Origin of the sequence: Pseudomonas sp. Root569, assembly GCF_001427465.1 — a bacterium.
Lineage (GTDB): Bacteria > Pseudomonadota > Gammaproteobacteria > Pseudomonadales > Pseudomonadaceae > Aquipseudomonas > Aquipseudomonas synxantha.
In genome coordinates this window covers 411,859-468,114 of sequence record NZ_LMGQ01000024.1, presented here as the reverse complement: position 1 = coordinate 468,114, position 56,256 = coordinate 411,859, and the positions used below count along the sequence as shown (strand labels likewise).

Here is a 56,256-nt window from a genome sequence, read left to right as displayed (position 1 = left end):
TTGTAGCGCAATGCTTCAGGGGGAAGGCAGTATAAAAACCAAGTCGTAACCTGTATCAAAATCCCGCCGAAGATCTTAATTCAATGTGAGTTTTCGCAATATTCCCCGTCGGCCCTGGGCCATCCCCTGCCTGTGTATCATCCTGTCTCTTATTTCCTTGCGACCTTTCTCGATTCGCCGAACTTACTGGGCTACGTTTTTAAGCCACGTTCAGCGGTCAATGGAGTGACAGCCTTATGCACGACACCCTCCAGCAGGTCTTTGGTTATCCACAGTTTCGCCTGGGCCAGGAAGAGACGGTCAGCGCCGTCCTGGCCGGGCGTTCGGCAGCAGCAATTTTCCCTACGGGGTCGGGTAAATCTTTGTGCTACCAGCTGTCGGCGGTGTTGCTGCCGCACCTGACGCTGGTGGTGTCGCCTTTACTGGCGTTGATGCAGGATCAATTGGGGTTTCTGCAGCGCCATGGCATTTCGGCAGGCAGTATCGATTCGGCCCAGAGCCGCGATGACGCCAATGATGTCATGGCTCGTGCGCGTTCGGGCGAGCTGAAAATCCTGATGATTTCCGTGGAGCGCTTGAAGAACGAGCGCTTTCGTAACTTCCTGCACAGCGTGCAGATTTCGCTGCTGGTGGTGGATGAAGCGCACTGTATCTCCGAGTGGGGCCACAACTTCCGCCCGGACTATTTGAAGCTGCCGGACTACCAGCGCCAGTTCAATATCCCACAAGCGTTGCTGCTGACGGCCACGGCGACGCCCAAGGTAATCGCCGACATGCAGGCCAAGTTCGCGATTGCCCCCGGGGATGTGGTGACCACCGGCTTCTATCGGCCCAACCTCAACCTGCTGGTGGAGCCGGTCAGCGGTCAGCACAAGCGCCGCAGGTTGGTTGAATGGATGCAGGAGCGGGCCAACCAACCGAGCATCGTCTATGTCACTTTGCAAAAAACCGCCGAGCAGATTGCCGAGCATCTGAACCGCCACGGCATTCAGGCCGAGGCTTACCACGCGGGGCTGCCCCACGATAAACGCGAGGGCATCCAGCAGCGTTTCATGGGTGGGCGTTCCAATTGCATCGTCGCAACCATCGCGTTCGGCATGGGCATCGATAAAAGCGATATCCGCAATGTGGTGCACTTCGACCTGCCAAAGTCCATCGAGAACTACAGCCAGGAAATCGGCCGTGCAGGGCGCGACGGGCAACCATCGGATTGCCTGGTGTTGGCCAATCGCGACAGCCTCAATGTGCTGGAGAACTTTGTGTATGGCGACACGCCGGAGCAAGAGGGCATTGGCCGTGTGCTCAATGACTTGCAGGCCGCACGCGGCGAAGGACAGTGGGAGTTCCTGCTCAGGTCGCTGTCCGACCACAGCAATATCCGCGAGCTGCCACTCAAGACGTTGCTGGTGCAGTTGGAACTCAAGGGCGTGATCGCGCCGCGCTACGCGTTTTATGCCGAATACCGTTTCAAGTACCTGGTCGAGCCCGACGCTTTGCTCGCACGTTTTTCCGGCGAGCGGCAGCAGTTTGTCGCGGCGATCATCCAGGTGTGCAAGCGTGCGAAAACCTGGGCAACGGTGGATTTCGACGCGCTGTATCAACAGCACAATGCCGAGCGCAGTCGGGTGGTGAAGGCGCTGGATTACTTCCAGGAACAGGGCCTGATCGAGCTGGAAAGCAAGCAGATGACCGAGGTCTACAGTTTGCTCGACACCGATTTCGATCCGGTGGTGTTGAGCGCCGAGTTATACACAGGCTTCAAGCAGCATGAAGTGACGGAGGTGGCGCGGATTCACGCCATGCTCGACCTGTTCGCCACCGAATACTGCCTGGGGCAACGCCTGGCGCAGTACTTCGGTGATGAAAACGCTCCCCAGCGTTGTGGGCATTGTTCGGTGTGCCACGGCCATGTCGCGTATCTGCCGCCTCCGCCAAGCCTGCCGCCTCTTGTGGATAAAAGTTTTATGGGGCTGTGCGGTGGTTTTATCCACAGGCATCATGAGCACACTGGCGAGCTACCCGGTGCCGAGCGGCTGACGCGATTTCTCGGTGGTATCAGCGTGCCGTTGTTTACCAAGTTGAAGGCGCGGGGCATTCCCGGTTTTGCCGCGCTGGAGGACTACCCCTACGCCGAAGTGCGCGACTGGGCCCACGCTCAATTAGACCTACTCTGACGAGACTTGCCGATGCCTGACTCAACGCCCCTGCGCGCCGATTACCGCTACTTCCAGCCAATCACCACGCGCTGGCATGACAACGATGCCTATGGGCATGTGAACAACGTCACCTACTACAGCTTTTTCGATACGGCGGTGAATACCTACCTGATCGAACAGGGCGGGTTGGATATTCACGACGGTGAGGTGGTGGGGTTCGTGGTGAGTTCGGCGTGCGATTATTTTGCGTCGATTGCATTTCCCGAGCGCATTGAAATCGGCATGCGAGTGGGCAAGCTGGGTAATAGTTCGGTGCAGTATGAGCTGGCGGTGTTCAAGGCCGGCGAAGAAGAGGCCTGTGCGGCGGGGCGCTTTGTGCATGTGTTTGTGGATCGGGCGTCGAACCAGCCCGTGCCGATACCGGGGATCTTGCGCGAGGCGTTGCAGCGACTGGTGGTTTGACCTTGCGGCACCCGATGTGGGAGGGGGCTTGCTCCTCCCACATTAGTACTGCGGTGCTCTTCAGAGCTTACCGATGACGGTAGTGATGCTTGTTCTTGCGATGCCCGTAGGCATGGCCGCGGCCTGGGTGGCCATCGCGGTAGTAACGACGGTCGTCACGGTCGCGATCGCGATAACGGCGGTCGTCACGATCACTGTCGTTACCCATGTAGTTGCCCAATGCGCCACCTGCGCCACCGCCGGCCGCTGAGCCGATCAGTGCGCCGGTGCTGCCGCCGACACTGCGGCCCACGACGTTGCCACCGGCTGCGCCCAATGCGCCGCCAATGGCGGCTTCGCCTCGGCTACGCTTATCGGCACCGACTGCACTGCCGCCCGCGCCGCCCAGGGCTGCGCCAATGGTCGAGCCGGTGTTGCCGCCCAGCTGCTGGCCGACAACAGAACCTAGAACCCCGCCCAATGCGCCGCCTACACCGGCTTCGGTGGTGCCACCGGCCATGGCTGCGCCACTGACCAGGCCAAGGGACAACAAGAGAATCGAGGAGAACTTCATTCAGGGAAACCTCAAGGGGATGACGGCGCGATCCTGAGGTTGTATCGAGACGCTGACAATCGAAATCCGACCGGCGGCAGAGGTTGTATACAATTTGCTAAGTTACTGTTTTTTATCGGGAACTTAAGTTGTTTTTACAGGTCTTTAGTTACTTCGGGACGGCCGCTTTTATGCAAAAGCGGCCTTTTTTGTGCCCGCAGAATCTGTCGTGACTGCGCTGGCCTCAAGTCCCCCTTCCATATTTGAAATGCATTCCAAGTGTGGGAGGGGGGCTTGCCTGCGACAGCGGTGGTTCAAGCAACGAATAGTTCGGATCAAGTCAGGCCGAGCGTGCCATGATCAGCCCGCTGTCACTTGCGGCTTCTAGACGGATCGCGACGAACTTCGACGTCGGCGTGTGGCTACCCTCGCCAGTGCTTTCCAGCGGCACCAGTGGATTCACCTCCGGATAGTACGCCGCTGCCTGCCCCGCCGGAATATCAAACGCCAGCAAGGTAAAGCCCTTCACACGGCGCTCACGGCCATCCTCCCACAACGAAACGATGTCAGCCTTCTGCCCTGGCTTGAAGCCCAGGCGGATGATGTCGGCTTCATTGACGAACAGCACGTCACGCTGGCCCTTGACCCCGCGGTAACGGTCGTCCAGGCCATAGATGGTGGTGTTGTACTGATCGTGGGAGCGCATCGACTGCATGATCAGGTCCGGCACCCGGCCCGTGGCATGGGTGCGTTCGTGGATCAGGTCCTTGGGCAGGATGTTCGGGCGGAAGTTGGCGCGGCCCGATGGTGTGTTCCAGCGGCGTGCACCGGCCGAGTTGCCAAGGTAGAACCCCCCTGGGTGCTTGATGCGCTCGTTGAAATCCTTGAAGCCCGGGATGGTGTCGGCAATCAGGTCGCGAATGCGCCCGTAATCGGCCACCAGCCAGTTCCAGTCAACCGGTTTGCTGCCCAGGGTGGCGGCGGCAATCCCGGCCAGGATCGCCGGTTCGGACTTCATCTGCGCCGACAGCGGTTGCAGTTGGCCGTTGGAGCCATGGACCATGCTGAACGAGTCCTCCACCGTCACCGCTTGCGGGCCGTCGGCCTGGATGTCGATATCGGTACGTCCCAGGCACGGCAGGATCAGCGCGTCTTTACCGTGCATCAGGTGGCTGCGGTTGAGCTTGGTACTGATCTGTACGGTCAGGTCGCAATTGCGCAATGCTTCGAAGGTGCGCAGGCTGTCTGGCGTGGCTTGGGCAAAGTTGCCGCCCAGGCCGATAAACACTTTGGAGCGGCCTTCGAGCATGGCGTGAATCGCTTCCACCACGTTGTGGCCGCTGTCGCGTGGCACCTGGAACTGGAAGCGACGCTCCAGCGCGTCAAGGAAGGCTACCGGTGGACGTTCGTTGATGCCCATGGTGCGATCGCCCTGCACGTTGCTATGGCCCCGCACAGGGCACAGGCCAGCGCCTGGGCGGCCGATATTGCCGCGCAACAGCATCAGGTTGGCGATTTCCTGGATGGTCGGTACCGAATGGCGGTGCTGGGTGATACCCATCGCCCAGCACATGATCACGTTCTTGCCTTTTGCGTACATGCGCGCCGCTTGCTCGATCTCAACCAGCGTCAGGCCGGATTGCTCGACGATTTCTTCCCATGAGGTGTCGTCAATCTGGCCCAGGTACTCCAGTACATTGGTGGTGTGCTCGTTGAGGAAATCATGGTCGAACACCGCTTCCGTGCCTTCGGCCAGGGCCTGGCGTTCCCACAGCAGCAGAAACTTGGCCATGCCACGCAGGATGGCCATGTCGCCGCCCAACGCGGGGCGGAAGTAGGCGGTATTGGTTGGCTTGTCACCGTTGGTGAGCATTTCCAGCGGATGTTGCGGATGCTGGAAGCGTTCCAGACCGCGCTCTTTCAGTGGGTTGATACACACCACCTGGGCGCCGCGTTTCACCGCTTCGCGTAGCGGTTCAAGCATGCGCGGGTGGTTGGTGCCGGGGTTCTGGCCCCAGACGAAAATAGCGTCGGCATGTTCGAAGTCGTCAAAGGTCACGGTGCCTTTGCCCACGCCCACACTCTGGGCCAGGGCTACACCGCTGGCTTCGTGGCACATGTTCGAGCAGTCCGGGAAATTGTTGGTGCCGTAGGCGCGTACAAACAACTGGTACAGGTAGGCGGCTTCGTTGCTGGCACGGCCCGAAGTATAGAACTCGGCCATGTTCGGGCTGGGCAGTGCGTTGAGGTGCTTGCCGATCAGGTCGAAGGCCGCTTCCCAACTGATGGGCATGTAGCGGTCGGTCGCGGTGTCGTAGCGCATCGGCTCGGTCAGGCGGCCCTGGTATTCCAGCCAGTAATCGCTTTGCTCCAGCAATGCGGTGACGCTGTGCTTGGCGAAGAACGCCGCATCGACGCGGCGCTTGGTGGCTTCCCAGTTGACCGCCTTTGCGCCGTTTTCGCAGAACTTGACCATGCCGCTTTCCGGCGAGTCGCCCCAGGCGCAGCCCGGGCAATCGAAACCGCCGTTCTGGTTGGTCTTGAGCATCATGCGGATGTTTTTCAGCGCATTGTCGCTGGTCAACCAGGCTTGCGCCACGCTGATCAGTGCGCCCCAGCCGCCGGCCGGGCCTTTATAGGGCTTGTAGCGTGGGGTTGGGGTCTGGTCGGCTTGGTGGTGAAGGCTCATGGCTGCTGCTCCATCGCTGGGCTATAGACCCGTGGCGCGCTTTTCTGTGGCAAGTGGATGAGATTGAGGTTGTGCCGACGCGCCCATTGCAAGGCCAGGCCGGTGGGTGACGACAGGCTGACCAGGGTCTGGATGCCCGCGCGCAGGACTTTCTGGATCAATTCGAGGCTGCAGCGACTGGTGACAATCGCCAGACCGCCGTTGGTCGGGATATTTGCGCGGATCAAGGCGCCGATCAATTTATCCAGGGCGTTATGCCGGCCGATGTCCTCGCGACCCAGCAGCAATTCGCCCTGATTGTTCATGAACACCGCCGCATGCACTGCGCCGCTGTACTGGCCCAGTGGCTGGAATGCACTGATGCGCTGGCGCAGGCCATCGAGCCATTCGGTGGGCGGCAAGGGCGCGCCGGGCAGCACTTGCAGGTCTGGCAGTGCCTGTTCAACCGCTTCTACTCCGCACAGGCCGCAACCGCTGGTGCCCGCCAATTGGCGGCGCTGCTGCTTGAGGTTCCAGAATGCACGGCTGGAAATCTGCACCTGAGCATATTGGGCAGAGCCGGAGCCGCTGATTTTCAGATCATAGATGTCGCTGACGTCGGTGATAATGCCGCTGCCGAGGCTGAAGCCGACAATGAAGTCTTCCAGGTCTGTGGGCGTCACCAGCATCACCGCCTGGCTGATATCGTTATAGGCAATCGCCAACGCCACCTCTTCGGCCAGCGCAGTACTGGCGACTTCAGTGTGTCCAAGATTGCAGTATTGATAACTCTGGCTGGCGACGGGCGCGGTCGTTTCGAGTGCGGGCGCCGCGCAGTTTGGGCGCTTGGCGTTCATGGGGCAGTACCACCGGCGGATTGATCAGTGTTTAGACTAGGCGCGACAAAGGGTCGCGTCTAATTGCCAGTATTGATCTGTTGATAGATGGCGTCGATCACGGCTGATTTGCCGCTTCACTGCGGGCTTATTCCAAGGGCGGATGATTTCAGCACTTTTGAGTCTTTGGTCGGTCTGGAACCCAAGTCTGTAGGACTGGTCTAGTCTTGGGCATCTGGAAATTAAATCCCAAGGAGAGCGCACCATGAGTATTTTCAGTTTTATCAAAGAAGCCGGCGAAAAGATTGTCGACCTGTTGACGCCGGGTAATGCGAATGCGAGCGAGCAGTTGAAGGAGCATGTGAGCAAGGTGGGCCTGGGTAATCCAAACGTGCAGACCACGGTGGATGGCGACAAGGTCACGGTAACTGGTGAAGTTGCCACGCAGGAAGAGAAAGAGAAGATTCTGTTGGCGTTGGGCAACATTGCTGGTGTGGCGAGCGTGGATGATCAGATCACTGTATCGGGCCCTGCGGTTGCCGCTGCTCGTTTCGTCGTGGTGAAAAAGGGCGACACCCTCAGCGCGATTTCCCTGGCGGTGTACGGTAACGCCAACCAGTACAACAAGATCTTCGAGGCCAACAAACCACTGTTGTCGCACCCGGACAAGATCTACCCAGGCCAGACACTGCGTATCCCTGAATAATACGCAGGACAAAATGTAGGAGGGGGCTTGCTCCCGATAGCGGTGTGTCAGCCAAGTATCAGGTGACTGAACACTGCTATCGGGAGCAAGCCCCCTCCCACATGGGTTTAGAGTCCGGCAATGAGATCGCGGTAACCTTCTACTGCTGCAAACTCTGCCGTGTCCTTTGGCCCTTTCTTGCTATCGGGCTCTTTCACCGCCAGCAGATGCCCCACGCCGAAATCGCGGGCGCTGCGCAGGATCGGCAAGGTGTCATCGATAAAGAGGCTACGGGCCGGATCGAAACGGATGTCGGCTTGCAAGGCTGCCCAGAATTGCGGGTTTTCCTTGGGGAAACCGTAGTCATGGGAGCTGATCAACCGCTCGAAATACGGCGCCAGTTCAATGCGTTCCAACTTCAATGACAGCGAATCACGATGAGCATTGGTGATCAGGATCACGCGCTTGCCGGCCTGCTTGATCGCCGCCAGGAACGTATCGGCATCCGGGCGCAGGGCGATCAGGTGGGCGGTTTCCAGCTTGAGTTCGCGCACCGGGATCGCCAGCTCAGTGCTCCAGAAATCCAGGCAGTACCATTGCAACTGTCCGGCGTTACGCTCGAACAGCGGCTGCAACTCCATCTCGGCCATGGCGCGGCTCACGCCGTGCAGTTCGGCGTAACGCTGGGGCAGGTGCTCCATCCAAAAGTGGTTGTCGTAATGCAGGTCGAGCAAAGTGCCGTCCATGTCCAGCAGGACGGTGTCGATGGCGTGCCAGGGCAAAGAGGGCATGGTGCGTTCTCATGTAAGTAAAGATATCCGACACAGACAATCGGAAAAGCCACGGTATAGTAACCCGATCACGCCAAGGAGCCGCTTATGCGCCAGAAGCCCACCGTCCTCGCCCGCGAAATAGTCGCCAGTAGCCGTTTGTTCCGCGTGGAGGAAGTGCAATTGCGCTTTTCCAATGGCGTTGAACGGACCTACGAGCGTCTGGTGGGGCGCGGCACGGGCTACGGGGCGGTGATGATCGTGGCGATGATCGACGAGGACCATGCGCTGCTGGTGGAAGAGTACTGCGGTGGCACTGACGAGTATGAGTTGTCCTTGCCCAAAGGTTTGATCGAGCCGGGCGAGGATGTGCTGGCGGCGGCGGATCGCGAACTCAAGGAAGAAGCCGGCTACGGCGCACGGCAGTTGGAACACATCACCGAACTGTCGTTGTCGCCTGGTTATATGAGCCAGAAAATCCAGGTGGTGCTGGCCACCGATCTGTACGAAGAACGCCTTGAAGGCGATGAGCCTGAACCGATGCGCGTGGAGCGGGTCAACCTGCGTGAGTTGTCGGCGCTTGCGCAAAACGAGCAATTCAGCGAAGGCCGCGCCCTGGCCGCGCTTTACTTGGTAAGAGACCTGTTGATCCAGCGTGGAGCGTTCAACGCATGAGCGAACTGTTTTTAGGCCACCCATTTATCGCCCCTGTCATTGAACTGGCGCGTCAGGCCGGTGAAGCCATCCTGCCGTACTGGCGCGCCGATGTCGCCGTGACTTCAAAAGCGGATGATTCGCCGGTAACGGCTGCCGATCTGGCCGCCCATCATCTGATTCTCGCTGGCCTTACTGCTCTGGATCCAAGCATTCCGGTACTGTCCGAAGAGGATGCCAATATCGATCAAAGCGTGCGAGCCGGCTGGCAGCGTTGGTGGTTGGTGGATCCGCTGGATGGCACCAAGGAATTCATTTCTGGCAGCGAAGAGTTCACCGTCAATATTGCCCTGATCGAACAGGGTCGCGTGGTATTCGGCGTGGTATCAATGCCTACCACTGGCCGTTGCTATTTCGGCGGCGCGGGCCTTGGGGCTTGGCGTTCGGATGTAAATGCCGCGCCCAAGCAGATTCAAGTACGCCAGACCCCGGCTGCGGGCGAAGCGTTTACCGTGGTGGCCAGCCGTCGCCATACCAGCGCCGAGCAAGAGCGCCTGCTGGATGGTTTGAGCGAAGGTTTGGGCGAGCTGAAACTGGCGAATATCGGCAGCTCGTTGAAGTTCTGCCTGTTGGCCGAAGGCAGCGCCGATTGCTATCCACGCCTGGCGCCGACGTCACAGTGGGATACTGCGGCGGCCCAGGGGGTGCTGGAAGGGGCAGGGGGCGAGGTGTTGGAGTTGAATGGGCAACCGTTCAGCTACCCGGCACGGGAATCGTTGTTAAACCCATTCTTTTTGGCGCTGCCCGCGAAGGCTGCATGGCGCGAACGCCTATTGACCCTGGCCAGATCTTAAGATCACAACAGGGCAAAGTGTGGGAGGGGGCTTGCTCCCGATGGCGATGATTCAGTCACTAGATACTTGGCTGATACACCGCTATCGGGAGCAAGCCCCCTCCCACACTTTTTAGCGGTGCAGGACGTACTGGCCGGTAAAGGTAACTGCCCTCTCTACGCTACCTGCATTCACAATCCATGTCTCCAGCGCCAACCGCGCCCGCCCATGACGCTTGTACGTCGCCAAAAAACGCTTCCACACCTTCTCTTCCGGCGCTGCGCAAATGGCTGTCGCATCCTGCGTCACCGGCAACGGATAACTGATCTGCCCTTCCTGAATCACGATATGCCCGTCTTCAATCCCTTCTTCGCGCAATTTCAGGTGCAGCCAACCCCAACCCGCGAGCACGGCGCCGCAATAAAGGCTGCCGCCGAACATGGTGCTCTTATGGTTGATGTTGGCTTGCAAAGGTAAATGCAGATGCAGTTGGTCGTCCTGCCAGTCGAGCACCTTCAGACCCATCTCCCGGGTGAGGGGGATATCGTGGTGCAAAATGGATTCCAGATAACGGCTGTCGCGACTCATGTAGGCCTCTTGGCAGGTTGCGGTTGTCACTCGTCGTCAGCGCCGTGGTTGGCGCTGTCGGCGAAGTTCAGGCCGTGCTTGCGCAGTTTGTCGTGCAACGTCTTGCGTGGCACGCCCAGGGCTTCTGCGAGGCTGCGCAGGGAACTGTGGGGGCGGGTCAGTTCGGCGGCGATCAGGCTCTTCTCGAACTGCTCGACCTGCTCGCTCAGGCCGCCAGGGGTGGAGGTCAGCACGCCGGCTGCCGGGTTGTCCTGGGTGTTGTCCAGCGCCAACTCCAGGCCCAGGGCGAAACGCTCCGCAGCGTTTTGCAGTTCGCGCACATTGCCCGGCCAGCTGTGGCGCAGCAATAGCGCGCGCTGGCCCGGTTGCAGCTCATGCAGGGGCAGGCCATGACGGCTGCTGGCCTCGTCGGCGAAGTGCTGGAACAACATCAGCGCATCTTCGCCACGCTCGCGCAAAGGCGGAATGCGCAGCGGCGCGACATTCAGGCGGTAATACAAGTCGGCTCGGAAGCGGCCCTGGTCGGCTGCCTGGCGCAGGTCTTCCTTGGTAGCGGCGATAATGCGGATATCCAGCGGGATCAGCTGATTGCCCCCCAGTCGCTCCACCACGCGCTCCTGCAACAGGCGCAGCAACTTGACCTGTACATCCAGGCTCATGCTTTCGATTTCATCGAGGAACAGCGTGCCGCCATTGGCGAATTCAAACTTGCCGATGCGACGTTTCTGCGCACCGGTAAACGCCCCCGGCTCATGGCCGAACAGTTCGCTTTCCACCACCGACTCGGCCAGCGCCCCGGCGTTGATCGCCACAAACGGGCCGCTGCGGCGGTTCGACAGGTCATGCAGCGCACGGGCGACGACTTCTTTCCCCGCCCCGGTTTCGCCCAGGATCAGCACATCGGCCTTGGTCGCGGCCAGCGCCCCAATTTGCTCGCGCAGGCGCAACATTTGCGGCGAATGCCCCACCAGGCGTGTGCTCAGTTGCTGGCGATCACTGAGGGCCAGGCGCAGGCTGCGGTTGTCCAGCACCAGGCGGCGCAGGGCCAGGGCGCGGCGCACGCTGTCGAGCAGGGCGTCGCTGGCGAAGGGTTTTTCCAGGAAGTCATAAGCGCCGGCCCGCATGGCTTGCACCGCCAGCGGCACGTCGCCATGGCCGGTGATCAGCAGCACCGGCAGGTCCGGGTCCTGACCGTGCAGTTCGGCCAGCAGTTCCAGGCCATCCATGCCGGGCATGCGGATATCGCTGACTACCACCCCCGGCCAGTCCCGCGACAAGCGTGCGGTGAGGCCGCTGGCTTCGCCCAGGGGCAGGACTTTCAGCCCGGCCAGGTCCAGGGTCTGGCACAAGGCCTGACGCAGGTGGGGATCGTCGTCGATCAACACCACCTGAATCTGGTTATCGATACTCATACACTGCGGTCCTCGGACGGTTGCAGACTGACGCCCGGCGAGCCGGCACGCAATTTCAAGGTTAACAGCGCGCCGCCTTCCTTGTGGTTGGCGAACAGCAGTTCGCCGCCAAAGGCACGCATCAGGGTGTCGCAGATCGCCAGGCCCAAGCCCAGGCCCTGGGTGCGCGTCTTGGTGGTGTAGAACGGCTCGCTGGCGCGGCCCAGGGCTTCCATGCAAAAGCCCGGGCCATTGTCGCGAATGTACAGGTTGACGCCCTGCGCAGTGGTTTCGGCACTCAGCCAGAGTTTGCGCGGCGGGCCTTTTTCGGTGAGGGCGTCGAGGGCATTGGCCAACAGGTTGCCCAGCACTTGGCGCAGGCGGGTTTCACCGGCCTGCACCCACAGGGTTGCCTCCGGCAGGTCGCGGATCAGCTCCACTTCCATCGAGCGCCGCCGTTTGGCCAGCAACGCCAGGGCGTCGTCCAGCGCCGGTTGCAGGGCCACGCTCTCCGGTGCATGGCGGTCGCGACGGGCGAAGGCGCGCAGGTGGGCGATGATCGAGGCCATGCGCCCGGTCAATTCGCTGATCAGCTTGAGGTTGCCGCGGGCATCGTTGGTGCGCTCGTGGTCGAGCAGGATTTCGGCGTTTTCGGCATAGCTGCGAATCGCTGCCAGCGGTTGATTCAGTTCATGGCTGATGCTCGCTGACATGGTCCCCAGTGCCGAAAGTTTGCCGGCCTGCACCAGGTCATCCTGGGCGCGCACCAGTTCCTGCTGGGCGTGCTCACGCTCGAGCACTTCCTGTTTCAGGCGCCGGTTCAGGCCCTCCAGGTCGCTGGTACGCTCGGCCACGCGCATTTCCAACTCGCGGCGAGCCTTGGCTTCGAAGGCGATGCGTTCCAGGTAATGCCGGCGGCGCTGCATGATCAAGCCCAGCAACAGCATCAGCACCAACAGTGTGGCACCGCCGACGGCCATCACTGTGCGCACCGGGCGGTTGATCAGCGAGCGTGGTGCGAGGATTTCCACGTTCCAGCCGGTCTCGGCGATGGCCGTGGATTGGCGCAGCCAGGCGCTGCTGCTCAGGCTCAGCGGTTGCGGGTCGCGGGTCGGGTAGGGCTGGATGGCAATGATGGCCTGGCGTTCTTCGGTGGTCAGTGGCCGCGTGGCGCGGAACCGCCATTGCGGGCGTGAGGTGAGGATCACCACGCCGTTGTGGTCGGTGACCAGCAATTGTTCCGGGGTATTACCCCACAGGCTTTCGGTGTGGTCCAGGTCGACCTTCACCACCAGCACACCGATGATCGTGTCGCCATCACGTACCGCTGCGGCAAAAAAGTAGCCGCGTTTGGCCGAGGTGGTGCCCAGGCCGAAAAATCGCCCCAGGCGCCCGGCCATGGCCTCGCTGAAATAGGGGCGAAAGGAAAAATTGCGCCCGACAAAACTGTCTTGTTTGTCCCAGTTGGACGCGGCCAGGGTCTTGCCGGTGGTGTCCATCAAATACATCACTTCCACCCCGGCCTGGGCGGCGACGTCCTTGAGCAGCAGGTTGGCGTTGACCAGGTTGGTGCTGACCTGGGGCGCGTCCAGCGCGGTGCGCAGGGCCGGCAGGTCGCCGAGGATCTGCGGCAGCACTTCGTAGCGGTGCAGGGTGCCCAGCAGGTTGGCGACGTAGAGGTCGAGGGTCTGACGATTCTGCCCGGCCAGTTCGCTGCGGTAATAGCGCTCGGCCAGGTGCTCCAGTGGCCACAACAGCGGTGCCAGGCATAATGCCAGCAGGGCAAGGCTGCGCCAGCGGGGTCGTCGCGCAAGGGGTGGAGTCATGGGGATCGCGCCTGTGGGTACAGGCGCATTATGCCTAGTGCTGCTGTGCAAGACACTCTTGCAATGCGTCCTGCCACTGCGGCTGGCTGACCTGCCATTGCTGCTGCAGCCGCTTGCAGTCCAGGCGCGAGTTCAGCGGGCGCTTGGCGGGCGTCGGGTAGGCGCTGGAAGGGATCGGCTCCAGTTCGGCGCAGGCTTTCCCGTCGGCCCGCAGCTGCGCGCCAATGGCCTCGGCGAAGCCGAACCACGAGGTTTCGCCTTGGGCGGTGAGGTGGTAGATACCCCATTCCCCGGCCTTGCCGGCTTGCCACTGCTCAATCAGCACACGGGTGCTGTTGGCGATGGTTCCGGCCCAGGTCGGCGCGCCGATCTGGTCGGCCACGATGCGCATCTGCGGTTTTTCCTGCAGCAGGCGTTGCATGGTCAGCAGGAAGTTCTTGCCGTGGCTGGAATACACCCAGCTGGTGCGCAGAATCAGGTATTGGCCACCCACGGCAGCAATCGCCTGCTCGCCTGCCAGCTTGCTCTGGCCGTAGACACCCAATGGGTTTGGCGTGTCGTTTTCGGTGTACGGGGCAGGTTTGCTGCCGTCGAACACGTAGTCGGTCGAGTAGTGGATCAGCGGGATGCCCAATGCCTTGGCTTCCTCGGCGAGGATGCCGGGGGCGACAGCGTTGATGGCAAAGGCTGCGTCCGGTTCGCTCTCGGCCAGATCGACGGCGGTGTGGGCGGCCGCGTTGATGATCAGGCCGGGGCGATGGGCGCGTACCTGTTGGCGGATCAGGTCGGCGTTGGCCAGGTCAAGCTGGTCGCGGCCCAGGACGATGAGCTCGCCCAGGCCCTGGAGCCGCTGTTGCAGCTCTTGGGAGACTTGGCCGTGTTGGCCGGTGATGAGGATTTTCAGGGAAGCCGTCACAGGAATAAGTCCGCGTCTTTCAGGTTTGCACCGTTTTGATCCTTGGCGGACAGCGTCGGCGTGCCGTTGAGCTGCCAATCGATGTTGAGATCCGCGTCGTTCCAACGAATGCAACGCTCCGCAGAGGGCGTGTAGTAATCCGTGGTCTTGTAGAGGAATTCGGCGTAATCGCTCAGCACCACGAAACCGTGGGCAAAACCCGGTGGGATCCACAACTGGCGATTATTTTCGGCAGACAGTCGCACGCTGGTCCATTTGCCGAAGTGCGGGGAGCTGCGGCGGATATCCACCGCCACGTCCAGGACTTCGCCAGCCGTCACACGCACCAGTTTTCCCTGGGCGTGTTCTACCTGATAGTGCAGGCCCCTGAGCACGCCCTTTTGCGAGCGTGAGTGGTTGTCCTGCACAAATTGCAGTTGCAGCCCGCTGGCTTTTTCAAACTCACGAGCATTGAAACTCTCATAGAAAAAGCCGCGCTCATCGCCAAAAACCTCGGGTTGGATGATCAATACACCGGGCAACTCAGTGGCGGTTACATTCATTTAGTGTTCCCGGCGAGCATGTACAAGTACTGGCCATAGCCGGTTTTGCCGAAGTATTTGGCGCGCTCCAGCAGATAGTCACGGTCGATCCAGCCGTTCTCGTAGGCGATCTCTTCCAGGCAGGCTACTTTCAAGCCTTGGCGGTGTTCGATGGTCTGTACGTAGGTAGAGGCTTCCAACAGACTGTCGTGGGTGCCGGTATCCAGCCAGGCGAACCCGCGGCCGAATCGCTCTACGTGCAGATCACCGCGCTGGAGGTAGGCATTGTTGATGTCAGTGATTTCCAGCTCGCCGCGTGGCGATGGCTTGACCGCCTTGGCGATCTTGATCACGTCGTTGTCGTAGAAATACAGGCCAGTCACGGCGTAGTGGGACTTTGGCTTCAACGGTTTTTCTTCGATGGACAGGGCACGGCCTTCTTGGTCGAAGTCGATTACACCGAAACGCTCTGGGTCTTTGACCCAGTAACCGAAGACGGTAGCGCCCGAAGGGCGTCCGGCTGCGCCGCGCAATTGATCGCTGAAATGCTGACCATGGAAGATGTTATCCCCCAGGATCAAGCACACAGGATCATTACCAATGAATTCTTCACCGATGATAAACGCCTGGGCCAGGCCATCCGGCGAAGGCTGCTCCGCATAGCTGAAGCGCACACCGAACTGGCTGCCGTCGCCCAGCAGGTTACGGTACTGCGGCAGATCCACCGGGGTAGAGATCACCAGGATGTCCTTGATCCCCGCCAGCATCAGCACTGAGATCGGGTAGTAGATCATTGGCTTGTCATACACCGGCAACAGCTGCTTGGACACGCCCAGGGTAATGGGGTGCAAACGGGTGCCGGAACCGCCGGCCAATACAATGCCCTTCATCATGCGATCAAATCCTTTGCGTCAGTGTTGCCCAATCGTTCACCTTGATAACTGCCATCCTGGACCCTGCGGCACCATTCCAGGTTATCGAGGTACCACTGCACGGTCTTGCGCAGGCCGGTCTCAAAGGTTTCTTCCGGAACCCAGCCCAGTTCACGCTCGATCTTGCTGGCATCGATGGCGTAGCGTTGGTCGTGGCCCGGGCGATCCTTGACGAAGGTGATCAGGTCGGTGAATTTCTCCACGCCGGCTGGGCGTTGTGGCGCCAGCTCTTCCAACAGGGCGCAGATGCCACGTACCACGTCGATGTTCTTCTGTTCGTTATGGCCGCCGATGTTGTAGGTCTCGCCCACAACCCCAGTGGTTACCACTTTAAGCAGCGCGCGGGCATGGTCCTCGACGAACAGCCAGTCACGCACCTGCAAGCCATCGCCATACACCGGCAGCGGCTTGCCCGCGAGGGCGTTGAGGATTACCAGTGGGATCAACTTTTCGGGGAAGTGGAACGGCCCGTAGTTGTTCGAGCAGTTGGTCAGCAGCACCGGCAGGCCATAGGTGCGCTGCCAGGCGCGTACCAGGTGGTCTGAGGCCGCCTTGCTCGCGGAATACGGCGAGCTGGGGGCGTAAGGCGTGGTCTCGGTGAAGAGATCGTCCACGCCGTGCAGGTCGCCGTAGACCTCGTCAGTGGAGATGTGGTGGAAACGAAACGCGCTCTTCGCCGGTTCTGCCAGCTTCTGCCAGTAGGCCCGGGTGGCCTCCAACAGGCTATAGGTGCCAACGATATTGGTCTGGATAAAATCCGACGGGCCGTCAATGGAACGGTCGACGTGGGATTCAGCCGCCAAATGCATGATGGCGTCAGGCTGGAAGCGCGCAAGTATGGCGCTCACGGTGGCCTGGTCGATGATATCGGCCTGGACGAACTCATAGCGGCTGTTGGACGCGATACTGGCCAGCGACTCGAGGTTGCCGGCGTAAGTCAGCTTGTCCAGGTTGAGCACTTCATGCTCAGTGTGTTGAATCAAGTGCCGGATCAGGGCCGAGCCAATAAATCCGGCGCCGCCGGTGATGAGAATGCGCATGTCGAGGGCCTTTTCCTTAGACGGACATTGGGCGAAAGAAGCATAGCTTGAGTTGTGAATCGGGCCGGCGCAAGCGCCGCGAGCATAAGGGGTTGATTAAAGCCCCTGAACAATGGCGATATAGACGTCTGAAAAAACAAACGCCGTCACAATGTTGTTGCCCCTGTTGACCCATCGTGCCTGTTCAAGCGGCACTATGGACAGCACGCATGGCGGCTTTGTTCTGTAAATCTGCCGTGATGACCACGCCACAATCGCTTTTCGATAGTTATCGACTACTTCATGTATTTATGAATGTTAATCCAGATTAACCGCTTTTAAAGCCGATTTTTATCCGTTATAAAGTCGAACTTCACCCCATTCGGAGCCCTGATCGCCATGACCACCCTGCACAGCACCCCTCGCGCCGATGGCTTCCACATGCCTGCCGAATGGGCGCCACAGACCCAAACCTGGATGATCTGGCCTGAGCGCCCTGACAACTGGCGCCTGGGCGGCAAGCCCGCGCAGGCAGCCCATGTGGCCGTGGCCAAGGCCATTGCCCGCTTTGAACCGGTGACCGTTGCAGTTTCCGCCGGCCAGTACGAGAACGCCCGTGCGCGCCTGGATGTGCCCAATATCCGCTTGGTGGAGATGTCCAGTGACGATGCCTGGGTGCGGGATACCGGCCCGACATTCGTGATCAACGACAGTGGCGAAGTACGGGGTGTGAACTGGGATTTCAACGCCTGGGGTGGTTTCGACGGCGGCCTTTATTCGCCGTGGAACCGTGATTCCCAGGTGGGTGGCAAGATCCTCGAGATCGAACGTGCGCCGCGCTACCGTACTGAAGGCTTGGTGCTCGAAGGCGGTTCGATCCATGTGGACGGCGAAGGCACCCTTATCACCACCGAAGAATGCCTGTTGAACCGCAATCGCAACCCGCACCTTGATCGAGCAGCGATCGAAGCGGTGCTCAGCGATCACCTGGCGGTGGATAAGATCATCTGGTTGCCGGACGGCCTGTTCAACGATGAAACCGACGGCCATGTGGATAACTTCTGTTGCTACGTGCGCCCGGGTGAAGTGTTGCTGGCCTGGACCGATGACCCACAAGATCCGAACTACGCACGCTGCCATGCGGCAATGGATGTACTGCAAAACAGCACCGATGCCCAAGGCCGCTCGTTCATCGTGCATAAAATGCCGATCCCGGGGCCGCTATACGCCACTGAGGAGGAGTGCGCCGGTGTCGACCCGGTGGACGGCAGCCAGGAACGTAACCCGACCGTGCGGTTGGCCGGTTCCTACGTCAACTTCCTGATCGTCAACGGCGGCATCATCGCGCCGAGTTTCGACGACCCGCTGGACAGCCAGGCCAAGCAGATCCTGCAGAACCTGTTCCCCCAGCACGAGGTGGTGATGGTGCCGGGGCGCGAACTGTTACTGGGCGGTGGCAATATTCATTGCCTGACTCAACAACAGCCGGCCCCGCAGAGAAATTGAGTGCAGTTGTAACAACGCCTTGATGGCAAGCGGGCACGGTGCGATTGCAGTGTGCCCGGCAAGCCCGCGGCCCAACCAGGTTGCGGGCTTTTTTATACCCGAATGCCAATGAACACTGGGAATTGGCATAGCTCTTGTATCGCTGTTGTAACAGTGGCCCAGGGTGATGACTGCACAGTTCTGTCACAAACCTTGAGTAAGTTAGCCGCTCACGCAGCAGGAGAGAGCGCTGAAATGAATGCCGATATCAACCCTATCTACACGCGCCCGTTCCACCCGACGCGGGTTAACGGCGACGCGATCCATGCGCTGGCGCTCTGGTTGAAGGCAAACGGCTCGAGACAGATCAGGCAAGCGCCTGACTGGCGCAGCGTGATGCGTGAACGCTACCCGGCGGGGTTGTTCACGGAGGATGAAGTGCGCGAGCTGTGTGACCTGATGTGTAACTCTAAGGCGCGCTGAGACCTTATGTGGGAGGGAGCAAGCCCCTCCCACAGGTTTCATTTATTCGGCCTTAGAAACTGTAGGTACCGGTGACGACCAGGCTACGCGGCTCTCCCGGTTGAATCTGCGCCGCGCTGGTCGCCGAGGCATAGTAGTTCTTGTCGGCGATATTGTTCAGTGCCGCCCTGACGTCCCATTCCTTCTGACGAAACCCGGCCAGTGCATCCCAGCGCCCATAACCCGGCAGCACCACAGTGTTGAGGTTGTCGGCGTAACGATCACCCACCAGGGTCAAGCCGGTTTCCGCGTACCAACCCATTTCGGGCTTCCAGGTGATGAACAGGCTGGCATTACGCTTGGCTACATCGCTGATCCGTTTGCCTTCAAAGCCGTTGTTGTCCTTCTCCACCTTGGCGTCCTGCAGCCCCACGCCGCCGCGTACGTACCAATTGTCGACGATCTTGCCGGTGGCGGTCAGCTCCACGCCGCGTGAGCGTTGCAAGCCTGTGAGCAGGGTAATGGTGCGGTCCAGCGGGTCGCTGGTGCGGCGGTTGTAGAGTTCCAGTTCGTACACGGCCAGGGTGGTGCTCAGGCGGTCGTCGAGCCAGTCGCTTTTCACGCCGATTTCTTTTTGCTTGGTCAGCTCGGGGCTCAGGTCATTGGCGCCGCCTGCCGCATTCGGCGTGATACCGATCAGACCGCCGCCTGCGGGTGTGAAGGTCTTGCTCCACGAGGCATAGAACGAATGGTGCTCCAGCGGCGTCCACACCAGGCCGACGCGTGGGCTGGTGCTGTGGCTCTTCACGTTTTGCTGGGTGTTGAGCAACTTGCTGGTGGTGTCCACTTCAAAGCGGTCGTAACGCAGCCCGCCCAGGAGCTGCCACTGGTCATTCAGACGCAGTTGGTCCTGAACGTACAGGGCGCGACTTTCGACTTCGGTGTGGTTGTTGCTCGAAACGCTCATGCGCCCGGTGTGGCTCAGGTGGCGATTGGGCTGGTTGAGGTTCAGGCTCGGCACGGCCTGGCCGCCTCGATTGACGGCGGTAGCGGAGTACAGCTTCGGATCGCGGCGCTGGCTGCCCAGCTCAATACCGGTGAGCAGGCGGTGCTCCAGGCCGAAGGTGTCGAAACCACCTTCCAGCTCAAGGTTGTTGAACACATTGCGGGTGGTCAGGTCCTGCTGCCAGTGCTGTCGGCTGACGGTGTTGGTTTTCGGGTCGTAGCCGGTCTGGTAGGTGTTGTCGAAATCGCTGTCGAGCTTGAACACGCCGAGGGTGTGGCGCAGTTGCCAGTTGGCGTTGAGCTCATAGGCGAGCTTGGAACGCAGGGACTGGGATGTATCGTCGATGTAATCGCCGCTATCAAAATAGGTGGTGCTGCGGCTCACATCGGCCGGACGCCCGTTGACCCCGGGGATGCCGCGGTCCGGCGTGCGGTTGTAGCGGCTGTATTCGTATTGCACCAGCCAGTTCAGCTCAGGGGTGAGCTGCCAGCTCATCGACGGTGCGAACAACTGGCGGTTGCCACTGACGCCATCGCGAAAGCTGTTGTTGTCCTGGTTGCCCATGTTCAAGCGCAGGCTGATGGTGTCAGTCGGATCGGTGCTCAGGTCGGCATACAGGCTGCGCAAATCATTGCTGCCGCCTTGGGCTTCGATGCTGGATTTCTGCCCCTGGGTAGGCAGTTTGCTGACGCGGTTGACGATCCCACCCTGGCCTCCGCGCCCGTACAGCACCGCAGCCGGGCCCTTGAGCACTTCGATGCGCTCGATGTTATGCAGGTCGCGCACGTACTGGCTGTCGTCGCGGATGCCGTCCAGATAGAAATCGTTGCTCGCGTCAAAACCGCGTATGCGCAAACTGTCGAAGCGCGTGTCGGCGCCGCTGCTGACGTTAGGGATGCCGCTTAATGCCTGGCCCAGGTCGTTGGTTCCGTAGGAGCGCAGGCTTTCGGTCTTCACGGAATCGATGGCCTGGGGCACGTAGCGCACGGACGTGGCGGTGCGAGTGGCGGTGCTGGTTTCCTTGACGCGTGGGTCATCTTCGTCAGCCTCGGCGTTAATCGAGGTTTCAGGCAATACCGTGGTCGCATTGGCAAAACCGACAGACAGCAAAAAAGAGAGCCCTAAGGAAATGGGCGTCAGGCGCGGGACAAGCATGGGGGTGAGTATCCAAATGGTCTGGCAGGGAAATAGTGCGCGAATGGTAATGCTTTGCATTTGCGCGTGTTATCTATTCCCTATGGTGCTGCCTGTTAGATTTGTTACTTAATGTGTTTTTGTCCGTGTGCAGCCACATTTGGTGACGTTCATTGCAGCGCTTTAGCTCGCTGCTTAGACGAATATCGCCTAAATACAGACGATTCACGAAATTGACACTTAGTTCAATGCCCGCATAGGATTGCGCCCAACGCCTGTGGCTAACCACCATGACTAAATCCAATAAAAAAGGCCTGCGGCAGTTCAGTCGTCCGCGGGCCTTCTTTTTGCGGAAAAAAGTCGACACCAGAAAAAAGCAACACGGAGCCTGGTGTCACAGCGCGTACTCAACCCGTAATAAGGAATATAAGAACATGTTGAAGCAACGGATGAGTCTGATCGCTCTGGGGATTTTGAGCGCATCGACAGCAATGGCAAACGACCAGGAGCAATCCAAGGGTTTTGTTGAAGACAGCCACCTGAACATCGCCGCACGTAACGCCTACATCAGCCGTGACAAAAAAAATGGCGAGAAGGACAAAGCTGAATGGGGCCAAGGCTTCATCGGCAAGTTCGAGTCCGGCTTCACCCAAGGCACCGTCGGTGTGGGTGTGGATGTGATTGGTCAATACGCTATTCGTCTGGATGGTGGTAAAGGTCGCGCTGGCGCCGGCGGTATCGACTTCTTCAAGCAGGGCAACGGCACTGTTGATGAAAACGGCCAGCGGAACCCTGGCTCGGCACCACACGACCTGGCCAAAGGTGGCGCAGCCGTGAAGTTCCGCGTTTCCAACACCGTACTCAAGTACGGCGACCAGTTCCCGGCTGTACCTGTGCTGCAGTACGACAACTCCCGCCTGTTGTCGGAAACCTACACCGGTACGTCGATCGTCTCCAAAGAGATCGCCGGTCTGCAACTGGACGCGGGTCACTTCACCAAAGAAGCGCGCAAGAGCATGGAAGGCACCGACAGCGGCCGCCTGAAAAGCATCGACTACATTGGTGGTAGCTACAAATTTACCGAAAGCCTGTCGGCTGCCCTGTACGCCTCCGACATGCAGGACGTGCTGAAGAAGCAATACGTCAACGTCAACTACGTGCTGGCCCTGCCAGAGAAGCAGTCGCTGACGTTTGACTTCAACGGCTACAAAACCAAGCTCGACCGCAGCTTCGCCCTGGAAAACCAAGGTGATGCGGACGCTCGCGACAACAAGATCTGGAGCCTGGGCGCCACGTGGGCTGTTGGCCCGCACAGCTTCACCATCGCTCACCAGCGCAGCACCGGCGACACCGGTTACCTGTACGGTGGCTACCGCAATGCTGGCGGCATCGGCGACGGCGGCAATACCATCTTGCTGGCCAACTCCTACTGGTCTGACTTCAACGGCAAGGACGAGCGCTCCTGGCAAGCAGGTTACGGCATCGACTTCGCCACTTTCGGCGTACCGGGCCTGACCTACAACATCGCCTATGTGCGTGGTACCAACATCGACGACGGCAGCGGCCGTGGCGATGGCACCGAGCGTGAAATCTTCAACCAGTTCAAATACGTTGTTCAAAGCGGCCCAGCCAAAGACCTGAGCCTGCGTGCTCGCGCCTCGTGGTTGCGCGTTTCCGATAACGCCAGCAAGTACAACACTGGCGGTAACGAAATCCGTCTGTTCGCCGACTACCCGATCAACGTTTTCTAATTGATCGAGCGTCGCGCCTGATTCCAGGCAATAAAAAACCCCGACTGGTTCGGGGTTTTTTATTGCCTGGCGCCGAGTGGTTTCGCCTGTAGGGTGTGTCCTGAATGTCAGGCCTTGACCGGCGCAAGCTTCTTGCAGTTTTCCTTGCGCGCGGGGTATTGCTCGCATTTGCGCAGCACGGTTTGTACCTGCTGCGTATTCTGCAACTGCTGGTTGGCCAGCAGCTTTTCGGTGATAAACAGTTCTTCCGAGCCCAGATTACGTTCGGCCTTGTCGATCATCGCCAGTGCCGATTGCCCATCACCCCGCTTGAGGTGGTAGCTGATCATCAAGTCATAGGTAGAAGGGCCAGCCAGGGACCAGTCCTTGATCGCCTGCAACTCTTTCAGCGCTTCGCTGTTTTTACCCTGGGCCAGGCGCACGGTATAGGCGGTGCGCCGAATGCTCGGCTGATCCTTGACCGGCGAGGCCAGTGCCTGACGGATAAACCTTTCGGCATCCGGCACTTTGTTTTTCTCCAGGGCATCGATAGCAAAATACGCATCTTTATAACCCTGCAAGGCCTTCGCCACTTGGGGCGTGTTTTTCATCTTCGACCAGCTTTGCGGGTTGACCCGGGCGCGGCGTTCCTGGCGATATTCGCGTTGCAAGTACTGGCGCAGCTCGGTGTCACGGTCCATCGCCGACATGTGCGAGCGGTTGAAGTATTGCGTGGTCGCGGTGATGCCGGTGGTCAAGCCGTCCTTGACCAGCACGTCGAGCTCTTTGGTGAACTGGTTGAGATTGAACTGCTGCAGCGAATCCTGCATGGCATTCTTGCGCGCTGTGAGAAAGCCCGTGAGCAATGGCTTCTGCTTGCCCTGGAAGTCATTGAGGCGCTCCAGGCTATGGGTGGCTGCGCGCGGGGCGTAACCGGCGCGGATCATCAAGTCGGTGCCGAGCAGGTCGGCCTGGTCTTCCTGGCTGCGGCCCCAGGCGGTGCTCCACACCTGGTCGGAAAAGGTATTGGCCAGTGCGGTGTACAGCACGGTGTTACCGATGGTCTTTTGTGTGCCGGCCGGGTCTTTACTGAACAGTTTCATCGTCCCGGAGCTGCGGTCGACGCCCGTATCGGCAGCCATGGTGGCCAAGGCGACCGTGGAGGCCACGGTGGTAAACATGTCTTTCTGCTGCTGGAAGGCGGCCATGCGGTCATGGTGATGCAACAGCACGTGGCTCATTTCATGGCCAAGCATCGCAGCGATTTCATCTTCGCTGGCAACGTTGTCGAGCATGCCCAGCGGCACGAACAGGTTGCCGTAAGGGTCTGCCGACGGCCCGAACCCATAGCTGTCGGTGATCTTCACCTGTAGCGGCGGCAACTCCCCCGGCCAGCCCTTGGACAAGCGCGTGACAATGCCCTGCAAGTAGGCTTGCAGTATCGGGATATCCACCAGGTTCTGCTGACGCGCTTCGGCAGCCGGTACCGCCCGCCCGTCGTAGCTCAGGCGCTGCTGGCTCTGGCGCTGTGGGTCGAGCTTGTAGTACTGGCGCACGTCGGTGTTGTCCACATAGTGGCCCTGGACCCGGGATTGGGTCGAAGGCCCCACCAGGTTCAGAAACGCCTGGTCTGCGCCCTTCAACGTCGCGCAACCACTGAGCACCGAACAGGCCAACAGGCTGGCTGCCACTAGATATCCCTTCACCGCAACGCTCCTTTTATTGATTGCAACCGGCACCAAAGCCGATGGTGGAATTATTGCGGCTGTCCTTGGCCTGGCTTTTGGTCAGGCCCTGGCAAGGCAGGTCGACGACGTTCAGCGGCGGTTCGATGCGCAGGTCCATGGTGTCCAGCCAGACCTTCTGGCCTGCCAGCTCTATCTGCACCAGGTCCAGCGCCTGGTTGTACTGCAACACCGGCACGGGCTGGGTGGGCGCATCCTTTTTCGCCAGCTCACGCTGTTGCTTGCCCTGTTCATCGAGCACCGTCACCGGGTCGGCCAGGAACGCCTGGATATTGTGGGTTTGCGCCCAGGCGCCTGGGGTGAAGAGGGCGGCGAGCAAGACAATCAGACTTCTGTTCATCCTTGGGTTCCTTGAGTCAAAGGGCAAAGCGGCGCACTCAGCGATCGCGGTCGAAGACGGCTTCGATCCGCTCGCTGAACAGCACCAACGACAGCAATACAATGCCCAGCACGTTGACCGGGGTGATGTCATTGAGGCTCAGCAACACACTGACCGCCGCCAACATCGACATCACCAACAGCCACGATGGGCACGGCGAGGTAAAAAACCAGATTTCCTGGCGCCGCCAACGGCTCCAGGTGCGATGGCCCGACAGGCGCCGTGCGTGCAGCGCCTTGAGCACGGCAATCAACGCCAGCAGCCCGAGCTCCAGCAGGTCCAGCCAATTGAAGGGCAGGGCGGGGAAGTTGGCTGGTTCATGGTCGTAGTCCATGCCTGAGTTGATCAGGTTATCCAGGGCCATGGCATGCAGGTAAACGCCGGGGAGCTGGCCGTGTACCGGTGACTCCACCAGATCCCCCGTGGACGCGATATTGGCGCCCACCAGCACCAAGCGGTCGCGCAGCAACTCTGCGATCAGTGCCTGATCGTCGGGGTCGCTGACCTCCAGGTCACTGGCCGACAACGTCAGCGTATAAGGGCACCGCGCCTGGGCCGAGTCATCGAGCTTCCAGAACACGGCCTGGAACAACTGCGCCACCCCGTCCAGCAAGAAATGCCGCGCCGCTGCGCAGTGGCGGATATCAGCAATACGCGCCTGTTCCGGCGCCAGCTTCAGCCCCCATTGCACCGCGATGGGCTGGCGCTGCGCAGCGGTTTGCGCATCCACCGGCGGCGGCTTGCACTCGTGCGTGGCACAGAACACCCGGTACAGCGCCAAGGCGGGGGTTTCCATCAGCCCGGCCTGGGTATGCTTGGCCAGTGGATACTTGTCATCCACCCCTTCCCATACCACAAGGGCTGGGCGGCTGACCTGCATAAAAGGCGCCAACGTATTGGCCTGGCCCGACTCCCCGCGCGCCAAACCGGTATTGGCCAACCACAGCGGGATGCCCTGGCGTTGATAACGCTCAAACACATTCGCCAGCAACTGGCTGCCCCGCGCCGGGTCGCCCAGCGAGTGGTCATGGCTGTACAGCAAATCCACAAACACCGCCCCAGGCTTGTACGCCAGCAAGCGCTTGAACAACTTGCTCTGCTCGCCATAGGGCATGGGCCATGAGCTGTCATTGCGCATCAGGTAGGCATCATCAATCAACACCACCGCCACCCGCTGCTGCCCAAGGCTCGGGTAGTGGCTGGCGAACATGCGATTGAGCCACTGCGCCGACGCCTTGTCGCTGGAACTGGCCAGGCCGAAAGGATCAAGAATCGCCAGCAACACGATGATGACCGCCAGCCAATAGCGGCGGTATTTGAACAGCGGGGGGTTGGACAACATCCATGTCTCGATAAAAACGCAAGCAAGGCGGGGTTTTTAAAGGAGTGGGGAGGGGGTGTCAATCGAATAAGTGGCTAAGTGCCATATTGCCTTTGGCGCGCCTTTCGCAAAAAGCCCCGACCTATTCACGCCAGGGCTTTCCACTGTGGGAGCCGGGCTTGCCCGCGATGACGTCAGCCCGCGCACCACACGACTTCTTTATTGCTCAACATTCCCTGGTGACTCCAACACCTTCACCACATCATCAATCACCGCCTTGCTCATCTCCTGCAAATAATGCGACGCCCAGGCATAACGGTCCGTGTCCTGCGTCATCGCCGCGTCTTCCGCGAGCAGCTTGGCGAGGTGGAGCAAGTCGGAAACGTGATGCAAGGCCTCATGCAGGGAAACACCGCTGTTGACGCGGAACAGAGGTTGGTCGGAGTGAAAGGAAAAGGGGGTGACGCCGAGGGTGGTTAACGCAGACGCATTTGTAACGGTCATCGGTAAAACTCCCGTATCAAGTGAGAGCTACCACATTCGTTATCAGGCGAATTGGGTGGCAGCTGTGCGCAGGCTGATAAACCGGAGATACAGGAACCCGGCAGACCCGAAGGTCTCCCACGCACAGCCGCCATTGCACGAATTTTGAGGCGAAAAAAAACGCCTGCAAATCGGGTTTTGGGGGCGCTTGGTGTGCGCCTGCATCTTGCCGGGTTATCAGGCCCGGTCGCTGAATTGGCAGCGACAGGAGGGAGGGTAGCGTGGTGGGGCGTGGGGAGCAATCGGGAAAATGGATTGGTTAGACGCCTGCTGGGTTAAGAGCAGGAATTGACTGGATAATTATTGGTTTTATGGGAGCGGCATAATTATTGGCTATCCATAATTTTCTATAAAAGCTTGATTGCTAGCGAAAGGCACTGGCTGAGGTGAGAAGGCGCGAGAGCATGCCACGCTGATCGTCGGTGGATTGGATGGCACACGAGGCTCCCGGATTGCAGTGTGTGGACAAAAAGAGGACGTGCGGAAACTACAAAGCCCTCATTTCTGCGAGGGCTTCGTTTTGTATGGTGCGGCACCAGACGAACGGTAGCAATGAGCGGGGCCAGATTTTTCGCGGGCCTGGAATCTGGTAGAAAATTTAACGTACCTCCAACGATAACTTTAAATGAATTAGCTGATTATGGCTTTCGGTGGAATCGAAGTCGGGCTTTTCCCGGGTATCACCCAGCCTTCACCCAGCGAACGATGTAGCGATGCAAATGAGGAGGTATGTCCGTTCAGCCTATTATGGGGCACCGTCGCGACCTCTTCCATGGCAGCGACATCAGCCGTGCCCAGTCGATGCTTGCTAAGGAAAACGTTCCGACTGTTTGCAGTGTGCCGCGCAAACGTTGCGATGGCTGACGCGAACGCCGATACTGCGACCGCATATCGTATGCAGTCTGTTATGCCTACGCACTCTGAAACATTATCCAAAACGTAGTCCACCCTGGGCTGTTCGGCCGCCCTAAATATCGTCAAGGCAACATCATCGAGAGGATATCTGGGGTCTTCGAAGAGTACCCTTACAAAACGACTTGATTTGTTGAGCTTGTGGAAATGCTTCGTAGCGATGGTCTCATTGGCCCGGGGATAAAATGTCTGTAGCACTTGTTGTTTCATACAGTGCCTAATAGAGAGCGTTCGCGTTAATCAAGTCAATTATCAAGTGTTCCATAAGATCACTTAGCCATTTGATTTCTATAACTTCCTTGTTGCTCAGGCCAATGATTCTGTCAAGTCGCTCTCCATGTGCTGATTTATTTCGAACAAAATATGTATACTTTATGCATAAGGCTGCAACAAGCTGTTGATTGTCCAGTTTTGCAGCTTTCAAGTGTTTTTCTATATGAGCTTCTACGACGCCGAGAAGTCCGGATTTGATAAGGTAATCCTGCCGGTACGGTAGAGTTTCTTTGAGAACATGCATTAGCCTTGCGTCAGTGTACCGCAATACGAAGTCCCGGAAAGCCTCTGTTTTTTTGTAACTTTCAAAATCATTTAGAATAAGCTGTCGCCAGCGTAGTTGGCTGCGTAATTTATCAGCTGTCATGTTTTCGATCATCTTGACCGCGGTTGCCGATGCGCTTGCATGACTCAGAATAAAAGTCCTTGTTATCCTATGACATTCATGGTCGCCAGTTTTTTTAGCGATGACCCGATAGAGCGCGTTAAATGCCTTCCAGAGAGAGTCAAAGCGATCGAAAATGTCAGTTTTGGTCTTCGATCGAGTGAGGTGTGAAACAGCCTTTAGCAAGCCCAGTCCTTTTTCGGATTCGTCGAAAATCACCTTAAGTGCGTCTGGTTTGAATTCGGAAAGAAAGTCGGAGGCGAATTTGGCGTGACTTTTGAAATCCGAGGCGCCAATATTTTTTTCTCTGATTATCACGTCACGGTAACTTGTTGATATCTTAATGGATAAAATTTCTGGGATAGATTGCTTTACACCGATATAGAAAAATATAGCTTTTGTTATCTGTCCATATAAAGCGCTTTGATAGTTGTTGAAAACACCATCCAGATCTATCTCGGAAACGCGAGTGCATTGCAGCAAAATTTTGCTATTCGTGATTTCTAGTTTGTCTGTATATGCGCCGCCACCACTGTACTCGCAAGGCCCACTGAAAATGGGGGGCTGAGTCCCGCTGTTATTTATTTTGATTTCAATGGTGTAGCCATACTTGCTGCGCATGGGTCATCCTTAAATTGGATAGCTAAAATAGTTGTTAGGATGAAGGTCGCCAGGACCTTCGTAACTCCGATTATGAATTTTTCCAGGAAGATGGAATAAGAGCATTGCCGCCTCTAAAGACAGGCAGCAGGTGTATATTGGTCATGTCAAAAAACATAGAAGCCGGTACGTGCTCAAAGACGATAATTTGGAACTCTTTATCGTACTCGTTATTGATTCTGGAGATGAAGTTGTTAAGCATCTCAAATGCTGTTCGGATTTTGATGCGATCACTATGGACTAAGTTTTCGGGATCGGTCTCTTCATCTTCACCCCAATATGGTCTGCTCGGCTGATCTATAATCAAAAAGCTAGGAATGAATTTTGAACTCTTGTTGATAGCCACTTCGTGCAGAGCTAAAGAATGGATTAAATGCAGAAACATATGGTTTGAACTGCTACCAACATTCTCGATAAGCGTCGATTTTGGTTTTCTAAGCTGAATTTTTTTTTCTTTATAATTGAAGCTTGCATACCAAGTTGCATAGTTTTCAAGAGCTGTGCCCGTTTCCAGCATAAGTGCTGCAGCGACTTCATCGATCAGGCTAATTGTCGCTGCCCGTTCGGCTTCTACATCCTTGACCTGGATTGAATCCAACTCGCTCGCTAGACCGGAGATGTCAGAAGGTGCTAGCTTTTTAGGCTGGTCATCGTCCATTCGAGCATAGATACTCAATTTGCCTCGGGCCTCACCGAGAAATACCCACATCTCTTGCAATTCTTTGAACGAGCGTGGGACTTCGGGAAGAACTTGCAACTCGTCTTGAAGAGACTGCTTGCGCTCCTGAAGTTTTTTGACCGCGACACTTACTTGACTCTCCACTGGCCTTCGAGATTTAATGGCTTCGTCGATTGAGCGCAAATCAACTTGCAAGCTGCTAATAAGCTCATCGAAAATCGACGACTTAATGATTTCACCAGAGCGATCCATTAAAACTTTAAGCGGCTTAAGGCTATCCTGAGAGTTTCTGATGGTGGATTTGTAGCTTTTATACTCTTCAGTAAACTGAGAATATTTTCTAATTTGTCTGTTTATTGAGAATAGCTCGCTATTTATATCCGAGCGCCGCTTGGTAGAAGCGTCGAAGTTTGGTGTTATGCTCGGACTTGCAAGAGCGTCGCGTAAGCTCGTCGCAGTTACGTTTTTATCGAATTCTGGGGCCAGTCCGAACTCAGCTGCTTTTGACGCAATATCTCGAATTTCGCTTGAAAAATTATTACGGTTTTCCGATATAGATGATTTTTTTCGCTCGAGCTTTGCAATCTCTTTCTGAACGTGCTCTCTGCGCTCGCGAGCAACAATGTTTTCGAGGTCGTCGATTCCGAGAGCTAGATCAAATATTCTTGGCAGCGCTTCACGATATCTATCTATTTCTTGTTTGTCGAAAAAGGCCTTGCTATTTAATATTATATCATCAGACATCGTGTTGAATAGGAAGAAATATCTAAATGAAACCTTTGAACCGGCTTTGATAACCCTTCCGCCGAAAGGCATTTTGATTCTGTCATCGATCGAAAATTCGGCCTCAAGAATTTTTCGTAAATCTTCCTGCTCTATAGACGCTGTTGGAGTGCCTGGGACTTCACCCATTGAAGAAAAGTAGTAGTCGGATGAGACGAAGTTTTCATTCGGGCTGCGGCGAGCCAGAAAGAAGTCTTTATCATTAATATAAAACTTAATCCCATACCAACCGACATTGTCGTTAATCACGTCGTGAGGTATGTCGTGATCACTGGCCAAGAAGCAGTAGTCAAATATCTTTAGCAAAGTTGATTTGCCAGTCTGACTTTCACCAGTAATTATGTTTACCTTGTTTCTTTTAAACTCCAGTGTATGAGTTTCATTTTCTTTTGACCAGAGGACTATTGAGTCAATTCCAAAGTTCACAGTTGCACCCTAAAATTAAGATAAAGTTCTTCTTCAGGCTCGCTTAAAAGTTCGGCGAGCTTTTTCGAGGCCTGCTCAATTTTGTTTGCGCGCTGGCCAAATTCGGCGTTTGTATCGAGCGTCTTTGTAAGCACTAAGCTATCCTCGAGCTTAGCGTATCCAAGGTGGACCAATAGTTGAATGGAATTTAAAGATAAGGGAAGTGTACTTTCGAATCGCCCTTTGAAATTCGCAAAGAGATGAGGGTGTCCTGATACGAGCGCAGCAGATCCGCGCTCTAATGTCACCTTATTTGCCATGTACGCTAACGTCGGTCGATGTACTATCAGGGGAATGACTAGCAGTGCTTTGGGAGTCGACATGCTCCCAAGGTGATTGAGCGCGGATGCGAGGGCAACCACGCCAATCCCCACATTATTATAGCCATCCCAAAATCCTTTGTTAGTTTTAGCCTGATCTTCCATCATAGAATCTTCCAATCCCGGTGCCAACCAATCAGATTTTCGTCGGAAAGATGATACAGTTCACCATTGCTCAGTTCAGTGTTAAGCGTACTGGTACCGATAGAGAATTCAATCCTACGAAGTTCGTGGAGTAATGACTTTGCTTTGGCCACAGTTTCATGATCAAGGCAGTCTTCGCACCAGTGTTCAAAGGAGTTTCGCCATTTCCCTTTTGCATCTTTATGGAACGCTTCAATTTCGTCTGCGACAAGCTCTCCTGACTGATGCCAATCTTCTAAGAAACGAGCTATTTTAAGTCGCTGTGTAGTAAGCTCAAATGCGCGCTCAAGATCTTCTAGCTTAACCGCATTGATCGCGACAAGTTGCTTTACAAAGGTCTGAGCAAAAACGTCTTCGGGGTATGCGGGGACGAACGGCTTGTTAAGTTGCAACGGTTCTCGTGAGGATGAAAATATGCTTCTATAACGGTTGTAGAAGGAATCAAAGCTCAAAACAATTTTTTCGCCATGCTTGATATTTATATAATTGTCGGTCCTGATGTTTGAGTCCAAGCGTTCAAAAACAATATCCACGCTTGTGTGTGGCACCATTTTTTCTTTGATTGATTGCTTGATAAGGGCGTGAAGATCTTCAAGTGCTAACTGTAGATGAACCTTGCCGAGAAATAATGATAATACTTCGTTGTCGAGTCTTAAGACGGTGTTTATATATTTTTGAATTTCTTCATTTTTTGTTTTTGTACCAATGCTTTCAATGTGTTCGCGCAGTTCATAGAAGCTTTTAGTCGAGTTTTTGAACTCGTCAAGAGTTTTTAAAAATTTGTTCTTGCTGCTTTCCGTTTTGTTCGTAATGAGATGGAATTCAGAGCGTTGAATAAACTTTATCTGTTCAGGTTTTCGTTGCCGTTTTGCAATCGCATCCGAAATGATTTTTGCCCAGTTGTGGAGCGTCTTCCAAAGATCATCATCGAGTTCGGTTAGCGCGATTGTATTCCCAGCTGTATTTTTCTTAACAGTATGCTTTAGCTGAAATAGCAATTGGGTGTCGTTATCTAAATCTGTGTGGACGTCATCTTTTACCTCGAGACCTACAGATTGACCAGATTTCAAATTTAGCAAGCGATATATGAAATAATAGTATTGATAATGAAATCCGATTTCCTTGCTATCGTTGCTGGTTTTGTCAGTGAAGTTCTGTTTTGTGGTCACGTTTTAACTCACTCTCTCCATCCGTTTAATTTCTAACGGGCAGAGGGTGTGGGTAATTTTCCGCGATCCTCCCTGACCGACTCGGACGCATGAATCCATGACCAATCCGAGCTTGCAAGCATATTGCCATCAATAGTGTACGGCTTCTAGAAGGATATTCAGATTTCATGACCAGCTTGGCGGGTTTTGGCACCTGCGCCATTGCCCCTTATCGCCAGCCCAAAAAGCGGATTGTTGTGGGGGAGTGACGGGTAGCCTGTGTCTTGTCGGACCTAAAATCCAGGGCAGTAAGGCTGGGGAGGAAATGGTGTTCTAACTACTCCTACAAGGACACGCTCATTCTTACCATGCTAGCCCTTGAAGCTTCCCCACGTCATCCCGCCAAGAATGTTGAGTGTTATCAGGGATCAAGGCCCCTGCGGCCTGTGAGGGTTGTCCACTAACGCGGGACTGGCGGCTCCTTACGGCCGGGAGCTTGGACATCTCATGATCTGGCCTCCTGAACACCTCCGAAGAAGTGGGCGGGTGGAGGCTGCATTGGCTGACGAGACCTGTGCCGCGAGATCCTGAGTCGGGTTAAGGCAGTGAAGCGATGACTGGGGGCATGCCTGACTGTCAGTCAGGTGTAGCCCATTCCCTGGGTTGCGGCACCATCATCTGCATCGCTGTTGCCGGTGACTTTTCGGTGTTTGTCACGCCGATTGTCACGAGGGGGAATGCCGCAAAGCCTTAGACGATTTGGGCAGCAGCAGCGATAGGAGCGAGCGTCTCTTTCCGGGAGAAAGAGACGCGCGCAGGTTGGCGCAAGGAAATGGCCAAGCGGATAGGTTGCTGCAGGGCAGCTATGAAAGGCAATGAGTTGCCGCAGTGGGCACGCAGGTAAAAGTAGGCATCTATCACATCCCTGTGACCATGCTAGCCGCCGGATGCTAATCGCACTTTGGGAGAACCACCTCCGTGGGGAGTAGACTTAAAAGTTCGGGCTACCTGGCTTGCTGTCAACGACAGCGCTTCCCCTGTCTGATCACTCAACCCCGCAGTTTCAGCTCCCTCACCCGTTTGATCACAAACTGTTCAAACAGAGGGTGCTCAGTCACCACATCGTACATCTCATATTTTGTGAATGCCCGGATAACGGCTCCGCAGATTTCCGCCTCGTCGAGCGCTTTGTTTTTGCCGTAAGCAGCAGCAAGAATGCCGTTCATGTTTTGCAAATAGCCCTGCATGCCAGTGTCATTCAGGATTTGGTTGAATACTTCCCGCCACGGCCTTTTGTCTACTTCCCGTATGTCGCGGCCGATGAAGGTCCAGCTCATGTAAAACTGGCCGTCTATTTCAAAGCTCTCGAAACGACAGTCTGTCTGAAAGGTTTCGCTGCTGACTTCGGCGTTTCGTTCTGGAGGGTACGGCGCCGTTTGGGATCTTCGCGTGCTGAGAACTCTGGATGCGCTGTCCACTTGCACGCAAATCACAGGCTGCGGGAGCGGGCGTAATATTTTATTGAATGTTGCTTCTTTGGATGCCCCAGCCTGGGTAAGGACCGAGCGGAAATAGTGCTCCACACTGGATGCGGCTTTGTAGGCTTCAAGCAACCAGTCAGATGGCATCAACAGCTCTGCGGCGAAGCGATTGGCTTCGGTCTCCATTTGGCTGTAGGCAGCATCCACTTCCCGGTTCTCCAGGTGGGAGACGATTGTGCCTGTGTGCCATGGGATAACTACGTGCCCGATTTCATGGGCCAGCGTAAATTTTCGACGGGTAGCAGGTGCGCTTGAGTTGATCAGGATGCGGGGCTTGGTTGCAGCACCAATACCAATGGTGATTCCGTCCACGCCGAACGGCAGTTCAAGGTATTCAAGCTCCCCATAGGCAGAGGCTAGCTGTTCCAGATCGTAAGGCGGTGTCAGCTTGCGGATGGCCAGGACGCGACTGGCCATTTTTTCTTCTGGGGTCACTAGATCTTGCCCACGCTGCGTAGCCAGGCTTCGACTTTGGTCGCTTCAGCGACCGATCGCGCGCGCGCAGCAATCGCAAATTTGTCTTGATCGAGTTGGTCCTTAAGAGAGGTGCCGTACTTGTGGGCAGTCAATACAAAAGGTAAGACAGACGGGGTGGTTGACCACAGTTGGTACTCTTCCCACTTCATGCCCAGGTATTCATGCAGTTGCATGTCGGCACCTTGACGGCCCTCGTGCCAGTCCTCGACGAATCGGTCGATCTCTTCTTCCAGCACATCGCCTTTAAGGCAAAGCTTTACAAAATTCATATGAACCTCTCAGTTCGGTTTGATCCTTCGTCCGCGGACGGCAGGTTTCAACGCAAGCCCGGTTTCAGGGCAGACCGAACCCAGGTGAAAGCCACGTCGGTCGAAGACTTCAAACTCGCCATGAAGCGAATCCCATGAGTAGTATCGTTGCTCTACGGCATCAAAGTAATACTTACGGCCACCCTCTACATACGCGACTCTGAAACCGCTGACAATAGAAGGATCAGGCCTCGGTTTGCCGCCCATCCAAGGTTCCCTTAATCCTGAAAACTGGTCTCGGCGTTTTCGCCAAGGAGGGGCCGGACTATACCGTAGCTGGATTGGCATGGGCGGCAGGCTGGAGCGCGGATTTCGTTTCAAGAAATCGCGAACTGCATGTGAGGGAGATCTGGGATCTCCAGAACGAAAAAACCCGCCAGAAGGCGGGTTTTTCGGGGGTTCCAGAGATGTTGAAAGCTTTCTCTGGAACCTTGTATGGTGCCGGCACCAGGAGTCGAACCCGGGACCTACTGATTACAAGTCAGTTGCTCTACCAACTGAGCTATACCGGCGTGTTAGGGCGACGATTATAGCGATTGGAAAGCTTCTGTAAACCCCTGAATTCTGACTATTTTTGCAGAAGGAGAGGTTTTCTTCGAATGGCGGGTTTTCCTGCTCCCTCGAGCGTCAATTCCCATCCCCGCAATCCACGGTGAATTTCATCTATTCCATCACCCTGCCTCTGCTCTTTGGAACCGAGGTAGGTCATATATGCGTGCATTCACCACGCCGCAGCCTGGCTGTCTCGCGCAGCTTCGCGGCTGCTGAAAGGCCCAAAAAACACCGCATAAATTAAGCTTTATACGCTTACCCCAAATGCTTATGCACAATCGGCAGGTAGATAGCGTGATGAAGCAGCCGTTTTGTGACAGCGTTCTATACGCGCCGCAACTGCCTGTTTTGCGTGCGTTTTATTTTGTGAACAAAAAATGACCAGGGTCGATTTTGGCCTGTAACGCAGATAGATACTGGCTCGGTAAAGATTTCATCAACAGAGTTATCCACAGGGGCGTGTGGGAAATTTCGCCCCTTAATCGCGCTCGGCCAGCACCATCAAGTTGCGCGGCGTCAGCGCTGTTTCACAGAAGCTGCCGACCTCGACGTTGTAACCTCGCTCTTGCAGGAACAATGCTCGATCGAGCACCAGCCACATTTCCAGCGGGCGTCGAAACAGGCCTCTTACCAGCTCCAGGTTTCGCACCTCGGCCAGGCGGTGCCAGCCGTGTGCCTCCAGCGCCGTCCAATCCTGTTCGCCTGTGGATAAACCCTTTAGGTTCGCCAGTTCCTGGCAGTAGTCAGCGTAAGGTTTGTCCAGCCAACTGGCGGGCAGGGACGGCGTTGGCAGGTATTCGTCGCAACCGCGCAGCTGGCGTTGCAGTCGGTCGAAGCCCAGGCGTCGGGCCATGGACGTGTCCCGTTGCTGGCGCACGCGGTTGCCGGCGGTGACGGTTTCGCTCAGGGGCAGGCCTAGATCTTCTATGGATAGTTGCAGTCGGGATGCGCGCCCGGCAGCGGACAATGCCTGATAGCGGTCGGCGTTGATGCGGTTGTAGCAGCAGGGCGCCAGTGCCAGTTGTTTGCAGCCGGCGGCGCTGGCCAGTTGTAGCAGGCGCACGTGCAAATCGCCGCAGGCATGTAGGGCGACTGGTGTGTGTTGGGGGGTGATCGCCATATCCGCCATCACGTCCTGCAGGCGATGGGTGACGGGTAAGCGGTGGTGATCACTCAGGGCTTGGCCGGATGCGACCAGGGCTGGGTCGTATTCCAGGCAGGTCAACTGTTGGCCGGGTTGCAGCAGGCGGCGGCCTAGATGGCCCTTGCCGGCGCACCAGTCCAGCCAATGGGTGGGCGTTTCGGCAAAATTCAGCGCGGCACCGAAGGCTTCGATCTGTTGCCACTTGCGTCCGGGTACGTCGACATTCAGGCGGTGGCGAGCAGGTTCAAGCATGTGCGTGGGTAGTTTATCCACAGCACTGAGGTGTAGCGCTTGAGCGGCCAGCTGTGGAAAAGGTGCTGGCGCAGGCAGGTCGTGGGGGTGGTTGTGACTGGCTTCGGCTTCGGCCAGCGAGCGCTGGCGCAGCCATCGGGACAGCGCCGGATGTTCGGCTTCCCAGGGTAAGTGCAGATGGGTAAAGGGCCGTGGTCGCCACAGCCCTTGGTGCTCGATCAGGAACCCATCCAGCGCCTTGAAGCGTGCCTCAGCGTCCTTGGCACGCATCGACGCGCAGCCATTTTTCCAGCAGTTTGAAGCCACGCACGAGGATGTAGGCCATCAGCAGGTAAAACAGCCCGGCCGCGAAGAAGATCTCTACCGGCAGGTAGGTGCGGGCGATGATGGTCCGCGCCATCCCGGTCAGCTCCAGCAGGGTCACGGTACTGGCCAGGGCGCTGGCCTTGAGCATTAGGATCACTTCGTTGCTGTAGGCCGGCAGGCCGATGCGCGAGGCGCGGGGCAGGATGATGTAGAACAGCGTCTTGGGCTTGGACATGCCCAGGGCGCGCGCCGCTTCGATTTCACCTGGCGGGATGGCCTGGATAGCGCCGCGCAGGATCTCGGCGATGTAGGCGGCGGTGTGCAGGGTCATGGTGACGGTGGCGCACCAGAACGGGTCGCGCAGGTATGGCCACATGAAGCTGTTGCGCACGGCATCGAACTGCGCCAGGCCGTAGTAGACCAGGAACAACTGCACCAGCAACGGCGTGCCACGGAAGAAGAAGATGTAGCCGTAGGGCAGGGCGCTCACGTACCAGCGGCGCGACGAGCGAGCGATGCCGAGCGGGATCGCCAGCAGCAGGCCGGCGATCACCGCGATGGCTACCAGCTCCAGGGTCAGGGTTGCGCCCTGGGCCAGTTTGGGCAGCCACTTGATGATCACCGCCCAGTTCAGGCCCAGGTCGAAGTGCGATAGCCAGCTGTAGTCGCCGCTCATTGGGTGCTCCTTGCAAAGCCGCGGGCGGCGCGTTTTTCCAGGAAGTGCATGCTGATCATCGCCAGCACGGTCAGGCCCAGGTACATGAACGCGGCGACCATGAAGAAGGTGAACGGTTGCTTGGTGACGGTCACGCCGATCTGCGCGTGGCGCATGATTTCTTCAAGGCCGATCACCGACACCAGTGCAGTGTCTTTCATCAGGATCATGAACAGGTTGCCCAGGCCCGGCAGGGCGATGCGCCACATTTGCGGCATGATCAAGCGCGTGAAAATCCGCAGTTTCGACAACCCCAACGCCACACCAGCTTCGCGGTGGCCCTTGGGAATGGCGAGGATCGCGCCGCGGAACACTTCGGTGGCGTAGGCGCCAAAGCACAGGCCCAGGGCGATGACCCCGGCGGCAAAGGCACTCAGCGAAAGGTCGGGGTTACCGAAGAACTCCCCCAGGGCACGCATCAGGTTGACCGTGCCGAAGTAAATCAGCAGCACCCACAACAGCTCGGGAATACCGCGAACAATGGTCGAATAAGCACCGCCCAGCCATTGCAGTGGCTTGTACGGCGAAGTCTTGGCCAAGGCGCCGGCAAGGCCGAGCACCAGCCCCAGGCACAGGGCCGTGAGCGCCAGTTTGACGGTCATCAGCGCGCCAGCGGCAAGCGCCGGGCCGAATCCGTAGAGATCGAAATTCATGGTGTTTTCATATCGCGGCAGGCATTGCTGAAAGCCGGCGCGCTCAACCGAGCGCGCCAGGCAGGCCGTTCAGGTCATTCGATGCTGAACGGGAAGTACTTGTCGTTGATCTTTTTGTAGGTGCCGTCTGCCTTGATCTCTGCCAGGGCTTTGTTCAGACGCTCGCGCAGCGGGTCGCCCTTGCGTACGGCGATACCGATCTTGTCGCTTTCTACTACCGGGTCGCCTTTGAATTCATAGGCCGAACCGTCTTTGCTCTTGAGCCACTCGTACTGCACGTACTTGTCGGCGAGGATGCCGTCCAGGCGCCCGGAGGTCAGGTCGAGGTAAGCGTTTTCCTGGGTGTCGTAGAGCTTGGCTTCGGTGTCCGGCAGCTTGTCTTCCAGGTAGGTACCGGCCAGCGTTGCACGCTGTGCACCGATCACCTTGCCCTTCAGATAGGCGGCGTCTGTCTTGAAGTCCGCTGTGGCTTTTGGTGCGATGAATTGCAGCTTGTTGGAGTAGTACGGGTCGGTGAAGTCGACGGCCTGCTTGCGTTCGTCGGTGATCGACAGCGAGGACACCAGGAAGTCGAACTTCTTGGCGTTCAGGGCCGGGATGATGCCGTCCCAGTCGGACACGTACACTTCGCACTTCTCGACTTTCATCTTGGCGCACAGGGCGTCGCCGATGTCTTTGTCAAAGCCCACGACATTGCCGCTGGCGTCTTTATTGTTGAATGGCGGGTAGGCCGCTTCGATCCCCATTTTCAAGGTTTCTGCCATGGCCGTGGCGCTGAACGCCATCGAGACGGCCGCAGCCAGAAGGAATTTTTTATAGTTCTGCATGCATGTTGCTCCGTTAGCGGTTGCTGGACATGAATTGTTTGCAGCGCGCCGAAAGCGGGTTTTCAAACACCTGCTGTGGCGATCCTTGCTCTTCTACCAGACCCTGGTGCAGGAACACCACTTCGCTGGACACCTGGCGGGCGAAGCCCATTTCATGAGTGACCAGCAGCATGGTGCGGCCTTCTTCGGCCAGTGCGCGGATCACATTAAGTACTTCCTGAACCATTTCCGGGTCAAGGGCCGAGGTGGGCTCATCGAACAAGATGACTTTAGGCTGCATGGCCAGGGTGCGTGCAATCGCCGCCCGCTGCTGCTGGCCGCCGGAGAGTTGGGCTGGGTAGGCGTGGCGCTTGTCGCCGATGCCGACCTTGGCCAGCAGGGCCTCGGCCACTTCTATCGCTTCGGCCTTGCTTTGGCCGAGCACACGACGTGGCGCCTCGATGATGTTGTCGAGGATGCTCATGTGCGGCCACAGGTTAAAGTTTTGAAACACAAAACCGATTTCGCTGCGCAGGCGGTTGATCTGCTTGCCGTCGGCGGCCATCAGCTCGCCGTTTTTCGCGGCCTTGAGCTTGAGCTCTTCACCGGCCACCAGGATCTGGCCCTGATGCGGGTTCTCCAGCAGGTTGATACAACGCAGGAAGGTGGACTTGCCGGAACCGGAAGAACCCAGGATCGAGATCACGTCGCCGTCGCGTGCGGTCAGCGAGATACCCTTGAGTACCTCCAGCTCACCATAGCGTTTATGCAAGTTGCGGATTTCAAGCGCGGGCGTGGCCTCGGCCATGTGCGGTCCTCATTGTGTTCGGTGCGTGCTTCGCTGTTGGGCCGCCTTCCTGGCGAGGCGCCAAGCTAGCATAGCGTTTGGATGACAGCCAACAGCGCTGCGGACGGTTAACCGGTGGTCTGCGGCAGGGTGTCGCATCGGCACAGTAGCGTGTCGCGCCATCAACAACCGAACAGCCGTTTGAACCGGAAAAGCCACAGGCTTCGCGTAAAAAAGGGCGCGATGGTGCCAGCTTTGGCCGGGGGTTGGAAGGGTTAACCGGGCAAACGGTCCATATCAGCCCTTATATGGAGCGTCACGTACTTTTTGTGTGTGTTTTTGGTGCGCCTGTTCGTGTTGGATGTGGGTCGCACGGTAACGCTATAGCGGAATGCCATTGTTCTCAAAGACTTGCGATGTCTGTTGAATTGTCCTACAGGCCGCGTCAATCGCGGTTTCGTAACATTTTGGCGCAAATCTTGCGTAAAAAATAAAGAACGCCCTGTTGGTTTCTTTTCACGAGAAAGGCAGCAGCCGGGCGAACCGTTTTCGCAATTCCTCGCAAAGGTGTGTCAATGAGTAGTACGCAAAGCTCCAATGACCTCGAACAGGGGCTCAAACCGCGGCACGTCACCATGCTGTCAATTGCCGGCGTGATCGGTGCCGGTTTGTTTGTCGGCTCCGGCCATGCGATTGCTGCCGCTGGCCCGGCTGTGCTGTTGGCCTACGCGGCCGCCGGCACGCTGGTGGTGTTAGTGATGCGGATGCTGGCCGAGATGGCCGTTGCGTCACCGGACACGGGTTCATTCTCAACTTATGCCGACCGCGCAATCGGCCACTGGGCCGGTTTTACCATCGGTTGGTTGTACTGGTGGTTCTGGGTACTGGTGATTCCGTTGGAGGCTAACGCGGCGGCGACCATCCTGCATGCCTGGTTCCCCGATGTGGCGATCTGGGCGTTTACCCTGATCATTACGCTGCTGCTGACCGCGACCAATTTGTTCAGCGTGAAGAACTATGGTGAGTTCGAGTTCTGGTTTGCGTTGATCAAAGTCGTGGCGATCGTAGGCTTTGTAATCCTCGGCCTGGCGGCGATTTTCGGCTTCTTGCCCACCAGCCAGGTCAGCGGTGTGTCGCACCTGTTCGACACCCAGGGCTTTATGCCCAACGGCATGGGCGCGGTCTTGGCGGCGATCCTGACCACCATGTTCTCCTTCATGGGCACCGAGATCGTCACCATCGCCGCAGCGGAATCGAAAAACCCCGGCCAGCAGATCACCAAGGCCACCAACTCGGTGATCTGGCGGATTGGTTTGTTCTACCTGTTGTCGATCTTTATCGTGGTGTCCCTGGTGCCATGGAACGATCCGACCCTGGCTGCCGTAGGTTCCTATCAGACCGTGTTGGAACGCATGGGCATCCCGAACGCCAAGCTGATCGTCGATCTGGTGGTGCTGGTGGCCGTAACCAGTTGCCTCAACTCGGCGCTGTATACCGCTTCGCGCATGCTGTTTTCCCTGGGCCGTCGCGGTGATGCGCCAGCGGTTGCCAAGCGCACCAACAAGAGCGGCACGCCTTACTGGGCGGTGCTGCTGTCCACCGGTGCGGCGTTCCTGGCGGTGTTTGCCAACTATGTGGCGCCGGCTGCCGTGTTCGAGTTCCTGCTGGCCAGCTCCGGCGCCATCGCTTTGCTGGTGTACCTGGTGATTGCTGTGTCGCAACTGCGCATGCGTCAGAAACGTGCGGCGGCGGGCGAGAAGATCGTGTTCAAGATGTGGCTGTTCCCTGGCCTGACCTACGCGGTGATGGTGTTTATCGTCGGCACCTTGACCATCATGCTGTTCCAGGAAGCGCACCGGGTCGAGATCATCGCCACTGGGATCCTGAGCTTGCTGGTAGTGCTGGCGGGGTTGTTCGTGGCGAGCCGCCGCAAGGCCCAGAAGCTAGGCGCAGCCGTGCTCAACTGACGGAATGTGATGCAAATGTGGGAGGGGGCTTGCTCCCGATGGCGGTGTGTCAGTCACTTGGATGTCGACTGAGACTCTGCTATCGGGGGCAAGCCGCCTCCCACATTTTGATATGTGTCAGTCTGCTGGAGCTGTCAGCGACTGAGATGCTGAGCTTGCAGGTGGTATTGGGAGTGGCGAGCCGCCGCAAGGCCCAGAAGCTAGGCGCAGCAGTGCTCAACTGACGGAATGTGATGCNGACTGAGATGCTGAGCTTGCAGGTGGTATTGGGAGTGGCGAGCCGCCGCAAGGCCCAGAAGCTAGGCGCAGCAGTGCTCAACTGACGGAATGTGATGCAAATGTGGGAGGGGGCTTGCTCCCGATGAAGTGTGTCAGTCACTGAGATGTCGACTGAGACTCTGCTATCGGGGGCAAGCCCCCTCCCACATTTTGATACGTGTCAGTCTGCTGGAGTTGTCAGTGACTGAGATGCTGAGCTTGCAGGTGGTATTGGGAGTGGCGAGCCGCCGCAAGGCCCAGAAGCTAGGCGCAGCAGTGCTCAACTGACGGAATGTGATGCNGTGGCGAGCCGCCGCAAGGCCCAGAAGCTAGGCGCAGCAGTGCTCAACTGACGGAATGTGATGCAAATGTGGGAGGGGGCTTGCCCCCGATGGTGGTGTGTCAGTCACTTGGATGTTGACTGAGACTCTGCTATCGGGAGCAAGCCCCCTCCCACATTTTGATATGTGTCAGTCTGTTGAGGCTGTCAGTGCCTGGGATGCTGCCACGTAGTCTGCCTGGAACTGCGGCGATTCGATCCAAGCCAGCGCAGCGGCCTCGTCATCGCTGTCCGTCGCCCACTGCCGATATTCAATCAGTGCCGCCAGGATAAAGTCGGTCGCTTCTTCTTCGCCTTCCTGCTCCAGCACCAGCGCCAGCAGCGGGTGTGCCAGGAATATCGCGCACAGTGCTTGCTGGCTGGTCTCCCCTGCGGTGCGCATCTCGACGAACAGTTCGGTCAAGTCCACAGACTCAAGATCGATACGGCTGTCGTCGCCGGCGAACGCATCCGGCTTGGCCGCGACGGCACGCTGGGTGCGGTTTTGCTTGGCCTTGGTCTTTGCCCGCTGGGCGCGTTTTTGCTGCTTGTTTGGCGAGGCCATGGGCTCAACGTCCTTGGGTTCTGGATCTGGGTGGGGTATCGAAGCGCAGGTTGGGGTAAATCCCAAGGAAATCCGGGCGGGTTTGGTCGTTCGTCGCGCTCGACCGTCAGGCCATAGATCAATAGGCTACGCCTTTGTCATCTGCCAGAGCGTCCTCATGACCCGCGATGCCCTTGAGCATAACCAGATCCCTCTCTATTTTGTCGCCATCCTGCTGGCCGCTGCCTGTGGTGTATTCACGCCGCTACTGGGTCACGGTTTGAGCGTATTGATCACGCCCGCCATCGCGATATTGATGTACGCGATGTTCCTGCAAATCCCCTTCCTCGATCTGCGCCAGGGTTCGGGCAATATCCGCTTTGTCTCGGCGTTGTTATTGGCCAACTTTGTTCTGGTGCCATTGCTGGTGTGGGCGCTGACCCGTGGCCTGCTGGAGCATCCCGCGTTGTTGGTGGGGGCATTACTGGTGTTGTTGACGCCCTGTATTGATTACGTGGTGGTGTTCACCCACATCGGCAAGGGTGACTCGCGGTCGATGCTGGCGGCCACGCCGTTGTTGTTGCTGTTGCAGTTGGCACTGCTGCCGGTGTACTTGGGTTTTATGCTGGGCGCACACTCGGGTGTGGTGGTTGAGATCGGCCCGTTTATCGAGGCATTCCTGTTGTTGATCGTGGTGCCGATGCTGCTGGCTGTGCTGACGGCCTACCTGGCGCGACGATCAACGCTTGTCGACAAATGGAGCAGTGCGTGGGCGTGGTTGCCGGTGCCGGCGATGGCCCTGGTGCTGTTTGTGGTGATTGGGTCGCAGATCACATCAGTGATGCGCGACATCGACCTGCTGCTGCCGGTACTTGTGATCTACCTGGGCTTTGTACTGCTGGCGCCTTTGATGGGGATCCTGGCTGCGCGGCTATTAGCGCTGCCTGCGCCAAGCGCACGGGCGGTGACGTTCAGTGCGTCAACGCGCAACTCGCTGGTGGTATTGCCGTTGGCGCTGGCGTTGCCGGAGGACGTGCGCGGGTTGGCTGCCGCGGCGGTGATCCTGCAAACCCTGGTAGAGCTGGTGGCCGAGTTGGTCTACGTTCGTCTGATCCCGGCAGTGGTGTGGCCCGCAAGTCGATAAAAACGTGAATGTTCAGGTTCGTTCAGGCGCTATTCAGGGCTGCGGTCGGCACCATACCCCAGCGCTTCCCACCTGACAGGTCACCCGATGGATCATCGCAACCGTATTCGCCTGGAGTCCTTGGGCCTCTTTCTGATTGCCCTGTTGTTGTTCACGTTGGGAATCTGGGATCAGCAGCCCCAGGGCTTTGATGGGCGCTGGGCGTTGTTTATGCAGGAAATGTTTCGCCACGGCGCAAGCTTTTTTCCCACCACCTACGGTCAGCCTTACGCGGACTACCCAGGCACTGCGACTTTCTTCAGTTTTGTATTCGCCCGCTGGTTTGATGCACCGAATCATTTGGCGAATGTATTGCCCACCGCGCTTGCATCGGCCGGTGTGATCGCACTGATGTACCGCCTGCTGGCGCCGTTCAGTCGCCCATGGGCATTTTTGACGGTGCTGATGACTCTGCTCACCACCCAGTTGCTCGAAAAATCGCGCTCGGTCTGCCTCGACCAGATGATCGCGCTGCTGTGTGTCGGCAGTTTCTATCTGCTGCACAGTGGCGAGCGCCTGGGGTCGCGGCTGCGGCAACTGGCGGTGTTCCCGTTGTTCGTCCTGGCCTTTGCCATTCGTGGCCCCCTGGGGTTGATTGAGGTCTGTGGGGTGGTGTGCGTGTATTGGGCGCTGGGCAGGCCGGGCGAGCGCGTCCGGCAAGTGCTGATCCACGGCGTTATCGGCCTGGTGCTGCTCGCGGTGTGCTGGTGGCTGCTGATGAAGCTTGCGCGATTGAGCGGCGGGGATGCCTTTGCCGATGAAGTGTTCAAGATGCAAGTCGGCGGGCGCCTGGATGAGTCCGGTGAGCCGTTCTATTTCTACTTCCAGCTGAGTTTGTACCGTTACTTCCCGGTGGTGCCGCTGGCGTTGGCCACCCTGGTCGCGCTGCGCCATCGCTGGCCGGAGCGCTGGGTCGACGGGCAGCTGCAACTGCTGGTGCGCCTCGGGGCGTGTGGCTTGATGATTCTGCTCGGGTTGTCGGTGCCGCACTTCAAGCGCGCTTATTACATCTTGCCGATGGTGCCGATGTTTGCGGCTGTTGCGGCCTATGGGCGGCTCCAGGCGCAAGGTTGGCTGTTGGGCGTGCGCCGTTGTTACGAAGGGCTTGTCGCAGCGCTGCCGGCGTTGTGCGTGGTTGTGTTGTTTGTGTGTCGGAACGCCTGGCACAAGCAGGGCTATTGGCCGGATATTTCCCTGCCGCTGATGATTGGTGCGTTGGTGGTGTTGCAACTCGCGGCGTTGATTGCCTGGCGCCGGCCGTTGCGTTTGGTATGGCTCAGCGTGATCGCACTGGCGGCGCAATGGTTGTTGTTGGTCGCGGTGATAGAACCGGCCAAGGACCTGCAATTCGACACCCGACGGTTTGTCAGCCAGGTGGAGGCGCTGCGGGAATCACAGCCGGGCCCTTTGGTATTTGTCGACCTGGCCCGAGACACCTGGGCGGTGCGCTACATGATGAATCTGGATCACGATGAGCAGCCACTGTTTGTCGGGCGTCACCAGCTTGAGAAACTGAGTGCGCTACCGCGGCCATCCTGGGTGATTGTGCCGCGCAAGGAGACTGCGCTGTTGAAGGGCTCGCCGGTGGAGCAATTGGCGCCAAGCTTTGCGGGGCGGTTGAATGACAATCCGTTGATGGTGTTTTTGATGAAGTGAGGGGGCAACTTGGCGGGCCTCCTCATGGATAAGGTTTGTCCAGCTGCTCAGGAATAAAGCCTTCTTCGCGCAGGGATTTGATAACCCCTCTGATCAAATAATTATTTGAGAACCCGATTGTGTACTGCCGAGCACCTGGACTGATGGGAAGCAGCATCCCTTGGTCGACCAGTTTTTTTATTTGATAGGTTCTTTGGGCGGCGGACAGTGTCGGTAGAGCGTCAGCGATATCGCCCGACTTGACCACCTTCAGTTGGATCGCCGTGCTCAGAATTTTCTCTTCAAGAGGCGTTATCCATGCGCGGTCTTTCGCCAATGCAATGGTGGGGGCAAGAATATGCCTGGTCAGGTAGCCGTAGTCCGTCAGCCTGCTGACTTTCTCTAATTCATCTCTAATGCCTGCCAGCACATACGTACACCAAGCCTCAAGGCCTTCCTTGGTGCCTGTGTCAGCGGTGGAAAGCATCGCGTAATACTTTTCGCGGTCGATACAGAAGACTGCCGTCGGATTCAGGACTCGGCCGCCAGCGCTGACGTTGAAGCCGTACTTCATCAACATTGCGTACGTCAGAAGGCGCACGACGCGGCCATTGCCGTTGCCAAATGGGTGGATCCAGCCAAACCGGTGGTGGGCCAGCGCGACTTTCATCAGATCGTACTTGGGGGCATCCTGCTTATTCACAAAGGCGACGAGTTCTTGCATGTAGCCTGGCACCATCACCGCCTCGGGCGGGAGGTGATCGGACTGGGCAATGCTGACCCCGGACTCGCGGTAAGCACCTGGCGTACGATCACCTTCGCGTTGCAGTCCCTGGACGGTGATTGAGTGAAGCTCTCGAATCGCAAACTCCGTGAGATCAGCGCCGGTCTGCATGATGCTTTCGACGTAGTCCATGGCCTTTTCGATATTCGCAATTTCCCGCAACGGATCTGAAGCCTCGGCGGCCCCTTCAACTTTGCTTTCGATGTAGTCGGCCAGTGTCGTGTGGTTGCCCTCGATACGTGCAGAGCCCAGGCTTTCCAGCGTATGAAACAGGGCTTTCAACTGGAAAAAAACAGCAGGCGGTGTATCGCCACCCAGTTGCAGGCGGCGCAGGTGTTCCAGCTCGCTCAGAACATCAACCAGGCCCGAGTCGAACGAGGGGTTCAATAGCTCCAGATCGTGATGAGCAAACTCGGGCATATGGAAAGTATCTCCAATTGATATTTTTATTATCTCGAAAGCAGGCTGATTTGATGCCCGTAGGGAAGGCATTAGGGGCCTGATGAGGCCCTACACTATCTCAAAAAAACAGTTCGGATAAGTGAAAAACATCCCAAATGAAACTAGGTCCGGTTGGCTTTGGTCAGGGTGCCCAAGCTGTATCCGGACGGGAGCAAGCTATTTGCAGCGATACCCCTCAGGCATCGTCACTGTGTAATTGCGCTGCACGCGGTCCTGGAAGTTCAGGTTCTGCAGGCCCTGCTGCACCAGGAAGGCTTCGACCTTGGCCGCCTGGCAATCGTCGTTATAGGACGATACTCGAAGCACGTACACGGCGCGCCTGCTCGCCTCGTCCCGAGCGGTAGCCCGGAAGGTGGTGAGGGTGGTGTAACCGGTGCGTTCCGATGTGCCTACCGGGCCATAGGAGGTGTTCGGGGTGCTGGTGCAGGTCAGTTGGTCGGTCTTTTTCTTGTTCTTCTTGCACTGCGTGGTGGTGCTGTTTGCTACCTGGCCATACTCGGTAGCGGTGTAGCGGTAAGTGACCTGCTTGCTTTCGACGTCAAGGGTGATGGTCATTTTGATCGGTGCGTGGTTCTTGGGCAGCGTGGTGTCGGTAAAAACATTGCGAAAGCCCTGGTCCTTCATGGCGCTGACCATTTCGCGCAGGTAGTACCGGGCATTGAGTGCGTTTTCGTCGCTGCCCCCGACAGACGTCACCAGTACGGTTGCCTGGCGGTCGAAGTGATAGTCCGGATCGGGTGTCGCGTTGATCGCTACGTCCATTTGCGTGGCGCATCCACTGAGTAGTGCAGTCAGCAGTAATAGCGAGCAGAGCAAGAGGCGTGTCATGAAAGAAACCTTACAGCTGTGAATGGGGTAAAGGGTGGACGATTGAAGCCAGTGAAAAACAAGCCTCAATCGCTCTGGGGCTTAGCTTGGCCTGCGCAGGATGGGGTCAGGCAAAACACAAAGGGTGCGCGCACCTCGACTTCACCATCCTTGAGAACTGACGCAGGCGGAGCAGGCATTGGCGATGCGGCTGGAAGAGATGCCTGCACGGCAGCAACAAAAAGCTCAGAGCCTGAGTGACTGATCACGCGCTGACGCAACAAGTTGCCGTGGGCATCGATGATGAATTCAATATTGACCTGGCCTTCCAGCCCCTGCGCCTGGGCGTTTGCCGGGTAAAATTTGAACAGGTGTATATGGGTTATCAGCTGTTGTTCCCATAGCTGCTGTTCTGCCAGTTGCTCTGGGGAAGGGGTTCTTGCGCAGGCGCCAAGCAGCAGGGCAAGTGCGATCCAGCAATACTTCATACATATTTCCTTGAGCATTTTTTGCGTCCGTACTATCTGGCGCCACAGAGTATTTCAAATCCAGGCGCTTGGAAGGCTCACTCCCTCGACGGCTCTGTCGATGGGCCTGATCGGTGCCGGTATCGTGATTGCCTGACTCAAGGTGCTCCTGCTCGGCATTCGGGTCCAGGGTGATCCAGAGCACATTAAATCGCAGGCAATAAAAAACCCCAAGGAACACATTGTTCCTTGGGGTTTCTCGGTATTTTGGTGCCCAGAGACGGAATCGAACCGCCGACACGGGGATTTTCAATCCCCTGCTCTACCGACTGAGCTATCTGGGCAACGGGGCGCATTAAACGGGTTTTTCAGGGGGTCGTCAAGCAAGTTTTCAAAAAATATTTAATTATTACCGTCGCTTACGTGCAGACCCCGGTTTTTGATCAATTATTGAGCAGGCGGCACGTAGCCGTCGGCCTTGGCGTATTCCTCGCCGGAAAAGAACTTGTCCATTTCGCCGGCCAGGTATTTGCGGTCTTCGGCGTTCATCATGTTCAGGCGTTTTTCGTTGATCAGCAGGGTCTGGTGTTTCAACCAGTCGCCCCAGGCTTTGGCGGACACGTTGTCGTAAATGTCCTGGCCCTTGGCGCCCGGATAGGGAGGGCGTTCCAGTCCTTCCAGTTCTTCTTTGTACTTGCGGCACATTACGGTGCGGGTCATGACGAAACTCCTGCGTTCAATACGTCGGCCGCGCGCTTGAGCAATGTTTTCACCGGGGCGGCAAGGCCCAGGCGCGGCGGGGTGGCGAGGTTATACCAGAGCCAGTCGGCCTCGGCCACGTGATGGGCGGATTCCTCGACCTGGACCAGCCAGGGTTCGATGGCCAACTGGAAGTGGCTGAAGGTGTGGATCAGTCCGGGGAGCTCCTGATGCTTGCCCAGTTGCAGCGCGTGCTGGTTGGCCAGGTGATCGAGGTCTTCCAAGTCGTCCAGTTCCGGCAAGCTCCACAAACCGCCCCACAAGCCCGTGGAAGGGCGACGGTAGAGCAGAATCGCGCCCTCGCTGTTCGCCAGCATCGGCATCAGCGTGCGCTTTTGCGGGATGGTCTTGCGCGGCTTGGGGATCGGGTAGCGTGTCTCCAGGCCTAGCATATGGGCTTCGCAGCCTTTTTCCAGCGGGCACAGCAGGCAGCTGGGTTTGCTGCGGGTGCAAAGGGTGGCACCCATGTCCATCATCGCCTGGGTGTAGGCGTTGACGCGCTCAAAGGGTGTGAAGCGCTCTGCGGTGGCCCACAGTTGTTTGGCCACCTTGGGCTCGCCCGGGTAGCCCTCCTGCGCGGTAAAGCGTGCCAGCACGCGCTTGACGTTGCCATCGAGGATCGGCGCGCGCAGCCCCATGCTCAGGCTGGCAATCGCGCCAGCGGTGGACAGGCCGATACCGGGCAGCTCGGTGAGTTTTTCCACGTCGCGGGGAAACTCGCCGCCGTACTCGTTCACCACGATCTTGGCGGTCTTCTGCAGGTTGCGCGCCCGGGTGTAGTAGCCCAGGCCGGTCCACAGGTGCAGCACTTCGTCTTCCGGCGCGGCCGCCAGGGCTTCGACCGTCGGCAGCGACGCCATGAACCGGTCGAAGTAATTGAGCACGGTGCTGACCTGGGTCTGTTGCAGCATGATCTCCGACACCCACACCCGGTAAGGCGTGATGCCCTGCTGCCAGGGCAGGTCATGACGGCCGTGGCGGTCGTACCAATCGAGTACCGCCGCTGAAAACTGCTCGTCTCTCATCGGTTGAACAGACCTTTCAAGGCGTCCTTGATTTTTGGATTGACCTTGTCGAGCTTCTCTTCCAATTTCTCGTTAAGGCGATTGCCGGCGGCCTTGAGGGCGACCTGGCCAAGGCCATCCTTGTCCAGGCGGCAGGCCTTGGCACCCAGTTCTAGTGGGCCGCGGCAGCGCAACGGCACTTCGATACCCTGGAAGTTGGTGCCGACCTGGCAGGCCGGGTCTGGCACCTCGCGCTGGTCGCCTTCGACGATGATGCCGAGGCGGTAGTCCATGCCCAGCACGCGCAAGTCGACATCGCCGTTGCCGTTGACTGTCAGCCCCGGGATGCGCACTTTCAGGTCGGGGTTGCTGGCCACGCCGTTACGGAACGTCAGGTTACCGCGCAGTTCCTGGAACGGAGTGTCTTTGCCTGGTGGCGTGCTGCTCAAGGTCTTGCGGTTGAGCAGGGCGATACCGGTGCAGACCTGTTGCTCGATGTTGGCGTTGAGCAGTACGCCATTATTGATCACGAAGCTGGCGGTACCGTTGAGGCTGTCGATCAGGGCCTTCTGGCTGTTGCCACGCCCAGTCAGGTTGCTGTCCAGGGTGACCTGGCCTTTCACTGGCGGGTTTTTCCCCTGGGCTTGCAGGATCTTTTCCACCGGCACTTGCTTGATTTGGGTTTGCAGTGCGAGCAGTGGAAGGTCCTGGCGCACATCGAGCGTGCCGTTGGCCTGGAAGGTGCCGTTGTAGAGCCCGCCACTCAGGCTATCGAGCTTGAGCTGGCCGTCGATACCCGAAGCTATCAGCGCCGCGTTCTGGATCGGCAACTGGTTCAGGGTGAGTTGGCCGAACGCCAGGTCGGCGTTGATATCCAGGCTGCGCAGGCGCGTCAGTGGCAGTAGTTTGTCCGTGCTCCAGGCGCCTTTGGTCGGTGCGTTCGGCAATGGCGTGCTGCCCCCGGCTGCCATGGCGCCGGCTTCGCTGCTTTGCACTTCGGCCTGGCGTGCGGCGGTTGCGCCTTTGGCCGCTTCGGATTTGGCCGGCAGATAATTGTCGGCGTTGAAGGTATCGGCCTTGAGCTGTACACGCAGGGACTGCTTGGCGAAATCGTCCACAGCGACGCGGCCGGTGAAAGTGCTTTCGTCAAGTTTCAGGTTCAGGTTTTCCAGGGCCACGCTGGTGGGCGTGCCCTTCAGACGGCTGACCAGCTCGACCTTGCTCAGGCTGCCCGGAGCCATGGCCGGCAGCGGGTGGCCGATGCTGTCGAGGAACTTGGCCAGGTCAAACTGGGCGACAGACAGGGCGCCGCTGATTTGCGGGGTCTTGTCCAGGTCGTTGGCCTTGAGCTCGCCCAAGGCGCGCAACTGGTTGGCCGAGAGTTTCAGGTTGGTCCATTCGGCGACGTTGGCCGCCAGGTCCACCAGCAGTTGGCCCTGGGTGGAGAAGCTCACGGTCTTGCCTTGCAACGGCTCGCCAGTGGCTTCGCCGCTAAAGCGCATGTCTTCGAACTGGTAGCGCTTGAGGGCACGCTGGATGCGCAAGTTGCCGTTCAGCTCGGTCTTGACGCGCATCAGCGGCTGGTTGCTGCCCAGGAACGCGGTGAGTTTCAGTGGAATGCTGGCGCCTTCGTGGATCGCGCCGGCACTGAGCTGGATGCTTTCAGCACTGAATTGCTTGCCGGTCTGTTCATCGTTGTATTCGACGCGGGCGTTGTTGATGGTCAGGCTGTCGATATCCAGGCGGATCGGTTGTGGCGGTTTCTCCGGCTTGGTTTCAGCCACCGGTTCCACTGGCGCAGGCGCGGCTGCGGGGGCGTCGGCAGTCGCATCGGGTACGTTCTTGCCGATGTCTTCCCAGTTGCCATGGCCTTGCTTGTCGCGGTTCAGGCGCAGGTTCAGGCCCTCGACACGCACATCGCTCATCTGCACTTCGCGGCGCAGCAGCGGCAGCACGCGCACCGACAGGCCGAGCATCTGCAAATCGGCGAATGGTTGAGTTGGTGCGGTCAGGGTCGCGACGCTGGCCTCGTGCAATTCCAGGCCCAGCCAGGGGAACAGGCTCCAGCCGATATCGCCATTGAGCGTCAGCTCGATGTGGGCCTTGTCGCGGGCTATCTGGCGAATTTCTTCTTTGTAGTCGTTGGGATCGAAGAGGTGGGTCAGGGCAAAGCCGAGCGCCACAATGATCAGCAACAGCCCGAGAAGTACCAGACCCAGGATTTTGCCGAACGCTTTCATGGGCGAGTCCTTGTATGTCGATTTCAAAATTTAGCCGCAGAGTATAACGCCCGGCGGCCTGCGTCAGTTCACGGATCGTTACATTGTATCCAGTGACGCGAAAATAGGATTTTGACGTCAGAAAAATGCAGATAATCCAAAAAAGGTAGTGGCAGTTTGATTTTTCTGTCATCCACTGGTGCTAATCTCTGCACGTTCGTCCGCCTTCTGCGACTTAACGTCGCGCCTAAAAGGGAGCTTCACTCAACAAAACGGCCACGCTTTGCGTGCAAGGCCGAGGGAGAGAGCGCCTGACGGACGCATATTAATAAATGGGGGAAACACCAATGAGCACTAGTACTGTGGCCGGCGCCGTCGCCGCACAGCCCGCGTTCCTGTCCAAGGAACGCATCATCGCCAAGCCGGGGTTCAACCGCTGGCTGGTTCCACCGGCCGCCCTGGCCATCCACTTGTGTATCGGCATGGCCTACGGCTTCTCGGTATTCTGGCTGCCATTGTCCAAGGCGCTGGGGATCACCGCACCGGTGGCTTGCGCGCCGGACATGAGCTTCATCGCACAAGTCTTCTCGTCTCAATGCGACTGGCCCATCTCCATGCTGGGCTGGATCTACACCCTGTTCTTCATCTTCCTGGGCTGCTCGGCAGCGATCTGGGGCGGTTGGCTGGAACATGCCGGGCCGCGCAAGGCCGGGGTTGTCTCGGCACTGTGCTGGTGCGGTGGCTTGCTGATTTCTGCGCTGGGTATCTATACCCACCAGATCTGGCTGATGTGGATCGGCTCCGGGGTCATTGGTGGCATCGGCCTGGGCCTGGGCTATATCTCGCCCGTATCGACCCTGATCAAGTGGTTCCCGGACAAGCGCGGCATGGCGACCGGCATGGCGATCATGGGCTTCGGCGGTGGCGCGATGGTGGGCGCACCCCTGGCCGCAGCGCTGATGGGCCACTTCTCTTCGCCGACCAGCGTGGGCGTGTGGCAGAGCTTCGTGGTCATGGCGGCGATTTACTTCGTGTTCATGATCGGTGGCGCATTGCTGTACCGCGTGCCGCCGACCGGCTGGAAGCCTGAGGGCTGGACCGCGCCGGCGAAAAAAGCCAGCAACGCGATGATCACTCACCGCCACGTGCATGTGAATGTCGCGTGGAAAACCCCGCAATTCCGCCTGGTATGGCTGGTGTTGTGCCTGAACGTATCGGCCGGTATCGGCATCCTCGGCATGGCCTCGCCACTGTTGCAGGAAGTGTTCGGCGGCAGGCTGCTGGGTGTTGACGTGCCATTTGGCCAGTTGGATGCCGGTCAGCTTGCCTCCATTGCGGCCATTGCTGCTGGCTTTACTGGCCTGCTGAGCCTGTTCAACATCGGGGGCCGGTTCTTCTGGGCGTCGTTCTCCGATTACCTGGGGCGTAAAAACACCTACTTCGTGTTCTTTGCTCTGGGCTTTGCCCTGTACGCGCTGATTCCGAACCTGGGGCACCTGGGTAACGTCGCGCTGTTCGTGGCCGCCTTCTGCATCGTGCTGTCGATGTACGGCGGTGGTTTTGCCACCGTCCCGGCTTACCTGGCTGACCTGTTCGGTACCCAGATGGTGGGTGCCATCCACGGTCGCCTGCTGACCGCTTGGGCGGCTGCGGGCGTGTTGGGGCCAGTATTGGTGAACTACCTGCGTGAATATCAGCTGAGCATTGGCGTTGAACGCGCTGCGGCCTACGACATCACTTTGTATATCCTCGCCGGCCTGCTGGTGCTGGGCTTTATCTGCAACATGCTGGTACGCCCGGTGGCCGACAAGTACTTCATGACCGATGCGGAGCTTGCCGCCGAGCAGGCGCTGGGGCATGACAAAGGTGCCGATGCGACCACCGTACTGGAGTGGAAAGCGTCCGCCGGCAGCAAGCCGTTGGCGGTTGCCGCCTGGCTGGTGGTAGGTATTCCGTTGGCGTGGGGTGTGTGGGTGACCCTGCAGAAGACCGCGGTACTGTTCCACTGATATCAGCTGTGGGAGGGGGCAAGCCCCCTCCCACATTGGATGCGCGGAGTTTTCATAAGTGGGTCCGCACCTGTACGCACATGTCTATCCCCGACACTCCATCAGTCTTATCCCCTCCGATGTTTCTGTTTAGCGCCCGCGCCCCTATAATGGCTGCCTTTTTCGCCCAATGATTTTGCGGAGCTGGTGATGGCCGAACGTAAGGCGTCTGTCGAGCGCGACACTCTGGAAACCCAGATCAAAGCCTCGATCAACCTGGATGGCACCGGAAAGGCCCGATTTGATATCGGTGTACCTTTTCTTGAGCACATGCTGGACCAGATCGCCCGTCATGGGCTGATCGACCTGGATATCGTCGGCAAGGGCGACCTGCACATCGACGACCACCACATGGTGGAAGACGTGGGCATCACCCTCGGCCAGGCCTTTGCCAAGGCCATCGGCGACAAGAAAGGCATCCGTCGCTACGGCCATGCCTATGTGCCTTTGGACGAAGCGCTGTCGCGTGTGGTCATCGACTTCTCCGGCCGTCCAGGCCTGCAGATGCACGTGCCCTACACCCGCGCCAACGTGGGCCGCGGCTTTGACGTCGACCTGTTCCAGGAATTCTTCCAGGGCTTCGTCAACCATGCACTGGTCAGCCTGCACATCGACAACCTGCGCGGCACCAACACCCACCACCAGATCGAAACCGTGTTCAAGGCTTTCGGCCGCGCGTTGCGCATGGCTGTGGAAGTCGATGAGCGCATGGGCGGGCAAATGCCGTCGACCAAGGGCGTCCTGTAATGCAGACGGTCGCGGTTATCGACTACGGCATGGGCAACCTGCACTCGGTGGCCAAGGCCCTCGAGCACGTAGGCGCCGGCAAGGTGCTGATCACCAGCGATGCCAACGTGATTCGCGAAGCCGACCGTGTGGTGTTCCCCGGTGTTGGCGCGATTCGCGATTGCATGGCCGAGATCCGCCGCCTGGGCTTTGACAGCCTGGTACGCGAGGTCAGCCAGGACCGTCCGTTCCTCGGTATCTGCGTGGGCATGCAAGCCTTGCTCGACAGCAGCGAAGAGAACGACGGCGTCGACTGCATCGGCCTGTTTCCGGGCCAGGTGAAGTTCTTCGGCAAGGGCCTGCATGAAGACGGCGAACATTTGAAAGTCCCGCACATGGGCTGGAACGAAGTGCGCCGCACCGTCGACCACCCGCTGTGGCATGAGATCCCGGACATGGCGCGCTTCTACTTCGTGCACAGCTATTACATCGCCGCCGGTGACCCGCGCCAGGTGGTGGGGGGTGGACACTACGGCGTTGATTTCGCCGCAGCCCTGGCCGACGGTTCGCGCTTTGCCGTGCAATTCCACCCGGAGAAGAGCCATACCCATGGCCTGCAATTGCTGCAGAACTTCGCCGCGTGGGACGGTCGCTGGTAAATGGCCAAGAAACCGAAACCGCCGATCTTGAACCTCACGCCCGAACAGGAGCGTGCGGCCACCGACAAGATCAAGCGGTTCATGGAGGACCGCTTCGAGCTCAAGCTGGGTTCGTTCGAGGTCGCCGAGATTCTTGAGTTGTTCACCACCGAAGTGGCGCCGCATTATTACAACAGGGCGATTTTCGATACGCAGACGCTCCTCAAAGAAAGGTTCGAAAGCATCGAAAGCGACTTGTGGTCGCTTGAGAAACCCTGATTTCCCAAGCATTGCTGAATATCGAATAAGGTTTGCCAGATGCTGATTATCCCCGCTATCGATCTCAAGGACGGCGCCTGTGTACGTTTGCGCCAGGGCCGCATGGAAGATTCCACGGTGTTCTCCGATGACCCGGTGAGCATGGCCGCCAAATGGGTGGAAGGGGGCTGCCGTCGCCTGCACCTGGTGGACTTGAACGGTGCCTTCGAAGGCCAGCCGGTCAATGGCGAGGTGGTCACCGCGATCGCCAAGC

At 57.9% G+C, this 56,256-nt stretch carries 51 protein-coding genes and 2 tRNA genes (1 of these 53 only partly in view); 16 read left to right on the top strand and 37 right to left on the bottom strand.

The annotated features are described in order from the left end of the window. Nucleotides 1–236: 236 nt before the first annotated feature. Together ASD70_RS19585 and ASD70_RS19580 are read left to right on the top strand one after the other, a co-directional pair. On the top strand, nt 237–2,174 hold the full coding sequence (locus ASD70_RS19585; RefSeq protein WP_056847207.1) for a RecQ family ATP-dependent DNA helicase: 1,938 nt from the start codon (nt 237–239) through the stop codon (nt 2,172–2,174). A 12-nt stretch (nt 2,175–2,186) separates the two neighbouring features. Beyond that, nucleotides 2,187–2,618, top strand: coding sequence for an acyl-CoA thioesterase (locus ASD70_RS19580; RefSeq protein ID WP_056847206.1), 432 nt, complete (start codon nt 2,187–2,189; stop codon nt 2,616–2,618). Between the two features lie 67 nt (nt 2,619–2,685). Here the strand turns inward: ASD70_RS19580 and ASD70_RS19575 are convergent, their stop codons facing one another. From ASD70_RS19575 to fdhD, 3 genes are all read right to left on the bottom strand, one after another. Beyond that, nucleotides 2,686–3,171 carry a glycine zipper domain-containing protein gene (locus ASD70_RS19575; RefSeq protein WP_046070431.1) on the bottom strand — a complete coding sequence of 162 codons (486 nt, stop codon included), beginning with the start codon at nt 3,169–3,171 and terminating at the stop codon, nt 2,686–2,688. A gap of 319 nt (nt 3,172–3,490) precedes the next feature. Then, nucleotides 3,491–5,839, bottom strand: a complete 2,349-nt coding sequence (locus ASD70_RS19570) for an FdhF/YdeP family oxidoreductase (RefSeq protein ID WP_046070432.1) — start codon at nt 5,837–5,839, stop codon at nt 3,491–3,493. Beyond that, the gene (gene fdhD, locus ASD70_RS19565) at nt 5,836–6,675 is read right to left on the bottom strand and encodes a formate dehydrogenase accessory sulfurtransferase FdhD (protein WP_046070433.1); all 840 of its coding nucleotides are present in this window, start codon (nt 6,673–6,675) and stop codon (nt 5,836–5,838) included. The genes ASD70_RS19570 and fdhD overlap by 4 nt, the downstream gene beginning before the upstream one ends. Nucleotides 6,676–6,919: 244 nt before the next feature. Here fdhD and lysM point away from each other — a divergent pair, with 244 nt between their 5' ends. Continuing rightward, nucleotides 6,920–7,360, top strand: a complete 441-nt coding sequence (gene lysM / locus ASD70_RS19560) for a peptidoglycan-binding protein LysM (RefSeq protein WP_043047371.1) — start codon at nt 6,920–6,922, stop codon at nt 7,358–7,360. A 107-nt stretch (nt 7,361–7,467) separates the two neighbouring features. Here the strand turns inward: lysM and yrfG are convergent, their stop codons facing one another. Next, on the bottom strand, nt 7,468–8,130 hold the full coding sequence (gene yrfG / locus ASD70_RS19555) for a GMP/IMP nucleotidase (RefSeq protein WP_046070435.1): 663 nt from the start codon (nt 8,128–8,130) through the stop codon (nt 7,468–7,470). A gap of 87 nt (nt 8,131–8,217) precedes the next feature. On the opposite strand from yrfG, the gene nudE reads away from it, so the two are divergent. Together nudE and cysQ are read left to right on the top strand one after the other, a co-directional pair. Next, complete coding sequence (gene nudE / locus ASD70_RS19550) at nt 8,218–8,784, top strand: ADP compounds hydrolase NudE (protein WP_046070436.1); 567 nt, start codon at nt 8,218–8,220, stop codon at nt 8,782–8,784. Then, nucleotides 8,781–9,617, top strand: coding sequence for a 3'(2'),5'-bisphosphate nucleotidase CysQ (gene cysQ / locus ASD70_RS19545; RefSeq protein WP_046070437.1), 837 nt, complete (start codon nt 8,781–8,783; stop codon nt 9,615–9,617). Before nudE ends, cysQ begins: the two co-directional genes overlap by 4 nt. A 111-nt stretch (nt 9,618–9,728) precedes the next feature. Here the strand turns inward: cysQ and ASD70_RS19540 are convergent, their stop codons facing one another. The 7 genes from ASD70_RS19540 to rfbB are packed head-to-tail and all read right to left on the bottom strand — an operon-like array spanning nt 9,729 to nt 16,810. Beyond that, nucleotides 9,729–10,184, bottom strand: coding sequence for a thioesterase domain-containing protein (locus ASD70_RS19540; protein WP_056847205.1), 456 nt, complete (start codon nt 10,182–10,184; stop codon nt 9,729–9,731). A gap of 26 nt (nt 10,185–10,210) precedes the next feature. After that, complete coding sequence (locus ASD70_RS19535) at nt 10,211–11,596, bottom strand: sigma-54-dependent transcriptional regulator (RefSeq protein WP_046070439.1); 1,386 nt, start codon at nt 11,594–11,596, stop codon at nt 10,211–10,213. Continuing rightward, a complete protein-coding gene (locus ASD70_RS19530) occupies nt 11,593–13,401 on the bottom strand; it encodes a sensor histidine kinase (RefSeq protein ID WP_046070440.1) in 1,809 nt (602 codons plus the stop codon). Before ASD70_RS19530 ends, ASD70_RS19535 begins: the two co-directional genes overlap by 4 nt. A gap of 34 nt (nt 13,402–13,435) precedes the next feature. Beyond that, nucleotides 13,436–14,317: a dTDP-4-dehydrorhamnose reductase gene (gene rfbD / locus ASD70_RS19525; protein ID WP_056847204.1), complete on the bottom strand. Its 882-nt coding sequence runs from the start codon at nt 14,315–14,317 to the stop codon at nt 13,436–13,438. Continuing rightward, the gene (rfbC, locus tag ASD70_RS19520) at nt 14,314–14,859 is read right to left on the bottom strand and encodes a dTDP-4-dehydrorhamnose 3,5-epimerase (protein ID WP_056847203.1); all 546 of its coding nucleotides are present in this window, start codon (nt 14,857–14,859) and stop codon (nt 14,314–14,316) included. The genes rfbD and rfbC overlap by 4 nt, the downstream gene beginning before the upstream one ends. Next, nucleotides 14,856–15,731: a glucose-1-phosphate thymidylyltransferase RfbA gene (rfbA, locus tag ASD70_RS19515; protein WP_046070443.1), complete on the bottom strand. Its 876-nt coding sequence runs from the start codon at nt 15,729–15,731 to the stop codon at nt 14,856–14,858. The genes rfbC and rfbA overlap by 4 nt, the downstream gene beginning before the upstream one ends. After that, nucleotides 15,728–16,810, bottom strand: a complete 1,083-nt coding sequence (rfbB, locus tag ASD70_RS19510) for a dTDP-glucose 4,6-dehydratase (protein ID WP_056847202.1) — start codon at nt 16,808–16,810, stop codon at nt 15,728–15,730. Before rfbB ends, rfbA begins: the two co-directional genes overlap by 4 nt. A gap of 378 nt (nt 16,811–17,188) precedes the next feature. On the opposite strand from rfbB, the gene aguA reads away from it, so the two are divergent. Further along, entirely contained in the window at nt 17,189–18,295 is a 1,107-nt protein-coding gene (aguA, locus tag ASD70_RS19505; protein ID WP_056847201.1) for an agmatine deiminase, read from the top strand. A gap of 234 nt (nt 18,296–18,529) precedes the next feature. Continuing rightward, nucleotides 18,530–18,757, top strand: a complete 228-nt coding sequence (locus ASD70_RS19500) for a hypothetical protein (protein ID WP_046070446.1) — start codon at nt 18,530–18,532, stop codon at nt 18,755–18,757. A gap of 52 nt (nt 18,758–18,809) precedes the next feature. Here ASD70_RS19500 and ASD70_RS19495 read toward each other — a convergent pair whose 3' ends face one another. Beyond that, nucleotides 18,810–20,897, bottom strand: a complete 2,088-nt coding sequence (locus ASD70_RS19495; protein WP_056847200.1) for a TonB-dependent receptor — start codon at nt 20,895–20,897, stop codon at nt 18,810–18,812. A gap of 413 nt (nt 20,898–21,310) precedes the next feature. Between ASD70_RS19495 and ASD70_RS19490 the strand changes: the two genes are divergently transcribed. Continuing rightward, entirely contained in the window at nt 21,311–22,627 is a 1,317-nt protein-coding gene (locus ASD70_RS19490; RefSeq protein WP_046070448.1) for an OprD family porin, read from the top strand. A 107-nt stretch (nt 22,628–22,734) separates the two neighbouring features. Here ASD70_RS19490 and ASD70_RS19485 read toward each other — a convergent pair whose 3' ends face one another. The 17 genes from ASD70_RS19485 to ASD70_RS19405 form a co-directional block, all read right to left on the bottom strand. Next, nucleotides 22,735–24,312, bottom strand: a complete 1,578-nt coding sequence (locus ASD70_RS19485) for a M48 family metallopeptidase (RefSeq protein ID WP_056847199.1) — start codon at nt 24,310–24,312, stop codon at nt 22,735–22,737. A 13-nt stretch (nt 24,313–24,325) separates the two neighbouring features. Then, the gene (locus tag ASD70_RS19480) at nt 24,326–24,691 is read right to left on the bottom strand and encodes a hypothetical protein (protein WP_056847198.1); all 366 of its coding nucleotides are present in this window, start codon (nt 24,689–24,691) and stop codon (nt 24,326–24,328) included. Between the two features lie 37 nt (nt 24,692–24,728). Continuing rightward, on the bottom strand, nt 24,729–26,072 hold the full coding sequence (locus ASD70_RS19475; protein ID WP_056847197.1) for a CHASE2 domain-containing protein: 1,344 nt from the start codon (nt 26,070–26,072) through the stop codon (nt 24,729–24,731). Nucleotides 26,073–26,270: 198 nt separating this feature from the next. Next, nucleotides 26,271–26,555, bottom strand: a complete 285-nt coding sequence (locus tag ASD70_RS19470; RefSeq protein ID WP_005783879.1) for a DUF3077 domain-containing protein — start codon at nt 26,553–26,555, stop codon at nt 26,271–26,273. A 1,168-nt stretch (nt 26,556–27,723) separates the two neighbouring features. Further along, nucleotides 27,724–28,785, bottom strand: coding sequence for a hypothetical protein (locus ASD70_RS19460; RefSeq protein WP_056847195.1), 1,062 nt, complete (start codon nt 28,783–28,785; stop codon nt 27,724–27,726). A 70-nt stretch (nt 28,786–28,855) separates the two neighbouring features. Beyond that, nucleotides 28,856–30,712, bottom strand: coding sequence for a DUF3732 domain-containing protein (locus ASD70_RS19455; RefSeq protein ID WP_056847194.1), 1,857 nt, complete (start codon nt 30,710–30,712; stop codon nt 28,856–28,858). Beyond that, nucleotides 30,709–31,179, bottom strand: coding sequence for a three component ABC system middle component (locus tag ASD70_RS19450; RefSeq protein WP_056847193.1), 471 nt, complete (start codon nt 31,177–31,179; stop codon nt 30,709–30,711). The genes ASD70_RS19455 and ASD70_RS19450 overlap by 4 nt, the downstream gene beginning before the upstream one ends. Then, nucleotides 31,176–32,384 carry an ABC-three component system protein gene (locus tag ASD70_RS19445; protein ID WP_056847192.1) on the bottom strand — a complete coding sequence of 403 codons (1,209 nt, stop codon included), beginning with the start codon at nt 32,382–32,384 and terminating at the stop codon, nt 31,176–31,178. The genes ASD70_RS19450 and ASD70_RS19445 overlap by 4 nt, the downstream gene beginning before the upstream one ends. A gap of 1,028 nt (nt 32,385–33,412) precedes the next feature. Beyond that, a complete protein-coding gene (locus tag ASD70_RS19440) occupies nt 33,413–34,321 on the bottom strand; it encodes an ImmA/IrrE family metallo-endopeptidase (RefSeq protein ID WP_056847191.1) in 909 nt (302 codons plus the stop codon). Nucleotides 34,322–34,338: 17 nt separating this feature from the next. Continuing rightward, nucleotides 34,339–34,650, bottom strand: coding sequence for a hypothetical protein (locus ASD70_RS19435; protein WP_056847190.1), 312 nt, complete (start codon nt 34,648–34,650; stop codon nt 34,339–34,341). Nucleotides 34,651–34,659: 9 nt separating this feature from the next. Then, nucleotides 34,660–34,896: a colicin E3/pyocin S6 family cytotoxin gene (locus tag ASD70_RS28515; protein WP_018606357.1), complete on the bottom strand. Its 237-nt coding sequence runs from the start codon at nt 34,894–34,896 to the stop codon at nt 34,660–34,662. Between the two features lie 229 nt (nt 34,897–35,125). After that, nucleotides 35,126–35,201, bottom strand: a tRNA-Thr gene (locus tag ASD70_RS19430). Nucleotides 35,202–35,719: 518 nt separating this feature from the next. Next, entirely contained in the window at nt 35,720–36,907 is a 1,188-nt protein-coding gene (locus ASD70_RS19425; RefSeq protein WP_056847189.1) for a methyltransferase, read from the bottom strand. Next, nucleotides 36,888–37,577 (bottom strand): ABC transporter permease, encoded by a 690-nt coding sequence (locus tag ASD70_RS19420; RefSeq protein WP_046072631.1) that lies wholly within the window; start codon nt 37,575–37,577, stop codon nt 36,888–36,890. The genes ASD70_RS19425 and ASD70_RS19420 overlap by 20 nt, the downstream gene beginning before the upstream one ends. A gap of 38 nt (nt 37,578–37,615) precedes the next feature. Then, entirely contained in the window at nt 37,616–38,311 is a 696-nt protein-coding gene (locus ASD70_RS19415; protein WP_043047309.1) for an ABC transporter permease, read from the bottom strand. A gap of 74 nt (nt 38,312–38,385) precedes the next feature. Next, the gene (locus ASD70_RS19410) at nt 38,386–39,138 is read right to left on the bottom strand and encodes an ABC transporter substrate-binding protein (RefSeq protein WP_003187758.1); all 753 of its coding nucleotides are present in this window, start codon (nt 39,136–39,138) and stop codon (nt 38,386–38,388) included. Between the two features lie 13 nt (nt 39,139–39,151). Next, the gene (locus ASD70_RS19405) at nt 39,152–39,925 is read right to left on the bottom strand and encodes an ABC transporter ATP-binding protein (protein ID WP_025859203.1); all 774 of its coding nucleotides are present in this window, start codon (nt 39,923–39,925) and stop codon (nt 39,152–39,154) included. Nucleotides 39,926–40,479: 554 nt separating this feature from the next. Here ASD70_RS19405 and gabP point away from each other — a divergent pair. After that, nucleotides 40,480–41,871 carry a GABA permease gene (gabP, locus tag ASD70_RS19400; RefSeq protein ID WP_046070493.1) on the top strand — a complete coding sequence of 464 codons (1,392 nt, stop codon included), beginning with the start codon at nt 40,480–40,482 and terminating at the stop codon, nt 41,869–41,871. A 728-nt stretch (nt 41,872–42,599) separates the two neighbouring features. Here the strand turns inward: gabP and ASD70_RS19395 are convergent. Next, nucleotides 42,600–43,013, bottom strand: a complete 414-nt coding sequence (locus tag ASD70_RS19395) for a hypothetical protein (protein WP_056847188.1) — start codon at nt 43,011–43,013, stop codon at nt 42,600–42,602. Nucleotides 43,014–43,170: 157 nt separating this feature from the next. Between ASD70_RS19395 and ASD70_RS19390 the strand changes: the two genes are divergently transcribed. Both ASD70_RS19390 and ASD70_RS19385 read left to right on the top strand, forming a co-directional pair. After that, nucleotides 43,171–44,136 carry an arsenic resistance protein gene (locus ASD70_RS19390; protein ID WP_056847187.1) on the top strand — a complete coding sequence of 322 codons (966 nt, stop codon included), beginning with the start codon at nt 43,171–43,173 and terminating at the stop codon, nt 44,134–44,136. Nucleotides 44,137–44,223: 87 nt separating this feature from the next. Continuing rightward, entirely contained in the window at nt 44,224–45,831 is a 1,608-nt protein-coding gene (locus tag ASD70_RS19385) for a hypothetical protein (protein WP_056847186.1), read from the top strand. 22 nt (nt 45,832–45,853) lie between these two features. On the opposite strand, the gene ASD70_RS19380 is transcribed toward ASD70_RS19385, so the two are convergent. The 7 genes from ASD70_RS19380 to ASD70_RS19350 form a co-directional block, all read right to left on the bottom strand. Further along, entirely contained in the window at nt 45,854–47,014 is a 1,161-nt protein-coding gene (locus ASD70_RS19380; protein WP_046070497.1) for a Fic family protein, read from the bottom strand. A 198-nt stretch (nt 47,015–47,212) separates the two neighbouring features. Then, the gene (locus tag ASD70_RS19375) at nt 47,213–47,884 is read right to left on the bottom strand and encodes a hypothetical protein (protein WP_056847185.1); all 672 of its coding nucleotides are present in this window, start codon (nt 47,882–47,884) and stop codon (nt 47,213–47,215) included. Between the two features lie 65 nt (nt 47,885–47,949). After that, nucleotides 47,950–48,369 carry an energy transducer TonB gene (locus tag ASD70_RS19370; RefSeq protein ID WP_236708723.1) on the bottom strand — a complete coding sequence of 140 codons (420 nt, stop codon included), beginning with the start codon at nt 48,367–48,369 and terminating at the stop codon, nt 47,950–47,952. A gap of 229 nt (nt 48,370–48,598) precedes the next feature. Next, nucleotides 48,599–48,674: transfer RNA gene (locus ASD70_RS19365), tRNA-Phe, on the bottom strand. A 103-nt stretch (nt 48,675–48,777) separates the two neighbouring features. Then, nucleotides 48,778–49,050 (bottom strand): oxidative damage protection protein, encoded by a 273-nt coding sequence (locus ASD70_RS19360; RefSeq protein ID WP_043047303.1) that lies wholly within the window; start codon nt 49,048–49,050, stop codon nt 48,778–48,780. After that, the gene (mutY, locus tag ASD70_RS19355; RefSeq protein ID WP_056847183.1) at nt 49,047–50,114 is read right to left on the bottom strand and encodes an A/G-specific adenine glycosylase; all 1,068 of its coding nucleotides are present in this window, start codon (nt 50,112–50,114) and stop codon (nt 49,047–49,049) included. The genes ASD70_RS19360 and mutY overlap by 4 nt, the downstream gene beginning before the upstream one ends. Then, complete coding sequence (locus ASD70_RS19350; RefSeq protein WP_056847182.1) at nt 50,111–52,333, bottom strand: AsmA family protein; 2,223 nt, start codon at nt 52,331–52,333, stop codon at nt 50,111–50,113. Before ASD70_RS19350 ends, mutY begins: the two co-directional genes overlap by 4 nt. A gap of 326 nt (nt 52,334–52,659) precedes the next feature. Here ASD70_RS19350 and ASD70_RS19345 point away from each other — a divergent pair, with 326 nt between their 5' ends. From ASD70_RS19345 to hisA, 5 genes are all read left to right on the top strand, one after another. After that, nucleotides 52,660–54,321: an OFA family MFS transporter gene (locus tag ASD70_RS19345; RefSeq protein WP_046070501.1), complete on the top strand. Its 1,662-nt coding sequence runs from the start codon at nt 52,660–52,662 to the stop codon at nt 54,319–54,321. A 189-nt stretch (nt 54,322–54,510) separates the two neighbouring features. After that, entirely contained in the window at nt 54,511–55,107 is a 597-nt protein-coding gene (gene hisB, locus ASD70_RS19340) for an imidazoleglycerol-phosphate dehydratase HisB (protein ID WP_003187781.1), read from the top strand. After that, nucleotides 55,107–55,745, top strand: a complete 639-nt coding sequence (gene hisH, locus ASD70_RS19335) for an imidazole glycerol phosphate synthase subunit HisH (RefSeq protein ID WP_043047298.1) — start codon at nt 55,107–55,109, stop codon at nt 55,743–55,745. Before hisB ends, hisH begins: the two co-directional genes overlap by 1 nt. Further along, a complete protein-coding gene (locus ASD70_RS19330) occupies nt 55,746–56,003 on the top strand; it encodes a DUF2164 domain-containing protein (protein ID WP_043047297.1) in 258 nt (85 codons plus the stop codon). Between the two features lie 39 nt (nt 56,004–56,042). Continuing rightward, a protein-coding gene (gene hisA / locus ASD70_RS19325; RefSeq protein ID WP_046070503.1) for a 1-(5-phosphoribosyl)-5-[(5-phosphoribosylamino)methylideneamino]imidazole-4-carboxamide isomerase crosses the window boundary here: on the top strand, nt 56,043–56,256 show its start. The gene runs 524 nt beyond the window's last position; only the first 214 of its 738 coding nucleotides appear in the window; it begins with the start codon at nt 56,043–56,045; its stop codon lies off the right edge, out of view.

What these genes read in the sequence shown, in the direction of transcription:
- ASD70_RS19585 (WP_056847207.1), top strand. Translation starts at nt 237, where the DNA reads ATGCACGACACCCTCCAGCAGGTCTTTGGTTATCCACAGTTTCGCCTG.
- ASD70_RS19580 (WP_056847206.1), top strand. Translation starts at nt 2,187, where the DNA reads ATGCCTGACTCAACGCCCCTGCGCGCCGATTACCGCTACTTCCAGCCA.
- ASD70_RS19575 (WP_046070431.1), bottom strand. Translation starts at nt 3,171, where the DNA reads ATGAAGTTCTCCTCGATTCTCTTGTTGTCCCTTGGCCTGGTCAGTGGC.
- ASD70_RS19570 (WP_046070432.1), bottom strand. Translation starts at nt 5,839, where the DNA reads ATGAGCCTTCACCACCAAGCCGACCAGACCCCAACCCCACGCTACAAG.
- fdhD (WP_046070433.1), bottom strand. Translation starts at nt 6,675, where the DNA reads ATGAACGCCAAGCGCCCAAACTGCGCGGCGCCCGCACTCGAAACGACC.
- lysM (WP_043047371.1), top strand. Translation starts at nt 6,920, where the DNA reads ATGAGTATTTTCAGTTTTATCAAAGAAGCCGGCGAAAAGATTGTCGAC.
- yrfG (WP_046070435.1), bottom strand. Translation starts at nt 8,130, where the DNA reads ATGCCCTCTTTGCCCTGGCACGCCATCGACACCGTCCTGCTGGACATG.
- nudE (WP_046070436.1), top strand. Translation starts at nt 8,218, where the DNA reads ATGCGCCAGAAGCCCACCGTCCTCGCCCGCGAAATAGTCGCCAGTAGC.
- cysQ (WP_046070437.1), top strand. Translation starts at nt 8,781, where the DNA reads ATGAGCGAACTGTTTTTAGGCCACCCATTTATCGCCCCTGTCATTGAA.
- ASD70_RS19540 (WP_056847205.1), bottom strand. Translation starts at nt 10,184, where the DNA reads ATGAGTCGCGACAGCCGTTATCTGGAATCCATTTTGCACCACGATATC.
- ASD70_RS19535 (WP_046070439.1), bottom strand. Translation starts at nt 11,596, where the DNA reads ATGAGTATCGATAACCAGATTCAGGTGGTGTTGATCGACGACGATCCC.
- ASD70_RS19530 (WP_046070440.1), bottom strand. Translation starts at nt 13,401, where the DNA reads ATGACTCCACCCCTTGCGCGACGACCCCGCTGGCGCAGCCTTGCCCTG.
- rfbC (WP_056847203.1), bottom strand. Translation starts at nt 14,859, where the DNA reads ATGAATGTAACCGCCACTGAGTTGCCCGGTGTATTGATCATCCAACCC.
- rfbA (WP_046070443.1), bottom strand. Translation starts at nt 15,731, where the DNA reads ATGATGAAGGGCATTGTATTGGCCGGCGGTTCCGGCACCCGTTTGCAC.
- rfbB (WP_056847202.1), bottom strand. Translation starts at nt 16,810, where the DNA reads ATGCGCATTCTCATCACCGGCGGCGCCGGATTTATTGGCTCGGCCCTG.
- aguA (WP_056847201.1), top strand. Translation starts at nt 17,189, where the DNA reads ATGACCACCCTGCACAGCACCCCTCGCGCCGATGGCTTCCACATGCCT.
- ASD70_RS19500 (WP_046070446.1), top strand. Translation starts at nt 18,530, where the DNA reads ATGAATGCCGATATCAACCCTATCTACACGCGCCCGTTCCACCCGACG.
- ASD70_RS19495 (WP_056847200.1), bottom strand. Translation starts at nt 20,897, where the DNA reads ATGCTTGTCCCGCGCCTGACGCCCATTTCCTTAGGGCTCTCTTTTTTG.
- ASD70_RS19490 (WP_046070448.1), top strand. Translation starts at nt 21,311, where the DNA reads ATGTTGAAGCAACGGATGAGTCTGATCGCTCTGGGGATTTTGAGCGCA.
- ASD70_RS19480 (WP_056847198.1), bottom strand. Translation starts at nt 24,691, where the DNA reads ATGAACAGAAGTCTGATTGTCTTGCTCGCCGCCCTCTTCACCCCAGGC.
- ASD70_RS19475 (WP_056847197.1), bottom strand. Translation starts at nt 26,072, where the DNA reads ATGTTGTCCAACCCCCCGCTGTTCAAATACCGCCGCTATTGGCTGGCG.
- ASD70_RS19470 (WP_005783879.1), bottom strand. Translation starts at nt 26,555, where the DNA reads ATGACCGTTACAAATGCGTCTGCGTTAACCACCCTCGGCGTCACCCCC.
- ASD70_RS19460 (WP_056847195.1), bottom strand. Translation starts at nt 28,785, where the DNA reads ATGCGCAGCAAGTATGGCTACACCATTGAAATCAAAATAAATAACAGC.
- ASD70_RS19450 (WP_056847193.1), bottom strand. Translation starts at nt 31,179, where the DNA reads ATGATGGAAGATCAGGCTAAAACTAACAAAGGATTTTGGGATGGCTAT.
- ASD70_RS19440 (WP_056847191.1), bottom strand. Translation starts at nt 34,321, where the DNA reads ATGGCCAGTCGCGTCCTGGCCATCCGCAAGCTGACACCGCCTTACGAT.
- ASD70_RS19435 (WP_056847190.1), bottom strand. Translation starts at nt 34,650, where the DNA reads ATGAATTTTGTAAAGCTTTGCCTTAAAGGCGATGTGCTGGAAGAAGAG.
- ASD70_RS28515 (WP_018606357.1), bottom strand. Translation starts at nt 34,896, where the DNA reads ATGGGCGGCAAACCGAGGCCTGATCCTTCTATTGTCAGCGGTTTCAGA.
- ASD70_RS19425 (WP_056847189.1), bottom strand. Translation starts at nt 36,907, where the DNA reads ATGCGTGCCAAGGACGCTGAGGCACGCTTCAAGGCGCTGGATGGGTTC.
- ASD70_RS19415 (WP_043047309.1), bottom strand. Translation starts at nt 38,311, where the DNA reads ATGAATTTCGATCTCTACGGATTCGGCCCGGCGCTTGCCGCTGGCGCG.
- ASD70_RS19410 (WP_003187758.1), bottom strand. Translation starts at nt 39,138, where the DNA reads ATGCAGAACTATAAAAAATTCCTTCTGGCTGCGGCCGTCTCGATGGCG.
- ASD70_RS19405 (WP_025859203.1), bottom strand. Translation starts at nt 39,925, where the DNA reads ATGGCCGAGGCCACGCCCGCGCTTGAAATCCGCAACTTGCATAAACGC.
- gabP (WP_046070493.1), top strand. Translation starts at nt 40,480, where the DNA reads ATGAGTAGTACGCAAAGCTCCAATGACCTCGAACAGGGGCTCAAACCG.
- ASD70_RS19395 (WP_056847188.1), bottom strand. Translation starts at nt 43,013, where the DNA reads ATGGCCTCGCCAAACAAGCAGCAAAAACGCGCCCAGCGGGCAAAGACC.
- ASD70_RS19390 (WP_056847187.1), top strand. Translation starts at nt 43,171, where the DNA reads ATGACCCGCGATGCCCTTGAGCATAACCAGATCCCTCTCTATTTTGTC.
- ASD70_RS19385 (WP_056847186.1), top strand. Translation starts at nt 44,224, where the DNA reads ATGGATCATCGCAACCGTATTCGCCTGGAGTCCTTGGGCCTCTTTCTG.
- ASD70_RS19380 (WP_046070497.1), bottom strand. Translation starts at nt 47,014, where the DNA reads ATGCCCGAGTTTGCTCATCACGATCTGGAGCTATTGAACCCCTCGTTC.
- ASD70_RS19375 (WP_056847185.1), bottom strand. Translation starts at nt 47,884, where the DNA reads ATGACACGCCTCTTGCTCTGCTCGCTATTACTGCTGACTGCACTACTC.
- ASD70_RS19370 (WP_236708723.1), bottom strand. Translation starts at nt 48,369, where the DNA reads ATGCTCAAGGAAATATGTATGAAGTATTGCTGGATCGCACTTGCCCTG.
- ASD70_RS19360 (WP_043047303.1), bottom strand. Translation starts at nt 49,050, where the DNA reads ATGACCCGCACCGTAATGTGCCGCAAGTACAAAGAAGAACTGGAAGGA.
- mutY (WP_056847183.1), bottom strand. Translation starts at nt 50,114, where the DNA reads ATGAGAGACGAGCAGTTTTCAGCGGCGGTACTCGATTGGTACGACCGC.
- ASD70_RS19350 (WP_056847182.1), bottom strand. Translation starts at nt 52,333, where the DNA reads ATGAAAGCGTTCGGCAAAATCCTGGGTCTGGTACTTCTCGGGCTGTTG.
- ASD70_RS19345 (WP_046070501.1), top strand. Translation starts at nt 52,660, where the DNA reads ATGAGCACTAGTACTGTGGCCGGCGCCGTCGCCGCACAGCCCGCGTTC.
- hisB (WP_003187781.1), top strand. Translation starts at nt 54,511, where the DNA reads ATGGCCGAACGTAAGGCGTCTGTCGAGCGCGACACTCTGGAAACCCAG.
- hisH (WP_043047298.1), top strand. Translation starts at nt 55,107, where the DNA reads ATGCAGACGGTCGCGGTTATCGACTACGGCATGGGCAACCTGCACTCG.
- ASD70_RS19330 (WP_043047297.1), top strand. Translation starts at nt 55,746, where the DNA reads ATGGCCAAGAAACCGAAACCGCCGATCTTGAACCTCACGCCCGAACAG.